Origin of the sequence: Nostoc sp. DedQUE07, assembly GCF_034530975.2 — a bacterium.
Taxonomy (GTDB): Bacteria; Cyanobacteriota; Cyanobacteriia; order Cyanobacteriales; family Nostocaceae; genus Nostoc.
Window position 1 is genome coordinate 1 of sequence record NZ_JAVRCC020000050.1, and the last position, 53,157, is coordinate 53,157.

Here is a 53,157-nt window from a genome sequence, read left to right on the forward strand (position 1 = left end):
CGCACGGATCTAACTGAGAGGTGCGGGGAATAATATCCCTCATCGACTCAACCCTGATTAGTTTAATTCCCCAAAAAATAGGTGTTGATAAGTTTGAAATTACTTATGAAGTAACAGTGGGTGAAGTGATAGTTGCTAAGGCTATTACTCGCCATGTTTGTATTGATGCAAGTAGTAGAAGTAAACAGGAATTACCTGATGAGATAGTTCAGTGGTTGGAGACGAACCGCAGAGACGCAGAGGACGCAGAGAGAAGAAGGTCGAGAGAGATTATGTGATGGGATTTTGGAGGAATTCTGTGGCTATTTGTTGTAATTGTTGGTGGTTAATCTTACCTTGAGAGTTACGGGGTAAGTTTTGCTGGGGAATCCAATATTTAGGGATTTTAAATTTGCTGAGTTTGTCTTTGAGTAGAGTTTGGATTTTTAAGGCAGAGGTATCTGATTTTTTGGGAATGTAAATCGCTGTTAAAGCTTGTCCCCAGTGTTTATCTGGAATGCCAATGACACAGATATCGGCAACCATTTGAGTTGATTGTATAGCTGATTCAATCTCTGCTGGATAAATATTTTCGCCACCTGTAATAATTTTATCGCTGTTACGTCCAACAATATTTAAATGACCTTGTTCGTCTAAAAAACCTAAATCATCTACTTGGAAATCAGTTTGATTTTCTCTAGTTTTAAGATAGTAACCAAGGGCTAAAGATTGAGCATGAATGGTAATATTTCCGATTTGATTAGAATTTAAAATCTCGCCTTGCTGATTGCGAATAGTTACTTTTGCATGGGGAAGAATTTGACCACTGCTAATTTTACCGCCGAGAAAATCATCTGGTTTAAGGGTAACAATTTGAGAGGCGGTTTCTGTCATGCCATAGGTAGGTGCTAACCGGATGCGATGAAATCTGGCTTTTTCTAGTAATTCGTTCCATGCTGGCGCACCTCCCAAAAGTACAGTATTAAATTGGGATAACCATTCAGTTAATTCTGGATTTTCTAGAATACGTTGTAACTGTGTTGGTACTAAAGATATGAAAAATTCTGATTGTTTAATATTTAATATTTGACCGGATTCTACGGCTTTAAATAGTTGAATAGCCAGTTTACCTCCGGTGGTGAAAGAGCGCATAAATTGCATTAAACCGCTCACGTGATATAGAGGTAACATGCAAAAAGAATTGACTTGTTTTAGTTGAAAATATTCTGTAAATCCTTGTACTGATGCTGTGAGAGTTTCCCAAGTGTGAATGGCAAATTTTATCTGCCCCGATGAACCACCTGTGGGAATCATAATCAGTGGGCATGGGGCATTGGGAATTGGGCATTGATAATTATTTCCATTCCCTATTCCCCATTCCCTATTCCTTATTCCCAAAATAATGTCTGGTTGTACTAGATCGAAGACTTGTTGCCATTCTTGTGTTCCCCAATCGGGGTTACAAAGGAAAACTGGACAATTAGCTGCACAAGCAGCAATAAAACTTGCTAAAAATCGTAATGGTTCGCGTTCAGCTAAGATTATTTTTGGTGGTGTTCCACATTCTGAAATATGTGTTAGTTCTAAATATAATTCTTGAGCTATTTGATTAAATTGATGGCTATCATAACCGATTAGCCAATCATTTTGAGCTAGCTTATTAAGACAGTTTAAAGGTCGTTCCATAAAGTTTGAAACCACGTTTCTTCTTGTTCAAAAAAATGGTCGATGCCAAAACCAATTGCCCTATTGTTTTGGGATAATTCGGCTGCTAGCTTGAGTGCTGCAAGTCTAGCGATCGCAGTTTCAAACACTGATGAAAATACAGTATCAATTTGATGCTGGTGACAAAACTTTCTCAGACGAGATGGCGATCCAACGATCCCAGGCTTGATGACAAAAATTCCTCGCCAACCTTGCTGATGACAGGTGGCGAGTTGTCCAAGTGTGGCGACGGATTCATCTATTGCGATCGCAGTTTCATAACTCGTACTCAATTCCAACATCTGCTGAAATTGCTCTACGGGTAGCGGTTGTTCGATAAATTCAATTTCTATGGGTACTTCTGCATTTGCCTTGAGATTATCGCAAGTCCGCAACCATAAGTTAGCTTCTTCATAACTGAGTCCACCGTTGGCATCTAATCGCAGTTTGGTAAAGGCTGGTAAGGTGTGTATTAGTGAGTCAAAAATTTCTAGTTCATCAGCGATCGCATCCACACCAATTTTCCACTTAAATGTGCGATATCCTTGCTGCCATAGAGTTTCCAATTGATTTAAAGCCGCTTTCCCAGATGGTAATAAGGCACTGAAAGATTGGGCATTGGGCATTGGGCATTGGGCATTGGGCATTGAAAAGAATTTACTTCCCCAGTTCACATTGCCTACTCCCGATTCCCAACTCCTCATCTCGTAGGCTGACTCAAAGCCAAATTGACAGGCAGGTAACTCATCTGGGATGGAGAAAATTATCTCGTCTGTGATTTCTTCTGGGAGTTGGCGACAAAAGTCTAAGGCTTGTTCTAGGGTTTCGGAACCAAACCAACTGATGGGGGCGATTTCTCCCCAGCCGAGTTTACCTGATTCATCGGTGAGACGGAGGATAATACCTTCACGAATCTCCCACTTACCGTGATTGGTGGTAAGCGATCGCAAAAACTTTCGCTGATATGGACGAAATTTAAATTGATAACGCATCAATTAATAATTGCTAAAGCATAAATCCCAGTCCAAGCAGCAAGCAAGCCCAGAAATGCACGGCTACGGCAATGAATTTACAGTTACTAACTTTGTCCGGCTGATTGTGATTTTCTTGGACGTGGCGGCATAATTTGAAGGCAAAGGGTAAACTTACCCAACTTAGTAACGTCCAAACTGGAAAAATCCCCAATAGCACAAATAGCAAGGTGAGAGGATAAATGCTAGCAGTGAACCAAACTAGGAGTTTGGCCCCTTTTGCTGTTCCGAGACGGACGATAGGCGATCGCTTGCCTGCGGCTATGTCATCCTTAACTTGGTGAAAGTGCGAGCAAAACAAAATTAAGGTTGTGGCAATCCCGACAATTACTGAAGCTGCTAAACTTGTCATTGACCAAGTTTGCGTTTGGCTATAATATGCTGCCTCCACTGCTAAGGGGCCAAAGGCAAAAAAGCAAATAATCTCGCCTAAACCCTGATATCCTAAGCGAAAGGGAGGGCCTTGGTACGTGTAGCCTAAACCACAGCATAGTAAAATAATGCCGATAACAGTTAGGTCATGTTGCCAAAAGGCGATCGCTAGTATGTCCAGCAACCCCAAACCTAAACAAAAATTTCCTATCCAAAATATTAATGGCTTATTGCCTGTTAAATTCACCAAAGAATGGTGCTTGTTTTGATCGATACCTGTTTCGGAATCAAACACATCATTACTGATATTTTCCCAGGCAAGAATTAAGATTGCCGCAGCTACAAAAGTAGAAAATACTACAGTATTGAAAGTTTTAGTTTCGGCAAATGCTACTGCTGTTCCCACCCAAATGGGCATAATGGCAACGCTATACATTGGCGGTTTAATCGCTGCCATCCATAACTTAGTGTTGGGATATAAAATTTGCTTGGTAGTCATCAGTTGTGATTAATTAAATTACCGGAATATTACTCACACTTGAGATTTTATGGTTTAAAGAGACGCTAGATATGGGTGATATACAAACAACTGTCACTTTTACTATGGCTTGTTAACCTGGTGTTGTTAATACTCACCCTCACGTTGCAGTCTCAGGCTGAAACTGTCTTATCATAGTCTGAGAACACCACAAATAAGGCAAACCCTACGCTGGTGAAATAGCAACTTAATATGTTACCTGTAAAAATACGACCACGATTAATTACACTTTAGGAAGTTAACTTAAAAAAAATTTACTATCGTTAAATCCATGACAGTTTTACCATGTCGTAGCAACTTCTTTGTAAAGCACAAAGATTTATATCAATTTCTGGTAACAGTGCAAGAAAAGTGCGTCAAAAATAATTGCAGACAAATTGTCAGTGTTTCCCAAGAAATTGATTTAGTTGACCCTTTACTTGTATTAGATAAACTTACACAAGCAAATGAAATAAATTTTTACTTTGAGGACAGAGGTAAAGGAGAAGCGATCGCAGCAATTGATGCTATAGCAAAATTACAGATTGATGGCTCAGACCGTTTTAATCAAGCAGAATATTTTATCAAATCTTGTCTAAAAAATATAATTAATTTTGGTAACGCAAACCAACCTTTTTCTGGGCCTCACTTTTTTTGCTATTTCAGCTTTTTTGATAAAAACGCCCAAGTAGATTATCCATTTCCATCTGCTACCATTTTTCTTCCACGTTGGCAAGTAGCCGTAAAAAATCAGCGTTGCATATTAGTAACAAATATAATTATCAATCCAAATGTAAATATTGAAAGATTGTTAATAAATATTCAAAATAAAATTGAATCTATCCAATCTTTTAAAAATTACTCTGCTAATATTGATTATTTTCCTACAAATTTATATAAAAAATCTGTCACAAATTCGGCCCAATTTAAACGTTCAGTAGTATCTGTTTTGGAAAAAATTCGGTCTACCGATTTAAGTAAAATTGTCCTAGCAGATATATTAGATGTAAAATCAAGCAACAACTTTAGCTTAGTTAAATCATTAAATAATCTTAGACAAAACCATCCTAATTGTTATATTTTTTCTACAAGTAATGGCAAAGGACAAAATTTTATTGGTGCAAGTCCAGAAAGATTAATTAGTATTAATAATCAACAGTTAATCACTGATGCTTTAGCTGGTTCTGCACCACGAGGTAAAACCCCTGCTGAAGATGCAGCTAATGCTAATCGCTTACTAAATAGTGAAAAAGAAAAGCATGAACATTCCCTAGTGCTTAATTTCATTACACAACGCCTATCCCAGTTAGGTTTATTACCGCAAATATTAGCACCGCGATTGCGACAATTATCGAATATCCAGCATTTATGGACACCAATCAGTGCTATGGTTCCCGCTGACATACACCCATTAAAGATTGTCGGACAATTGCATCCTACGCCAGCCGTTGCAGGTGCAGCACAAGATGTAGCTTGTGCCGAAATTCGTCGTTATGAAAGCTTCGAGAGAGGTTTATATGCTGCACCTCTGGGTTGGATAGATTCTCAGGGTAACTGTGAGTTTATTGTGGGAATTCGTTCAGCATTGATTGATGGCGATCGCGCCAGATTGTATGCTGGTGCTGGTATTGTGGCTGGCTCCGATCCTGACAAGGAGTTTGCAGAGGTGCAGCTTAAGCTTCAGGCATTACTGAAAGCATTAGTTTAAAGTTAATTACTAATCTTGTATGCCAGCTAAAGATATTTACCACAATTCTGTTAGAAACGCTCTTGAAAAAGAGAGTTGGCATATTACCAACGATCCATTTATCTTAAGATGGGGTGCAAGAGATTTATATATTGATTTAGGTGCCCAAAAGCTAATAGCAGCAGAGAAAAGCGGACAGAAAATAGCAGTAGAAGTTAAAAGCTTTATCGGTGCTTCTCCAGTAACCGATTTAGAAAAGGCTCTGGGACAATATATTTTATACTACGATATTCTCAGTCGCTTATAACCAGACCGCCGCTTGTATCTTGCTATTCGTCAACAAACATACTTAGAATTATTTCAAGAACCAATTGGTAAGATATTGATAGAAAATCAGCGTCTTTGTTTACTCGTCTTCGATTCAGAACTAGAGGTGATTCTAAAATGGATACCTTAGATAATTATCGCCAAATAATTGAAAAAATATTAACTGAATATGCCCAACTTCCTTACGCTCATGGAGAACTAGAAAGACAGCTAATTATTGATGAAAATGCAAACCATTACCTACTACTCACACTTGGCTGGGAAAACAAACAACGAGTACATGGGTGCCTTGTCCACGTTGATATTATCAACGATAAAATTTGGATTCAAAGAGATGGTACTGAAGATGGTATTGCTAACGAATTCGTCAGTGTCGGCATTCCTAGAGATCGTATCGTTCTAGCCTTTCAACCTACTGAAGTAAGAAAGTATACTGATTTTGCTGTTACATAAATTTTAAATCTAGCGATCGCGCCAGATTGTATGCTGGTGCTGGTATCGTGGCTGGTTCCGATCCTGATAAGGAATTTGCAGAGGTGCAGATGAAGCTTCAGGCGTTATTGAAAGCATTAGTTTAAAGTTAATTACTAATCTTGTATGCCAGCTAAAGATGTTTACCAAAATTCGCTGCTAAAATATTAAGGAATTCTCACTTTAATAGTAAGTAAATTTAACATTAATGTTAATTATAATTTTATTAACAGTAATAGTTGCAGCATTTACAGCAGCAATATTTCTTTTTGTTGCTACATGGCGTTTAGACTCAATTGAATATGCATTATTAACGTTCTTGTGGTCATTTATTGTTGCTTTACTAGGTGCTATTGCTGGCTTTTGTCTGGGGTGGTTATGGTATAAATGGAAACTCACTGATCCAAGGTATTCAAATCCTGATCTGAGTGGCCTAAGTCTAGCGATGATGGGGCTAGAGTTATTTTTTGTTCGGGTGTGTTTTATTCAGGCTGGAATCATTCTAGGTGCGATTTGGGGCGGATTCCGTAGTTTAAGGTACTATGAAACACGTAGTAAACGTATCTGAGCGATCGCATTTTTACCTTTAAATCTAGCGATCGCGCAAGATTGTATGCTGGTGCTGGTATCGTGGCTGGTTTCGATCCTCACAAAGAGTTTGCAGAGGTGCAACTTAAGCTTCAAGCTTTACTGAAAGCGTTAGTTTGACATTCAAAAAAGGAAGTTTTTAAACAGACTATTTAAGTTGATTTTAATTATCCAAAGAATTGTAGGCTTCATTCAGTTTGGCGGCTGACTCTTCTAATAAGCGTTGTTCATGAGCATTTCTTGGTAACACCAGTTGGCGCTCAATACCTTGGGAGCTAATGATACATGGAAGTCCAAGAACAACTTCATTGCCAACTCCATAGTTAAAATCTGCTCTGGCCGATACTGGAAATATCTGCTTTTCATCTCGCAGGATGGTATCAACTAACTGACAAACTACTATTGATATGCCATAGCTAGTATTTCCTTTACGTTTAGAAATGTTATAACCTCGTTTACGGGTTAACTCTGCGTACTCTTGCTGAATTTCTTCCAGCGTTGCTCCTTGTGGTATGGGAAATTCAGCTAACAAAATTCCCCCAATAAATGCATTAGACCAAACGACAAATTCACTGTCTCCATGCTCTCCAATCACATAAACATGAACGTCTTGTTTACTAACGTTCAGTCGCTTACCAAGTTGATATCTCAGTCTAGCAGTATCAAGAACGGTTCCCGAACCGAAAATTAGGTTTTCTGCTCTAGTGGAACTGGCGATCGCAATCCGTGTTAGTACATCCACTGGATTGCTAACGATAAGTACGATTGAATTCGGTGCAACTCGATCCAATTCTTTCATCGTCGAACGCACGATCTCTGCATTATCGTTCAATATATCTAATCGGCTTTGTCCTTCTTTTTGCCGCACCCCAACAGTCACGACAATCACATCAGAATCAGCTAAATCTTCATACTGATTTGACGCTATAATTTCCATGTCTTTAAGTAAAGGAATGGTGTCTTCAATATCCCATGCTTGCCCCTCAGCTTTTGATAAAGTTCGGTCAAAAAGGACGACTGTTACACATTTACCGAGTAGCACTAAAGCATTTGCTACATTTGCACCCACATTACCCGCACCAATAATACCGACTTTGGATATTTTGCTACTCATGCCAAATCTATTTTTTTGTAACTGGCCTGATAGGTTAATGTTAACTCTACAACTAACCGTTTCGAGTCAAGATTCTTGAAGCGATCGCTTCGTCTCAAAGATTTGATATGTTGACGCAAGAGAGAATTGATAAGTGTTTTGTGTTCGACACCCTGGAATTGAAACCAAGCTATCATATCTGGATCAATGTGAATTAAGTTCTGTGCTTCAGTTGCTGGCAATCTCAACATTGCCTTCTCGAAAAACTCATCGTTTAATAATGGAATATTCAGAATAATCAACATCGACATCTGACATCGATTTCAGTGCTTCCCAATTAGCATGTGAGATATTGTTCAAATCGTTGGCGCTCATTATGTTTTAGTTTCAGTATCGTAGATGCTTTATGAAAATCGAAGTGGTAAAAGCTACTCAACAACAGAAGTCAGTGCTGTGTAATTTAATGGAACTATACCAGTATGACCTGAGTGAGATAGAAGCTAAAGATGTAGATAGCTGCGGCTTGTTTGGTTATCAATATCTTGATTACTATTGGACAGAACCTGAGCGACATCCATTTCTAGTTAAAGTTGACGAGAAACTGGCAGGGTTTATACTTATTAATCAGCACACCTATCTTTATCAAGATAACAATGCTATGTCTATTGCTGAGTTCTTTATCCTCAAGAAATATCGAAGTCAGGGTATTGGTGAACAGGTAGCTACTCACATTTTCAACCAGTTTCCCGGCTGTTGGGAAGTACGGCAGACTGCTTTGAACTTAGGCGCACAAGCTTTTTGGGGTAAAGTAATTAGTCAATACACTAATGGAGCCTTTAAAGAGGTTTTCTTAAATGATGATCGATGGCATGGCCCAATTAAAACGTTTGACAACTCACATAAACGATAGTTTTTTTAAATGATAATTGATGCCATGTCTCAATTAAAAATTTTGATAACTTAAATAAACTAGTAACGCTAAAAATACACCGGATAAATCGGTGTATTTTTAGCGTTACTAAAGCCCATAATTTGGAGAATCTTTTACACTAAATCCTGATGAGTAAAAGCTTTAGCATTCGCCCCGGTGTAAGTAGCCACAATATGACCATCGCCAGTCATTTGATATTTATATGTAACTAATCCTTCTAAACCAACGGGGCCGCGGGGAGGCATTTGTTGCGTACTAATTCCTACTTCTGCACCGAAACCATAGCGGAAGCCATCAGCAAAGCGGGTAGAACAATTGTGAAATATATTTGCTGAATTTACCAGTCCAAAGAAAGTTTTAACAGATACTGAATCTTCAGAGATAATGGCATCGGTATGACGAGAACCATATTCGTTAATATGAGCGATCGCATCTTCTATAGAGTCTACAATCTTTATCGATAAAATAAAATCGCTGTATTCTGTTTCCCAGTCTATTTCTGTTGCAGGTACGATGTTAGGTAAAATTTGCAAGGTGCGTCGATCGCCTCTTAATTCTACATGGCGTTCTTCCAAAGCCTTAGCAACTTTTGGTAAAAATTCTGTAGCAATTGATTGGTGAACTAGCAAAGTTTCAATTGCATTACAAACAGCAGGATATTGTGCTTTAGCATCGACGGTAATCGGAACTGCTTTAGAAATATCGGCGGCTTTATCTATATAAAGATGACAAATTCCGTCGGCGTGACCTAGTACCGGAATCCGAGTATTTTCCTGTACAAATCTGACAAAGGAATTAGAACCTCTAGGAATAATTAAATCTACATATTTATCTAATTTCAAAAGTTCTAGAGTTTCTTCTCTAGTTGTGAGCAACTGTACCGCATCTGGATTAACAGCAGTTTGCGATAATCCTTGTTTAATAGCTTTAACTATCGCTTCACAAGAACGTACTGCTTCCTTTCCACATTTAAGAATTACACCATTTCCAGATTTGATTGCTAAAGAAACAATTTGAATCGCTGCTTCTGGACGTGCTTCAAAAATAATTCCCAAAACACCTAAAGAACAGGTGATACGCTTCAGAACTAAGCCAGTGTCAAGTTCGCGGTGAATCTGCACTTTACCAATTGGATCGGCTAGCTTACCAACATCTCGTACTCCAGCGATCGCATCTCTTAATTTATGTTCATCCAACTGCAAGCGCTTATAAAGTGGTTGGGAAATTCCTTCGGCGCTAGCAGCTTTACAATCAGCAATATTTGCTTGTAAAATTTCATCTCTAGCTAATTCTAAAGCTTGGGCGATCGCTTCAAGTGCCTGATTTTTTGCCTCAGTGGAGAGAATCGCTAGCTTACTTGCAGCTTGGCGAGTTTGTCCGGCGATCGCAGTTAGGGGAGAAGCAATATCAAAAATAGTCATAGTACAAATCTTTACTTTTTCCTCATCTTATCAATCTCAGGTTATGTTCATCATTCGTCTTCCTCCAATCGGGTGAACCATTTGGGTAATCAATAATTACTCTGATTGGGTGAAGTAAGGCTGGGTTGAAAACATGTATTTTCTAAATATCAACACGGACAAAGAGGTAGTAAGTTTACCGCAGCAAAAATATTATAAGTATTATTACAGGTTTTATTTGAAAGTCTTAAACATGATTTATGCGTTCCCCAGGCTAGAGAGACATAGTAATATATGTTTCTCTAGTCTTTTACTTAAGTAAATATTTTATACTGTTATTAATTAAATTTTTACGAAATTGCAGTGACATCGCTGGATCTATTGAGTATTGATAGATCAAATACCACTCCTTTAGTAGGGAGATCCTATGTCATTGCAATCTGCATTAAATGCCTTAAACCAAAAACGTTATCAAGAAGCGGCTGAATTACTCGAACAATTCTGCCGCGATTGCGCTGAACACAATTCCTCAGATTATCTTTCAGCACAGATGTGGCTGATGAAAGCTTATCAAGCCATAGGCGAAACCGAAAAAGCCAAGGCCTTGTGTCAAAAGTTAATCATGAGTGAAAATCCCCAGGTTCGCAGTTGGGCAGAACAAGCCAATCAATCCTTGGGCCAAACACCATCTAACGTTAGCCGAAAAGCTGGTCGCGCTGCTACGACTGGGATGAAATTAGCGATGGGGGGAGTGGGTGGTAGTTTGGCGTTAGCTTCTGGTGTCACCATGACCTTGCTGTTTGGCATGGTGTTGGCTTTAGGTTTGAGCTTAGTATTTATTTTGGGTAGCGATAATCCACTCCAAGGATTAGCGATCGCAATTGGTATTACCCTAGTTTTTAATATCGCCGCCTTTTTCATATCTCCATTCATCATGGACTTAACTCAAGGCTGGCTTTACCAAACTCGCTGGGTAGAGTTGGCAGAAGTTGAAACCCTCAGTCCAGAGACAGCTAAAGTTATTCGCCAAGTCTGCGAGCAGAAAAAGCTGAAAACGCCGCGTTTGGGAATTATTAATGACCAAAATCCCACAGCTTTTACTTATGGCTCATTGCCAAACAGCGCTCGTTTAGTCGTCAGTCAAGGACTTTTCACATACCTCGATGACGATGAAATTGCTACCGTCTACGCTCACGAATTGGGGCACATCGTCCACTGGGATTTTGCAGTGATGACAGTAGCTTCTACCTTAGTACAAATTTGTTACTTGATTTACAGTACAGCCAGAAGATTTGGGCGTGGTGGTGGCGATAGCAAAATTAAAGATGCGATGCAAACTGCTGCCCTAGTTGCCTACGTGTTTTATGTCGTCGGTACTTATCTAGTGCTGTACCTCTCTCGCACACGAGAATATTTTGCTGACCACTTTGCAGCCGAAAGTACGGGTAATCCCAATGGATTGTCCCGCGCTTTGGTGAAGATTGCTTATGGAATTTTAGAAGAAGGTTCGCGCACACAAGAACCCAGCCGTTTAATTGAAGGAACTCGCGCCTTGGGTATATATGACCATAAAGCCGCCGCTTCCACAGGAACCGCCTACCGCATTGCATCCGATACGCAAAAAATCGGTCGCGTCTTTCTGTGGGATATGTTTAACCCTTGGGGCTGGTGGATGGAGTTAAATTCCACTCATCCCTTGACAGGGAAACGAGTTCGTGCATTGAGCAACTATGCCGAACAATTGGGTTTACCGACTGAGTTTGATATGGGGCGAGTTATTGGAGAAGGAAAAACTCTTAATAAAAGTAGGCTTTACGGCAACTTCTTTTTAGATGTTGTATTGTACGGTGCTGAAACAATTGGTTTCTTCGTTGGCTTAGTAATGGGTGTGATTTTGTTGTCAAGTTCGCAAAACACAGGTTTAGTATTGGGTGCGCCACTAATTGGCTTAGGGATTGGAATTCTCATCAAAGCTTTGGTAATGTTCCCCGACTACAAGCAAGCACCAAAAACCGATATTCTCACCCTGATGTCAGACCCTTATGCCAGTCCGTTACGCGGACAACCTGCAAAACTTGAAGGTCAACTTATTGGTCGTGGCGACGCTGGTTATAAATTTGGTTCCGATTTAAAAATTCAAGATCGTAGCGGAATGCTTTATCTGCATTACGCCTCACGCTTTGGCCCTATCGGCAATTTCCTGTTTGGGATGAAGCGAGTCCAAAGCTTGATTGGCGAACAAGTTGGGGCTGTGGGTTGGTTCCGTCGAGGTGTTGCACCTTGGATGGATTTAATTCAACTCCAGAGCGAAAATGGCACTATCGTCAACAGTTACCATCGCTTCTGGTCATTCATCCTTGGCGGTGGATCGATTATCCTGGGAGTGGTCTTGATTATGTTTTTGAGCCGCAGCTAGCAAAGTTTCTAGGCTGCTGTGAAAGCATTTCTCAGTCCATCCAAGCTTTAATTTGTCAGGAGGTGGTTAGTAACTGCCTCCTTTTTTAATGCCACTTATAAATTCAATTCACGAAAACCCTGATATATATAAATTTACCTAAAACAGCAAGAAGGCTCACACTGAACCCGATCGGGTTCAGTGTTGAGATGAATTGCGTTTTTTATCCTCACCTATGCAAATCTTATCGTATACTACTATAAGTCTACCGATTTACAGCATATTAATACTAGGTGCAAAAATAGATGGCAGGAGCCACAAACTTTATCGAGATTATTGCAAATATTAAGCCATTACTGTTTCATCCCGACGTGTTAACAATCAATTACCCAACTTCCTAGAGGGTATTAAAAAAGGTTCTTCAGTACGTGTTATGCCAATTATTAGTTAAATATCAAAAATAATCTTGAAAACAAAGGTAAAAAGGCAAAATCAGTGCCAAAACCCTAACCTGAAACACATCGACTTCATCAATTTACAAATTAAGGAGTTAGACAATTACGCTATTTTTAGAGCCTTAGACGATCTAGATTTAGCTGTGATATCTGCATCCTTCCTTGTGCAAGCAAAGGTATCTCTAAACCCCATTGTGTTAGACGAGATTGGCATAGCTAACAAAAATTATGCGGTGGGTTTAGCAACTGTACAATCGAAAGCAAATGATTCCAACATCCAAAAATTAAATCAATTGGTTGTCGATCGCAAATTGAAAGACTATATCAATAACTATTTCAAAGGGACGATCGCACCTGTATTTTAAATCCCGATCCGGAGGGCTAATGAGTAAATCGAAGCAATTAAAACTAGGTGCTTTTATGCGCCCGGTAAGCATACATACAGGCGCTTGGCGCTATCCTGGGGCTTTGCCTGACGCTAATTTTAACTTTCCAGCACTGAAACGATTCATCCAGAAATTAGAGCAAGGCAAGTTTGACGCATTCTTTATGGCTGACCACTTAGCGGTGCTGAATATGCCAATCAACGCACTCAAGCGCAGCCATACTGTCACATCCTTTGAACCTTTTACCCTGCTTTCTGCCCTTGCCAGCGTCACCGAACACATCGGGCTGGTAGCCACCGCTTCCACGACCTATGACCAGCCTTATCACATCGCTCGCCGCTTCGCGTCTCTCGACCATATTAGTGGCGGTCGCGCTGGCTGGAACATCGTCACCACAGCCAATCCAGATGCAGCGCTCAACTTTGGATTAGAAGAAGAGATAGAGCATGATGAACGCTATCGGCGGGCTAGAGAATTTTATGATGTTGTCACGGGTCTTTGGGATTCCTTTGCTGACGATGCGTTTATTCGAGATGTGGAAGCCGGGATTTATTTTGACCCTGCAAAGCTTCACGTTCTGAATCATCAGGGAAAATATCTCTCGGTGCGAGGGCCATTGAACATCGCCAGACCTGTCCAAGGCTGGCCGGTAATCGTTCAGGCAGGCGCATCCGAAGCCGGACGGCAATTAGCTGCCGAAACCGCCGAGGCTGTGTTTGCACCTGCGGGTAATCTGGAAGCTGGCAAAGCTTTATTTGCAGACATTAAGGGACGGGCGCGGACAATTGGACGTGACCCAGACAGTATAAAAATCCTTCCAGGTGCTTTAGTCGTTGTGGGGGAAACCGTTGCCGAGGCACAGGCAAAGCGTGTTTATTTAGATAGCCTCGTACATTATGACAGTGGAATTTCCAGCTTAAATAGTGCGCTTGGCTACGACGTTTCAGGTTTTGATCCAGACGGCCCCTTGCCAGAAATCCCACCGACTAACGCTGGTCACTCTTCACGAGAAAGAGTAATATCCCTAGCGCAACGTGAGAATTTGACGATTCGACAACTGGCGCAACGTGTTGGCAGTTATGGCGGACTGGCTTTTGTCGGCACACCCCAAACCATCGCCGATGAGATGGAAAAGTGGCTGTTTGAGGAAGGCTCTGACGGTTTCAACATCATGTTCCCTTATCTTCCTGAAGGGTTGAACGATTTCGTAGATAAGGTTGTGCCAGAACTCCAACGCCGTGGGATTTTCCGCAAAGAGTATGAGGGTACAACGCTGCGTGAAAATCTCGGTCTGGCGCGCCCTGCTAATCGCTTCTTCCAGACTAGTCTGGTGTAAACTGCGATCGCGCTAGTATCACACCTATTGTTTCTTTTTTTTACCACTTGCATCAATAGCACCGTCATCCTCGCTGCTTGATTTTTAAATTAGCTTGTGGTAGAGTTCGTGCAATTGCAATCTACTGTAACTTGGTCGGGTTGCAGTAGATTATTTAGATGAGAGAGTTAGCAAACAAAGTCTAACCGCAAAATAAAAAATTTCCCATCTTGAACTTTTACATCATTCCAAAATCAGTTTTTTAATTAAAGCCTGTATTTTAAACCCCAGAAAATTGGTAATACATCATGGTAGCAATATCTAGAAAACGCAACTTTCTAATTTTATTAGTAGCTGGAATATTTACTCTCTCCACAACTTTAGTAAGTTGTAAAGCACCAGATACACGAGAAAAGGCAGCAGTTGCAGCTCCTAGCGGCATTAAGACAAAATTATTAAGAATTGGCTATTTTACTGCTGCGGATATCACCAAAAGTAGACAAGTTTTAGAGAAACGCTTGAATCCCTTGGGTATTCAAGTCCAGTGGGCGCAATTTACAGCTGGGCCACAGCTTTTAGAAGCAATAAATGTCGGCAGTTTGGATGTCGGTGCTGTTGGTGAAACTCCACCTATATTTGCCCAAGCAACTGGTATTCCCTTTGTTCTTCTTGCTAATACTATACCGGGTAGTGGTGAAGGTTCGGCGATCGTAGTACCGGAAGACTCCCCCATCAAAACTATAGCTGATTTAAAAGGTAAGGGAATTGCCTTTCAAAGAGCTACTGCTAGTCAATACTTTGTGGTTAAAGCTTTACAAGAAGGAGGACTAGAGCTAAAAGATGTCAAACATCTCAATCTGATAGCTCCAGAAACTCGTGCAGCATTATCGCGTAAGAGCATTGATGCAGCTGTGCTAAGTGACCCCCACCTGGCTATATTTCAGAGAACGGAAAAAGTTCGGATTCTTCGTAATGCTAAAGGACTTTCAACCCAAGGAGGCTATTGGATAGCTGCACGTAGCTTCGTGAAAGAGAACCCTGAGCTAATAAAAATTGTCCTTGAAGAAGTCTACAAATTAGGCAATTGGTCTAAAGCAAATAGGCGAGAAGTTGCCGAAATTGTCGGGCGTGATACCAAGCTTGATTTACCAACCTTAGAAACAATAGTCAAGCGTCGGCGTTTTGGCATCAGACCGATTACCGATAAGGTTATAGCAGGACAGCAAGAGATATCTGACTTGTTCTATAAGCAAAAATTCATCACTAAAAAGATTAATGTCAAGGATGTAACACTTACTCCTGAAGAATATGCTGCTATACTCCCGGCAGAAATCAAGCCCTGAGCATTTGCAGTCAAAAGAGGCAAGGGAGCAGGGGGCGGGGGGCGGGGGGAAAGACACTAGACGGAGCTTGTACTTTGCCCCAGTTCAAGCGGAATTTGTAATTGGGGAAAAGGAAACGAGGAACAGTTTCGTAGGGTGTATTATCGGTGTTCTCGTTATGCACCGCAAATCTTGGTGGTGACTAGAGCTAATTTATATAAGCGCATCCTACTTAACTATGAATCAATATCAAAATCTAAAATTCAATGACAGATGAAACAAGTCAGTTAAGAACCACTTTTGATCGAGTAGCACTGTTGTATGACCAAGTTCGACCAGGATATCCAGAAGCGCTTTTTGACGATGTGGTGTCTCTTTCAGAAATCACTCCAAACGGAAGGATATTAGAGATTGGTTGTGGTACTGGTCAGGCAACTGTGCCCTTTGCCCGCCGAGGTTATCGTATACTCTGTATTGAGTTGGGTGAGAATCTTGCTACGGTTGCCCAAAAAAATCTGGCTGCTTATCCGCAAGTAGAAGTGCGTAACATCGCTTTTGAGGATTGGCCGATCCAAGAAAATGCTTTTGATTTAGTGATTTCGGCGACTGCTTTCCACTGGCTTGACCCAAGTATTGCTTACAAAAAAACGGATCTTGCCCTCACATCTAAAGGAGCGATCGCGCTATTTTGGAATGAACACGTATATAGTGATGCTAGTAATGGCTTCTTTGAAGAAGTACAGGAGCTATATCAAACTTTAGCTCCTCAACTGGTTAAAGACGATGAGCCTCCTTTGCGCGAACAGAAAGTCCCTAATAAAACAGCTGAGATTGAGCAAACAGGTTTGTTTGGTGAAGTAGTGTATCGCTCTTATCGATGGGATACAACATACAACAGTGCAAGTTATCTCAATCTCTTAAATACTTACTCCGGTCATATAAATTTAGATCGCATTACAAAAGCGCGTTTTTTTGATGCGATCGCTGAATTAATTAATACCAAGTTCAATGGTCAAATTACTAAAGGTTACTTAACTACTTTATACCTAGCCCACCGATTGTAATCTTATTTAAATCATTTTGCAGATATGATTAAACAGTTATAGCAAGGGACTGGGGACTGTTGACTGGGGATTGGGTGAAAAGTCTTGTTGTGTCTAAGTTTTATCATCTGTTAATGTCCTAACCACGAAGGCTTGTGCTATACGTTTTGTAAGGGGGACTGTTACCCCAACACAAACACTTGTTGTATATGAGATTTTAAACCCCTTGAGTAGGATATTCAGTTTTCGGCTCCTATCACAGCTAACTCGTCGGAATTGCAAACTCTGTTCGATTTCATTGCTGTAGGAGCAAGTGAGCGCGATCGCATCCTGCTTTCAGCAACGCCCACAAAATTAATAAACAGAAGTCAACAATTTATCGATCGCAGCGCGAAACGCCGTTGCTGCACCAGCACTCATATCACGAGGAGCGCAAATGCGATTTCTCAAATATGCGAAAGTAATAGCACCCACAGCAGCGAAGATGGGGTCAACGTTGCTATTTTTACCACCAGTCCTTCCACCTGGTAAAGTTGCACCATTGGCATGAATGAGATAATTAGCTAGTTGTCGCAGGTGAAAATCAACAGCGTCCTTAACTGTGGTAAAATCACCATCTGCGGCTATTGCTTGGACTCCAGAATTTTTGATAATATCTGCGATCGCAACTTCCCGATTATCGCTCAATCTCTCAGCCGCTTCGGCACGATATTGAATTTTCTCACTATCTGCCACATCCAGAGGTAAAGGATTTCCAATCGGTTCTACACCCCATCTGCGACGCAACAGTAAATTATTGGTGATATTATCCGACTTCACCCTGTGATAAGCAGGACGCTGATTAAGTGCGTCAAACCAAGCATTGATTCGAGGAAAGCGAGGATTCCCTTTGAGATGATATCCTCGATATACAGGTAAATTAGCCGCCAATCTATCTAAATGGGGGCTATACAGAATGTCTACTAAGCTAAATGTACTGACAAAGTAGGGGCCGGGGTATTTAGCCAAAGCTTGCTCAAGTTCATCTAACTTCGCCTCAAATGCTGTTTGTAATGCCAATTCATCAGCATCTACAGGTGCTTCTCTTACAAATTTGTACGCAATCTCTCTAAAACCGTTAGTCTCAGCTTCTTCAACCAACTGCCTAGCAACAGCGTTTTCCTCTGAATTCTCAGGCAATAATGCTGGATGTGGAAACCTTTCTTCTAAAGCTAAGAGAATATCTTTAGATTCATATACTAATTTACCCTCAATTTTGGCTGCTGGGACAAGGGTTGTGGGGACTAAGTCAGTGTACCATTTAGGTTTATTACTTAAATCAATAAACTCCGTTGCAAAGGGAATTTCCTTTTCTTCCAGAGCAAACCAAACTCGTTCGCAGAAAGGACACCAGGAATTAGTATCTCGATAAAGCAAGACTGACGGTTCTGTGTTTGGCGGAAGTTTATCTAAACTGCTGGGTATTGGTGCAGTAGAAGGAGATTGTCCTGTCCTCTTTACCCTACGCGCAGAGGTATTTTTTCTAGCAGTTTCTAAAACTTCTTCCCAAGTTGATACTGTGTTTTGAATAGACATTTTTTACCTCGCTTTACTAGGAATGCCGGAAAACACAAATAACTGTTGCTCTTTAGGTGCAGCCAAGTTTTCACCAAGGTATCGATGAAGACCAACACCCATATCTCCTGTAGCCGTAAGCTTGAAGTTTACTTCCTCAAATCCAGATGCACTTAAAATTTTCCGTACATTGTCAGAGTAGGTAATACCGTTAGAGTGTCCACGAGTCCAAATGACAAAAGCACCCGGTTTACTCAGAAAACTCAGGTTATCTAGTAAGCGATTGAGTTCAGCCTCATCAGCTAGATTGCCAAAGACACCACACACAATCACAATATCTGCTGGTACTGCTCCTACATAGTTAGTGGCAAGAGTTGCATCACCATTGATAATCTCAATTTGCTTGGCTAAACCCAAAGACTCTATAGTTGCTCGTCCACGCTCAACCAGATTTGAATTTATTTCAACCAGTCGTGCAGAAACATTCTTCGCACGGGGGTGATTTTTTAAAGTTCCTAATAAATCTCGTCCATCACCCGCGCAAACACTTACGACACGGATAGTTCCAGATGGCGACGCATTCAAGCTGTAAGCAATATATTCCTGCACGATTTCTAGACGCTGCTGCAATTTTGGCTCAGTGTCGTATAGGTCGTGCCATTCATACCAATCTTTTGGCATAAGGCGTGATTCCCGTTTGATGCACACTGTGTAGTTAAAAACTACGATTACTGTATCAACTAACTGTAGTTTATGGATAAAAGCAGAGTATCACAGACATTTAGATAAAATCAAGTCTTATTCCCTGTTATGCCTATTTTCTGAGCAAAACTGATGTAGGCTTTAGGATTGTAAAATTAAGAAGTCAAAGCAATCGAGGTAGTGAGGTGCTAATGACATATCCAGAACTGCGCCAAAACGATTGAACAGCAACTAACTCAACTACCACCCAATCAGCTATCCCTGGTCAGTGACTTTCTAGATTCCCTTCAAAATAGAGACAGTAGTAGCGATCGCCCACTCCGTCGGTTAGCTACGATGAAACGAGGAAGCAAAGCCGCGGATTTGTTAAAGTTTGCAGGAACATGGCAAGGCGATGATTGAGAAGAGTGCCTTCAATCCTTTCATAACAATCTTTTGGCACAAGGGATGATTACTATGTAATCTAAACTACGATTAATTTATCAATTAAATGTAGTTAATGCCTGAAAGCATGGTAATATAAGACTTTAGACGCAATAAAGTCTTAATTCTTTTAGCTGGGTTGGAAATGCGTTTAATCCTGGTAGATAGACTTGATGAAATCGGCGTAACTATTGATTGATTCTAACTAAGATCGCCATGAACCCTAGTTTTTTAACTGCCCATACTCCAACCACGATCGCTATTGTTGGCGGAGGTTTTAGTGGTTCTCTAGTCGCTACCCACCTATTGAAAACTGCCAGTCAACCCCTCACCATTAAGCTGATTGAGCGTAGCGATCAAATTGGCAAGGGAATCGCTTACAGCACAGATACCAACTGTCATTTGCTGAATGTATCGGCAGGTAACATGAGTGCATTTGCTCACGATCCAGGGCATTTGTTACGTTGGCTTCAGCACAACCGCGATGAGTTAACAGTATTTTTTTCAGAAGAAGTCAATGCCAGTACCTTCATACCTCGTAAAGTCTATGGTTTATACATTCAATCGGTTTTAGCAGAAGCAGAAGCCACAGCACCCAGTGATGTGCGACTAGAACGCTTCACCGATGAAGTGGTAGGGGTACAGCCTGAAGAAAAAGGCGCAATGATTTCTCTACGAAGTGGTCGCTGTTTTGCCGCAGACAGAGTTGTGTTGGCATTGGGGAACTCACCTTCTGCACCCCCCGCCATTCAAAACGCAAACAGTAATGATGATTATCTGCGGAATGCTTGGTCAGCCGATGCCTTAGCAGACCTTGATGCTGATGCGCCTGTGTTGCTAATTGGTACGGGACTGACGATGGTGGATATGGTTTTATCTCTAAGCGATCGCCAACATCGCGGTAAAATTTATGCTGTGTCCCGACGAGGCTTATTTCCCCTCAAACATCAAGCGGCTCAACCTTATGCCTGCTTCTTGACGCTAGAAAATTCACCAAAAAGTGTACGTGGCTGGTTACGTCGGCTACGTGCCGAGGTGGAAATTGCTGCTACCCAAGGCTACGACTGGCGAGCTGTAATTGATTCTCTGCGTCCCATAAATCAGAAAATCTGGCAAAAACTACCGACCGAAGAACAGCAACGTTTTTTGCGTCATCTGACACCCTATTGGGATGTGCATCGTCACCGCATTGCCCCAAGGGTGGCGGATGTTGTCACTGAAATGCTGGATTCTGGTCAACTCACCATTGCTGCCGGGCGGATTCGGGAATATCAAGCTTTGGCGGACGGTGTAGCTGTTACCGTCTGCCAGCGCAAAACCCAAACTAATAATATCTTGCACGTCCGCCGAGTGGTGAATTGTACAGGGGTAGCAGCAGATTATCGCCGATCGCCTCATCCTTTAATTACTGATTTGCGATCGCAGAAATTAGTTCGCCCCAATACCATCGGTTTAGGATTAGATACAGATACCCACGGTGCATTATATGCAGCAGACGGTAATGTTTCGACGCTGTTTTATACCTTGGGAACTCCGCGCAAGGGCGACTTGTGGGAAACTATCGCTGTACCAGAATTACGAGGACAGGCGCAGGAACTATCTAAGACGTTGTTGCAATCGCTACCAGTGCGTGCGCGCCCTATTCCAACGATGCCTTTGTTAAGCGAGCGTAGTGCAGAGATACCGCAATCAACTTTCCTATTTCGGCAATTTTTTGACCCTGCAACTAGTAGTTATACTTACTTAATTGGCGATCGGCAGACAGGAGATGCTGTTCTAGTCGATCCTGTATTAGAGCAAGTTGACCGCGATTTGGAATCATTGGATGAATTGGGATTAAAGCTACGCTACTGTCTAGAAACTCACCTCCATGCCGATCATATTACAGGGGCAGGCAAACTCAGACAAAAAACAGGCTGTGAGGTGATCGTTCCCCAGAATACTGCTGTGACAAAAGCCGATCGCTCCCTTGTCGGTGGCGAAATCCTAGAGGTGGGATCGGTAATGATTGAAACAATTTTTACACCAGGTCACACCGCCAGTCACATAGCATATTTGGCGAACAAAACCCATCTATTAACTGGTGATGCCTTATTTATTCGTGGTTGTGGACGCACAGATTTTCAGGGAGGCGATCCTGGAACTTTATATGATGTGGTGACACAACGCTTATTTACCTTGCCAGATGATACGTTGGTATATCCTGCCCATGACTATAAAGGACGCACAGTTTCCACCATTGGCGAAGAAAAGCAGCTTAATCCCAGATTTAGCGATCGCAGTCGTAGTCAATTCATTACCATCATGAATAATCTCAAATTGAGTTATCCCCAAAAGATGAATGCAGCTGTACCTGCGAATGAATACTGTGGTGATTTTATTCCTCAAGAAAGCTTAGACCAAGCTACAAGTTCGGCAACAGATGAAGAACAGAAACAAATAGAACTCACAGTTATGACTAATACAGAAATCTACAATGATTACTTTGCTATGTATATCTAGAGCAGATTAAGCTTCCCCGCACGCTTCGTGACGGGGATTTCTGAAGAGTCCACAAAAGAACTTAAATTCTGTTTCAGTCCTGTTAGTTCAAAGCACAATTCATGCCAATCACCCAATGGCTGATAACCAATTTCCTGGTAAATATGATTAGATATCGGGTTTGCTAAATCTGTAGATAGGAAACAGAATCGATATCCCTGGTTCAATAAAGTCTGACTCAAAGCTGCTACGCAAGCACTAGCGTAACCCAGGCGACGATACTTTGGTGGTGTGTACACCATATTTACTCGCGCACCATTGGGCGTTAGTCCACCACGACAAGCAATTGAAACCGGGACTTTATCCTGCCAAAGATAAGCAGTACCTTCCTTCAACCGATGTTTAGCCCAGCGTTCTGCTTCTGAGTCAATCTCGCCAAGGGTTTCTAGAGAAAAAGCTTCATACCAGTTTATCAAAAGTGTGCGATCGCTTTCTGTTGCTTGTCGTAAATAACCTGTAGCTGCGGAAATATGTCGTACTTTTTCCAGTTTAAAGGTACGCAACGCTAACTTTAATTGGTAAGATTGACCAGTTAAAGAATGCCAAGCTGAAGCAAAGGCTTGGGCTTCATCTACGGGAGCATTAACTCCCGTCAGTGATGGATAGGAAACAGATAAATTTTGAGCAAGTAGCTCTACTGCTTTCAAATCTTCAATCTGTGAGAGTAATAATGGGCGGGGTGGCGTTCTAATTGCTACTGCGACAATATTATTATCTATTTCCACAGCTGCCAAGTATGGAGTTTCTTCATAGCGTTCAGGATTGTGAATCAAGCTATTGCTAATTCCCAGCAGCAGACTATGGATTGGTTCTTGATTGAGCAAATAATCTTTCACCCAGGTATAAAATTGATTAGCATCTTGAAATTCATGAATTTTCATTTTATGTCATTACATTTAATTGTTGGCAATTTGTCATTGTGAGTGCAACAACAAAATCACAAAGTTATTGAGATTGGGTAGAGCATCAGCCAGATATTGCCATAAATCAGATAGTAAAAGCCTTTAAGGGACGCTCATGTTATATGTTGCCTAAAGAGTTCCCGCAATTATTAAAATTGCCTAGCCTATGGACTAATAGTTATTTTTGCTTTACTGCTGGACAGGTTTCGGCAGATGTTATCAAAAGATATATCGAAGATCCACATCACGGATAATATTTACGGCGAATAAATTCGCCTATTCGCCTTCCTCTACTGCCTTAAGTCAAGTGGCTTCCGTGCTATTCGGCGATTTTCTTGTGAAAATCAAAATTTTTCCACCCAAGGTCGCAATTCAACTTCCCAAGTCCAAGCATTGCGAGGTTGGCTCAGAATGTTGAGATAAGTTTGAGCGATCGCATCTGGATCGAGTAAACTATCTGGCCGATCGTCTGGTTCTATCCGGGTAGCAGAACGAATTCCTCCATCAATCACAAAATGCGCTACATGGATATTCTGAGGAGCCAATTCACGGGCAATGCTTTGAGCCAAACCCCGTAAAGCAAATTTACCCATTGCAAACGGTGCAGACTGAGGATAACCCTTAACACTGGCGGAAGCACCTGTAAAAAAGATCGCTCCCCCACCCGCAGCTAACTGACGTTTTGCCGCCGCTTGTGCTACTAAAAAGCCACCATAGGCAGTAATTTCTAGTGTTTTGGCAACATCGGCTGGGTCAAGTTCCACAAATGAACCACGAACCCGCCAGCTAGGATTATACACAACCAATGTTGGTACTCCTAGTTTTTGTTCGACATCTGTAAATAGTTGTTCAACTTCATCTACTTGAGAAGCATCAGCAGTAAAACTGACGGCTCCGATTTCATCAGACAATGCTTTGAGCTTATCAATTTGTCGTGCTGCTAAAGCAATAGTAAAGCCTTCTTTTGCCAATAAACGGGCTAGTGAGGCACTGAGTCCACTACCAGCCCCAACAATCAATGCAATATTTGTCATATCCTCAATTTCTCCCTCAAATGAATAACATAATCAACAATTTACTAAAGCTGTACTAAACAAGCTCCTGACTTTTTTTCAAAATGAGCAACAGAGATATTTTTGCAGTCAGGAGAGTTTCAACCGTTTACCTGCTCTATCTTTACATCCATTCCTTGGTCTAGTTCTATGAACTTTGGCCCGGCGATCAAAACTACAATCATCATTAAAATACTCGTCACCATGATGATGCTCACCACGCTGGGATCTTCAAAATTACTTGTAGCTACTAATAATGCGGCGGCAAAATTACGTTGAGCTGTTCCGACTCCTAGCACTCGTTGGGTATCGATACCAGGGCCGCCTAAAAGATAACCGACGGTAAAGGAGAAGACTATGAAAACGGCACAAACTAAAATTGCACCTGTTTGTAATAAGCCAATGATATCGTTAGTGTGAACTATCAGCCTGACAACCAGACCTAAAAGCAATCCAGCATTAGATAATTTGAACAAAATCGGCTGGATAATGGGAGCGATCGCACTCAATTTTGCTTTGATGAATAACCCAACGATCAATGGGCTAACCATCATTAACAATAAGGGTTTGGCAATGTCCCAGGAGTTAATTTGCACACCTTCCACCACTAAGGGCAGTACAATCGGCATGTAAAAAATTGTGCCCAGCATTAGTAACATCATTAATCCCACCGAGAAAGCTATATTGCCTTTGACTATGTGGGCAAGTTTCGGTAATGCTGGAGGCCCTGATGCTACTGCCATGATCAGTAAGCCATCTCTTAGTGGTTCACTTAAATGTACTACTTGTAGTAACAAATATACAAAAAGTGGCACTAGCACAAAATTTGTCAGCAGCGATGAGAGAACTAAGCGGAGGTTGCGGAGTGGTTCCCAAATCTGTTGTACGGTGAGACTTAACCCTGCACCCAGCATGGTGAACACGATAAATGTGAAAAGTGCAAGTTTATCGATTAGTGACAAGATTTCGTTCATGATTTTTTTTCACGCAGAGTTGCGGAGGGGCAGGGGGGCAGGGGAGACAAGGGGACAAGGGGACAAGGGGACAAGGTGACTTATGAGAACTTGCAACATTGCAACAAGTCTTTCCCCTTGTCCCCAATGCCCAATGCCCAATGCCCAATGCCCAATTCCTATTACTTCAATTCCAGGGTGACTTGCTGTAAGTTGCCGGTGAATGCAAAGGGTGTTTGGTAAGTATCTACCGCAGGTGTGCCAGTATCTTGACCAACATCAAAGGTTTCATCTAAACCAAATCGGTAGCCTACGGTTTTATCAATGCGGCCTTCGGCAACCTGTTGATCGTTGATCGAGAGCTTACCAGTACCACCTGCTCCCGGAACGCCGCCATCATAAGTAAAGTCAAATTTGATTTGGGATTTGCCGATCGCAATTGGTTGGGAAGATTGAATGATTGTGCGATCGCTATTTAACAAGTTGTAAGCAAAGGTGGGTTTACCTTCTTGCAAGAAGAAACTCCAACCCGCAAAACGTCCGCCTTGGGTAACTAAAACGCCTTCAGTACCATCTTTGGCAGCATCCACATCGGCAGTGATGCTAAAGGAGCGATTCTTAATATTGGGAGCGCTACCTTCGGGAATCCCTGCAACAGATGTGTAATAAGTAAAGCTATTGCGTCCTGTGATTAGGTTGGAACGGATTTTGACATCAAACCGTTGAAGTAAGCGATCGTCCAAGGGCAGAACTTTGTATTTCTCTGCTTCCTTCAGAAATAAATTTTGTAGTTGCGCTAACTTCTCAGGGTTCTGCTTGGCTAAATCGTTGGCTTCACTGAAGTCTTTAGTAATATCGTATAGTTCCCAATTATCTTCATCGAAGGTGGTTTTCGAGACACGCTCCCAAGGTAAGCGTCCATGACGGGCGGCTGCTACCCAACCTCGATCATAAATGCCACGATTGCCAAACATCTCAAAATACTGGGTTTTGTGATGGGATGCTACAGCAGGATCGTCAAAGCTATAGACAAGGCTAGTACCTTCGATGGGTTGTTGTTTTACACCGTTGACTACCTCTGGTTCTTCAATCCCCACAGCTTCCAGAATTGTAGGCGCAATATCAATTACATGATGGAATTGGCTCCGCAGTCCACCACGATCTTTGATGCGTTGGCGAAGCCCGCCGGAGGCATCGCCCCAAGCCACAACTAAACCATTGCGGGTTCCCCCGAAGTGAGAAGCAATTTGTTTTGTCCATTGGAAGGGGCTATCCACTGCCCAAGCCCAAGCTGCATGAAAATGATTGAAGGTTTTTGGCCCACCTAAATCATCAAAAGCCGCGAGAACTTCTTGAGGACTTTCTGCTACGCCATTAAAGACTTTTAATTCATTAACACTACCTGTTAAGCCGCCTTCAGCACTCGCACCATTATCACCGGCGATGAAAAAGACTAAGGTGTTATCCAATTCACCCAGTTGATCGATCGCATCAATAACTCTACCAATTTGTGCATCGGTATGGCTGAGGAAACCTGCAAATACTTCCGCCTGACGCGCATAAACTTTCTGCTCGGTGGGAGTGAGGGAATCCCAAGCTGGGAGTTCTGCCGGGCGAGGAGTCAGCTTAGTATCGGCGGGAATTACACCCAAGGCTAGCTGACGAACAAAGATGTCTTCGCGTAATTTATCCCAACCTCGATCGAATTTACCCTTGTACTTGTCGATCCATTCCTTGGGCGCATGGTGTGGGGCATGAGTTGCACCAGTGGCAAAGTAGGTAAAGAAGGGTTTATCTGGAGCGATCGCTTGTTGGGTACGAATCCACTTAATTGCATGGTCTGCTAGATCGGGGGTGAGGTGATAATCAGGGCGATCGCTTGGTTTCTGAATATGTTGGGTATTTTCCACCAAAGCTGGACTCCATTGATTGGTATCACCGCCCAGAAAGCCATAGAAGTACTCAAAACCTAAACCTGTCGGCCAGCGATCGAATGGGCCTGCTGCACTGGTTTCATAGTCTGGGGTATTGTGCCATTTGCCAAAAGCGGCTGTGTTATATCCATAATCTCGCAATACTTCAGCGATCGTTGCTGCACTTCTAGGTAAAATCGCAGTATAACCTGGATAGCCTGTGGCTAACTCCTCAACCACACCTGTATTCACAGAATGGTGATTGCGTCCCGTGAGCAATGCGGCTCTGGTAGGAGAGCAGAGTGCTGTAGTGTGGAATTGGTTATAACGCAATCCCCTTTCTGCTAGACGGTCTAAATTAGGCGTATCGATCGCACCGCCAAAGGTGCTGGTTTGTCCAAAACCGACATCATCAAGCAACACCAGCAACACGTTTGGTGCATTTTCTGGAGCCTTAATTGGTTTGGGGAAGTCTGGTTCGGATTCTTTGTAAGTAATGCCAATTTTGCCTTTAAAAGATGGTTGGGGTAATGGCAATTTGTCGCCATAGTCCGCCCAAGCAGGTAGAGGTAAGAGACTAGAAAATATTAGCGTTAGGGCTGTCAAAAATGCGATTCTCCTTCGGAGACGCTGCGCGAACGCACCAGAAGTTAGCTTGAGAGATGCATACAAAGAATCTCTCTTATGAGGATCAGTCATACAATTTTGGATTTTAGATTTGGGATTTTGGATTTATGGATAGTGTGCTAGAGGACAAATTTTTAACTAGCCGAAACCCGATATGAGTAGTACCCGTATCGGGTGATTCTGACTCCCGCGCCGCCGGACGGAAGCGACTACAGTAATTGGGAGCGCAGAGATACGATCCCCCCTTGATTACGTGTAACTCTGGTTCATCGGGCTTTTTGGGATCAAAGCTTTGATTTAAGGCAATAGGATTAATTCGATTGGATTTGCGATCGCGTCCAACTTGATAGAAATCAGTAGTCCATTCCCAAACATTCCCGGTCATGTCATAGAGTCCATAACCATTGGGTGCAAAAGAACCGACGGGAGCAATGCCCAAGTGACCATCGGCTTTGGTGTTGAAAAAGGGAAAAATTCCTTGCCAAGTGTTGGCTCTATGTTCAGAATATTCATTGCCCCAAGCATAGGTTGCACCATCCAAGCCACCACGGGCGGCATATTCCCATTGAGCTTCGCTGGGTAGGGATTTTCCTGACCATTTGGCGTAGGCTAGGGCATCTTCGTAAGCTATGTGAACAACTGGATAGTTGGATTTGCTAACGATTGCACTGTCTGGCCCAAAGGGATGTTGCCAATTCGCGCCAGTAGTCCAATGCCACCAACTCAAAAAGGAAACTTCCTTGACACCCGGTTTTGCCATCTCAAACACTAACGAACCCGGTAATCGTTGCTCATCGGGTAAATCGGGAAACTGTTCTTGAGATAAGGGACGCTCTGCAACTGTCACATATCCTGTTTGTTTGACAAATTCACCAAATTGTGAGTTTGTTATCTCATATTTATCAATACAGAAGTTAGTCACCGTTACATCTCCAGGCGATCGCTCTTCCATAAAATTGGAATTATCAGACCCCATTTTGAACGTTCCTCGTGAAATCATCGCCATACCTTGGGGACAGGGATTGACTGTGGCTGCCAATGCGGTTGTATTGATGAATAAAAGTGCGATCGCTATTCCCGAAATGAATATTAGTGTGAGAAAGTAATGTTTTTTCCCATCTCTAATATTCTCAATTTTGCTAGTTCTAATTGAATGCCTGTAGTTCATCAATAAGATTCAACTTTGCTTCAAACTTATATCATTTTGGTTTTAGATGAAAAATTCCCTTTTCGTCGTAGTTATCAGTAATTTATTTTTCGCATTACATTATTTATTGTGGAAAAATCTATATTTTAATCAATAAATTTTAAGAAGATTTTCAATGTTTGATACTATGCAGAAACTGTTAACTCTAAACTTAGGTTAATTTACAACAAAGATATTCATTTGTTCTAAAGTACTAAAAACCGATTAAGTTACCGATGTTTTATCCAATATTGATAAATTACATCTTGTGAAAAGATAAGTCAAGCACTATATATATTTAGCGACGAAAAAGCTTAACACTACCTCAGTCAGATATTGGTGTAGCCCCAAAACCAGTTTTGATACTCTTCTTAAACCCAGTTTTTTCGTAAAACTGGAGTACTTCCTTGGTTTGCCTTCCACTTAGGAGCATTACTTTGTAACAATTATGACTCCATGCAGATTGTAAGGCAACGTGAGTTCGACAAGCCCTTTTTTGACCTCTCCCCCAACTCCTCTCCGACACGGAGAGGGGAGCCAAAACTGTAGAGGGACAAATTATTTGACCAAAACAACAGATTTTTTGTCAACAATCCAAATTCTTCTATATTGCTTGTTCAAGCAACTTCTATAGCTTCATATCAGAAAGGCTAAAAATCAGATTCCTCTAGAGCGAAGCTTACAAGCTTGAAGAACTTGACAAATTATTTGTTGCTGTGGTCAAATAATTCGTCGCTGTAGAGCGAAACGCGAAAAATACAGTACGCGCTCCTTGAGCGCTATGTCCTGCAAGGTAAAATCAGTGTTAAGTACAAGAAAGATGCTATAAAAAAAGATGCATTACGAAAACACTATCTTTTTATAGGGGATGGCGCTAGTAATCCTGATAAAGCACCCAAAGAACCAGTTCCAAGAGCGGTTAGAAGTTCAGGAATTTGTTTGTTGCCGTTTGCTTGTAGAGCAATTGCACCTATAAGACAAATTAATACCGTAGAGGTAAGTGTACCAACAATCATACGGTAAATCCAGGGGTCTGTTTGTATATAGTTTTGTGGCAGATTAAAAGTATTATTTACTGCATCAGCGTTTTGTTGTACACCTTGCTGACCTCTTGAATCATTGAGAGTTGATGGTTGTTTACTTTCTTCAAGTAAAGACTGTGTTTCGACTAAAGAGTTTTTTCCATTCTCTGTACTCATAGTGCATCCTTTTTATTTAATAAAATAAGCATTGGAAGTTTTCTATAATTGTTAATCACATTACGATTCCTCTTTTTCGGAAAAGTAGAAACAATCACCAAAGTTTTTTTTTGCAGTCAAGTGAGATCGCCCCTCTGTCCCTTTGCCTTTCATCACTGGAATAAGCTTAATTTTGGGTTTAAACAGGCTTTAGTAGGTTAGCTGGGGATTTTTTTTACCTTGGCATCGCTGTAGGGGATTGTAGGGTGTGTAGTAGGAGCGATCGCGCCCAATACTCAATCGTCTCACTCCAAGATAAGTAATAAGCCATCTGAGTAATGGTAGTAGTCGGTTTTATCGATACAGTGGTCGAAAGTATGATTTCAGTTAACCACCGCCAGTCAATCGCACACCTGCTATCATTGTTAACCCAGATTTACACTTGCCCAGATACCCTTACCATCAGCAATGCCGATAGTTTTGCTGATGTATGGGCTTCTTTATGATGAAAAAGAATCTAGCCATCAACCTTTTCTAAAGTGGGTTTATATTTTTGTAGCTAAAACAACACTAATTTCCTGGTTTTTTACTTACGACACGGAGTTTGTGGTTTGCTACCTGCGCCTCATCTAATGCCAGTTGCTCTGTGTCCAAACCTTGAGAGTGAGCTTTTCCACTTGTTCTGTGCGGTATTAAGGATAAATCTTTAACCGGACACTAGATGATAAATTAATAGTGCTGACCTACTCAAACTGATTTGAGTTAATCCGCAAATACACGTATGGAGCTAGATGAATATTAAATTAGTAGATAACCGAAATATTACTGTAATTTTTGAAGGTTTTTATATATGTAAATGGTTGATTTCAGAGGATATACGGTAACGATAACCAAAGCGATCGCGGTACTTTAATTTTAATAAATCTTATATTATTCAGATTAAAAAACTCAGAAAAGATGACGAAAACAGAATGTAGAAGCTCAAACTCATAATCAATTCTAGTCTAAAACTAGTACGGTAAAACTCTGACAAACGCCAAACGTAGTTCTCCTTGAGAATATGAGACTCACTCTCTAGGTGTATACGCATCTACAAAAGGTCTGAGGCTAAAAACCTCTTCTTTCGCACTTCAGGCTTTGATGAAGACTTGTGCAATATGTAGGTTTTTATGATGGAAATTTTAAATAATTTTTTCTCTACTAGCCAGTTTATTCCCCACGGACATTGCTATCTCTGGAAACCAGGATTGGTGTGGTTGCATCTGATTTCAGATGTGTTAACTGGACTTGCTTATTATTCAATTCCAGTGATGTTGGTTTATTTTGTTCGTAAACGGCGAGATATGCCTTTCGGCTGGATATTCTTAATGTTTGGCACATTCATCGTTGCTTGTGGCACAACTCATTTAATGGATGTATGGACGCTTTGGTATCCTACCTATTGGCTATCAGGGTTAGTCAAAGCTATCACCGCTTTTGTTTCCGTATTAACGGCTATAGAGCTTGTGCCATTAATGCCACAGGTGCTAGCTCTACCGAGTCCTGCCCAACTAGAGGCTGCAAACTACCAACTAGCAAAAGAAATTGCTGAACGCATACGGACTGAAGAAGTGTTGAGGGAAAGCGAGCAACGCTGGCAATTAGCTTTGCGAGGCAATAATGATGGAATTTGGGACTGGAATGTTAAAACCAATGAAGTTTTCTTCTCGGCTCGCTGGAAAGAAATGCTCGGTTACGAAAACCACGAAATTTCTAACCATTTAGATGAATGCGTGACACGAGTGCATCCGAACGATATTGAGCGGGTGAAACAAGCGGTTCAAGATCACTTTGCTCAGAAAACACCGTTTTACATTACCGAGTATCGAGCTTTATGTAAAGACGGCACCTATAAATGGATTTTAGATCGAGGGCAAGCACTGTGGGATGAAAATGGTAATGTAGTACGAATGGCAGGCTCACATACTGACATTACCGATCGCAAGCAAGCAGAGGAGACACTAAATAGCCTACTTAACCAATTAGAAAGCAAGGTTGAGGAAAGGACAGCAGAGTTAACAAAAATCAACGAATCGCTACAGACAGAAATTACTGAACGCCAGCGAATAGAAGAAGCATTGCGAGAGAGCGAACAGCGATTTCGGGCTGCATTCCATCAAGCTGCTGTTGGCATTGCCCATGTCGCAATCGATGGAAGCTGGTTGTTAGTTAATCAGAAGCTTTGCGATATTCTCGGTTACACACTCGAAGAACTACAGTTGTTAACTTTCCAAGATATTACTCACCCGGACGATCTTAATACTAACCTGAAATATGTTGAGCAGATTTTAGCAGATAATATTCAAACTTACTCGATGGAAAAGCGCTATTTCCGTAAAGATAATTCCATAGTTTGGGTTAATCTTACTGTGTCTTTAATGCGCGAATCTAATGGGGAGCCAAAATATTTTATTTCTGTGGTCGAAGACATTAGCGAACGGAAAGCCGCGCAACGCGAACGCAAGCAGTGGGAGGAGCAAATTCAAGCATCACTATTAGAAAAAGAGGTGTTATTAAAAGAAATTTATCATCGGGTCAAAAACAATTTACAGGTTATTTCCAGTCTGCTAAACCTGCAATCTGCCTATATAAAAGACAAAGAAGATTTAGTAATATTTCAACAAAGCCAGCAACGGATTGCATCAATGGCTCTCGTTCATGAAAAATTGTATCAATCTCAAGACTTAGCAAGGATTAATTTTGGTGAATATATTCGAGATTTAGTCAAAAGTTTATTTACTGCTTATGAAGTCAATGAAGATGCGATCGCTTTAACAATAAATACGGAAGATTGTATTTTTCTCGGTTTAGATACAGCAATTCCTTGTAGCTTAATTATCCATGAACTTGTATCTAATTCTTTAAAATATGCATTTACCAAAGGTAGTGATGGTGCAATTAATATTGAAATAAAGAAAATAATTAATAATAATTTAATGCTAATAGTTCGTGATGACGGGATTGGCTTACCACCAAACTTTGATTTTAAAAAACTTGCATCATTAGGATGGGAGTTGGTGGATGCTTTAACCCATCAGTTAGCAGGAAATATAAATATTACAGGCTCTACTGGAGTAGAGTGCCAGTTGACATTTCCTTTAATATAAATAGACAATCAATAAAAGATGACAAGCGCAAAAATTTTAGTTGTGGAAGACGAAGCTATTGTTGCTAAAGACTTACAATATCGGCTTAATAAATTTGGTTATATAGTGCCTGCTATTGCTTCTTCAGGAGAAGAAGCGATTAATATAGCAAGAGAAATATCTCCAGATTTAGTTCTGATGGATATCAAGCTTAAAGGCTCAATGGACGGGATAGAAGCTGCTGAAGAAATCTATAAACGTTTGGATATCCCAGTAATTTATTTGACTGCTTATGCAGATGAAAACACATTAGAACGAGCTAAGATAACTGAGCCGTTTGCCTACCTGCTGAAACCTTTTAAAGAAAGAGAACTACAAACAAATATTGAAATAACTTTGACTAAACATGGTTTAGAAAGGCAATTAAAAGCTAATAAAAAATGGCTGGATGCACTTTTAAAAAGTATCAGCGATGGTGTAATTGCTAGCGATTTACAAGATGTAATCACTTTTATGAATCCGGTTGCGGAAAATCTGACTGGATGGAAACAAGAAGAAGCGTGTGGTAGAAATTCCTCAGAGATATTTAATATTGCTAATGGCGAAACTCATAACTCTATTGAAAGTCCGACTATAAAAGTTCTTCAAGATGGTATTATAGTTCATCTCCCCGCAGAAACAATTCTGATTAATAAAGATGGTGCAAAAATACCAATTGATGACAGCGCTGCACCAATTAAAGATGACAAAGATAATATTACAGGCGCTGTATTAGTGTTTCGAGATATTACTGAGCGCAAACGAGCGATTGAGGCGCATCAAAAGCAAATTGAGCAAGAAAAACTTGTGGTGCAATGGAAGGAGATAAATCAACTCAAAAATGACTTTTTGAATTTAGTTTCTCACGAACTGCGATCGCCTCTGAGTAATATCAAGATGATGATTCAAATGATACAATTATATAATAATACTGAGAATGCTCAACGCTATCTAAAATTAATAGAAAGCGAGTGCGATCGCGAACTAGAATTAGTTAACGATCTACTAGACTTACAACGGCTAGAAAGCTCATCCTATCCAGTTATTACACCTGATGCGTTGCTCTTACAACAGTGGTTACTTTGGATTATCGAGCCGTTTCAAATTCGTGTTCAACAACATCAGCAAACTCTACAGCCGAATCTCCCTGCAAATCTCCCGCCGCTATTCTCAGATAGCATTAGCTTAGAACGCATTATAGTAGAATTGCTCAATAATGCCTGTAAATACACACCTGCCGGTGGTGAAATTGTCTTAAGTGTAAGTCACAATTCCTCGGAAACACCTGCAAAAACAATTATTACTGTTAGTAATTCAGTAGAAATTCCGGTAATAGAGTTACCACGAATATTTGATAAATTTTATCGTCTACCCAATGCAGATATCTGGAATCAAGGTGGTTCGGGTTTAGGTTTATCTATAGTCCAGAAATTAGTGGAACAATTGCAAGGAAACATTCAAGTAGAAAGTGGCAATGGATGGACTACATTCACTCTTACATTAATTGATTTATAGTACTCAATAATCCAGAAATTGCTATAGCAATCCTAAATCAAGACTTACGCACTCAGATCCCCCAACCCCCTTACAAAGGGGGCTTTAGAAGTTCCCCCTTTTTTAAGGGGGGCTAGGGGGGATCTAGGTTTCAGGCTTCAGTGCGTAAGTCCTATAAATGAGATTGTGAAAACTTTTGTTATGGTTGTCCTTGGTCATTTGTCATTACAAAGGACAAATGACAAATGACAAATGACTAATAACTGAACTTGATATGAGATAATTAAACCAAATTATTAAATATCGAAAAATGTCATTAACTATATCTTCTACACCTCAAGGTTTTAGTGCATTCATCACTAATTTGGGAATACGAGATACAACCGATGATTTTGTATTTATTAAATCATCAGTTCCTTGTGTTGCAGATGGAGTCTTCACTCAAAGTCTTTTTGCCGGGCCAAGTGTTACTATTAGCCGCGATAATTTAAAAGATTCACAAGCACAAGGAATTGTCGTTATATCTAAAAATGCAAATGTAGCTAATGGTTCTGTTGGCATCGCTGATGCTCAAGAAGTTCTGCAATTAGTTGCTAGTGAAACTGGAATTGCTGCACATAATATCGCGATCGCTTCTACAGGTGTAATTGGCAGACGTTACCCCATTGAAAAAATCCGGGCTGGTTTATTAGGATTGGGCAAAAAATTGACTGATGCTGATTTTCATGCCGCCGCTCGTGGTATTATGACCACCGATACAGTAGCGAAACTAGCTACACGACAAATAGGAAATGCCAAACTAGTAGGAATTGCCAAAGGTGTTGGCATGATTGAGCCGAATATGGCTACTCTTCTAACTTTCTTTTTTACTGACGCTGCAATTTCTGCAAATAGCCTTCGTTCTATTTTTCGCTCTACTATAGATAAAACTTTTAATTGCCTGAGTGTAGACACTGACACTTCTACTAGTGATTCTGCTGTAATTCTTGCTAATGGAATAGCTGGTGAAGTTTCAGAAGTAGATTTTGCTAGGGCATTGCAAGAAGTTGCACAGGAATTAGTGCTGAAAATTGCACGAGATGCAGAAGGTGCTACTAAAATAATTGAGGTAACTGTAGATTCAGCGATTAACTATACACAAGCTAAAACAGTAGCGAAAGCAATTGTAAATTCACCATTAGTAAAAACTGCTGTTTATGGAGCAGATCCGAATTGGGGAAGAGTTGCTATGGCTATAGGCAAATGTGAAAACGAACACCAAATAAATCAAGATAAAGTTGTTATTAGTTTTGATAATGTGAAAGTTTATCCTAGTAGCTTAACTAATGAAAATCTAGAACAGTTACGGCAAATTATGTCTCAAGATAAAGTAGATATTCATGTTAGCCTGAATATTGGCGATGCCTCTGCAACTGTATGGGGTTGCGATCTTTCAGAGGGTTATATAGAAATTAATGGTAAATACTCGACTTGATTAGACTTGTTGCACAAATGCAAAATTTGCCCTCATCCCCCAACCCCTTCTCCCAATTTTGAGAGAAGGGGAGCGAATTTCAAAGTCACTCTTGAGTTGAGGAGTAGGTTGCCACTGGTTCATCAAATTTTTCCTTTGAATCTGTAGTATTTTAAACGAGATACTGTATGTAAAAAATTATTATAAAACGGTGGTTAAAGAAAAATATTTTTTATAAACCTAATATTAATAATAAATATTGGAATGTTCATCAGAAACATTGCGACATTCCTGGCAAACATTGCAATATTCATGGCAAACATTGCAATATTCATGGCAAACATTGCAATATTCATGGCAAACATTGCAATATTTATGGCAAACATTGCAATACTCATGGCAAACATCACGATATTAATACGAAATATTGCAACATAAGTAATTAGGCGGACATTATATAATATAAGTTCAGCCTAATTACCCATAATAAAAGAACCCCACCCCCAACCCCTCCCGAAGAGCGGGGAGGGGAGACAAAGCACAGCTTTGGCGGGGTGGGGTTCTTCGGGTTTAATAAGCAATCAAGCGGACATGATATTACAGCTATTTTCAGCTAAATAGACCATGTGGTAGGGGCGCAAGGGCTTGCGTCCCTACAACAGATGTGGTTCAAATAGATGATTTCTGCTGTAATTACAAACCGATTCGCTCACAACAACTTATCTGGTGTAATTGGCAGATCGCGAATTCGCTTACCTGTGGCATGATAAACTGCATTAGATATGGCAGCCGCTACCCCAACAATCGGAAGTTCCCCCAGGCTTTTGGTTCCTAGTGCATTCACATAAGGATCGGGTTCTTCAACAAATTGGACTTCCATATTGGGGATATCTGCATGAACGGGAATCAGGTAATCGGAAAGGTTAGCACCAACTATTCTGCCTTGATTAGCATCCATTACAGTTTTCTCCATCAGCGCCATACCAATTCCCCAGGTAATTCCGCCGATAACTTGACTGCGTGCTGTCTTGAAGTTGAGAATTCGCCCTGCATCATAAACGCCTACGCAACGTCTAACTTTGATTTCTCCTAACAATTCATCAACTGCAACTTCAACAAATATCGTCCCAAAAGAATGTTTGGCATATTGTTGACTTTCTGGATTGAGTGAGGATTCCTCTGTAACTTCTAAACTTTCTAATTTATGACGGCGCAGAATATCGGTGTAGCTGTCTCGCTTTGATGAGTCTTGTTTTAAAAATATTTGCCCTGACTCAACGGCAATATCTTCTGCTTGCGAGCCGTAAAGCAAAGAATTTGCATCTTCGATCGCCATTTTAATTATTTTATCCCGTGCGGCGATCGCAGTTTGATGCACCGCCGGCGAAACACTCCCAACGGTAATTGAGTTCCCTGTAATCGGGGCTTTGGGAAGATTAGTATCACCTAATTCAAACTGCACTGGTAATCCCAATACTTCAGCAGCTACCTGCGTCATCACTGTATAAGTACCTGTACCGATATCTTGAGTACCGCTTTGTACTTTCACTTCTCCAGTGGCAAAAATTTCTACCTTGACTGATGCAGTTCTGGCATTGGTGGGAAATGTCGCACTTGCCATTCCCCAGCCAATCAGGAAATGATTGTCTCGCATGGAACGGGGAACTGGATTGCGTTGTGTCCATCCAAAAATTTCTGCCCCTTTTTGATAACATTCTTTCAGGGATTTACTTGACCAAGGTAATCCTTTGTGCGGATCGATATCTGCATGATTTCTTAATCTTAGTTCAATTGGATCGATATTTAAGGTGTATGCCAATTCATCCATTGCCGATTCTAAGGCAAACATTCCCGGCGCTTCTCCTGGCCCCCGCATAAAGGTTGGTGTGCCGGCGTTGATGCGTCCCAAACGGTATTTAATTTCCAAATTGGCACAGGCGTACATCATGGTTGTTGCTGCACCCACTGGTTCGGCAAAGTCATCAAATACGGAAGTTAAAGATGTCCCAATTTGCTCAATGATAGTTAGTTTACCTTCTTTGGTTGCACCTAATGTTAGCTGCTGCTGAGTTTCAGAACGATGGCCGCAAGCAGTGTACATTTGCGATCGCGTTAGCACTACTTTTACAGGGCGTTTTACCTGACGAGCTGCGATCGCTGCTAAAATCGTATGCGATCGCAGCAGTGCTTTACAACCAAATCCACCGCCTAAGTATTTGGAGATGACGCGGACATTTTCTTCGGGAATATTCAGAATAGATGCAATTCGGCTTTGGGTTGCAGAAACGCCTTGAGTGGTTTCATAGAGCGTCAAGTTATCTCCCTCCCACATAGCGATGGTTGCAGAAGGCTCTAGGGGATTATGATGTTCTACTGGCGTGCTATAAACTTGCTCTACCAAGACATCTGCCTGTACTTTCCCCGATTCAACATCCCCTCTAGTGATTTTAGCTGGCGTCATCCCAAAAAATATTGATTCGGGTTCAAATAGCTCTGTATGTGCCATTGTGACTGTCGGAATGGCTTCTTCGTAGATAATTTTTATCTTACAGGCGGCAGTTTCGGCTTCTTCTAAAGTTTGGGCAATTACAACCCCCAAATGTTGACCATCGTAGTAGATATTATGGTCTTTTTCAGTTGATTGAGGTTGTGGAGGCCCAAAGAAAGGTATTTTTACCAGAGATGGGGTTTGCTGGTAAGTAACGACATCTAGCACACCAGGAGAGACTGCGGCTGCGGATGTGTCTATTTGGATAACTTTACCGCTAGCGATCGCGCTTTGAAAAATCACTCCATAAGTTAAATTCTCGATTGGCACATCGGCTGTGTAAGGTGCTTCTCCCGTTACTTTCAGCTTACCATCAACGCGATCGAGTGGTTTCCCAATAATTTTATTCATATCAATTAATTATTACTCCTCTTCCTTGTCCCCTTATCCCCTTGTCCCCTTGTCCCCTTGTCTCCTTATTCCCTTATCCCCTTGTCCCCTTGTCCCCTTGTCTCCTTGTCCCCTTGTCCCCTTGTCCCCTTGTCCCCTTGTCCCCTTCTGCCACAACTGAGAGTGCGCGTACCAAAGCGCGTTTGACTAACTCAATTTTGAATTCATTATGCGTTTGCGGTTTTGCTTCTTTGACGGCTGCTACTGCTGCGGCTGTAAAGATAGCTTCGTTAATTTCTTTCCCTTTGAGGATCTCCTCAGCTTCCCTTGCACGCCAAGGTTTGGGTGCTACTCCTCCAAAAGCGATACGTGCTGATTTTATCGTGTCTTGTTCTATATCTAAAGCAACAGCTACGGAAACGAGAGCAAATTCGTAGGAAGCACGATCTCTTACTTTTAAATAATGGGACTTATATGCAAAATCTGGAACTTCAATAGCAACAATTAATTCTCCAGGCTGTAATAGAGTTTCTTTTGCTGGTGTCTCGCCTGGTAAGAGATAAAAATCATCAATTGAAATTCGCCGTGATGTTTCTATTCCTTGGATGCAAAGCACTGCATCTAATGCCGTCAAAGCTACAGCTAAATCGGAAGGATGAACGGCAATGCAATGTTCGCTAGCTCCGAAAATAGAATGCATTCGATTGTAACCTGTAATTGCCGAACAACCTATACCGGGAGTGCGTTTATTACAAGGAAAAACCGGATCGCGAAAGTAACCACAACGGACTCGTTGCAGTAAATTTCCGCCCACTGTTGCCATATTTCGCAGTTGCGGTGAAGCGCTTAGTAATAAAGCTTGGCTAATTACCGGATAACATTCCTGAATTTGGGGATGAAAAGCCACATCGCTCATTCGAGAAATCGCACCAATGCGGATTCCTTGAGGTTGAAATTCAATATTTGCTAAGGGCAAACTATTAATATCAATTAATATATTCGCTGTTTGGACTCCATCTTTCATTAATCCCAGTAAATCTGTGCCCCCAGCAATAAATACAGCAGTTTTCTCTTGCTCAACTATTGCGATCGCCACTTCTTCTGAAGTGACTTTAGCATAACTAAATGGCTGCATCTTGCTTTTCCTCTAGCACATCTTGAATCGCCGCAATAATATTTGGATATGCTCCACAACGGCAAAGGTTTCCACTCATCTTTTCTCGAATTTCTGCTTCAGATTTTGGTGATTCTTCTAATATCATCCCTACGGCTGAGATAATTTGACCTGATGTACAGTAGCCACATTGAAAAGCATCATGAGTAATAAAGGCTGTTTGCATAGGATGGAGTTTACCATCTTGTGCTAATCCCTCAATTGTGGTAATTTCAGCACCGATGTGCATGATTGCCAAAGTCATACAAGAGTTAATACGCCGATTATTAACTAATACTGTACATGCACCACATTCACCGCGATCGCAAGCTTTTTTAGTGCCCATCAAACCCAGCTTTTCTCGAAGTGCATCTAGTAATGTAACACGAGGTTCTATCTTTAAGGAGTAAGATGTCTTATTAACATTCAGTGATAATTCTACTTCCTCTGAAACGAATATTTTCACTTCCTGAGTAAGTGAGTCTGAAGTTCTTGAAGCTAAGGAATTTTCTGCCATGTCTCATGTAGATAATAATTACATCATTTATTATACTAGCGATAAAAGTCTGCGGTTGTTCTAGCGTTACTTCCTGACATTTAGAATCCAAGGTAACGGCAATAACGGATGGTAAAAGGCATAAATAGCTAACCTCTCAAGCAATCACTTGTGGGTAATTTACAATCAGCGGCAATGAACTCACTTAAACTAATACATACAGAAGCTGCTTTAAATTTCATCCAAACTCTTTTTCACAATTTTTTTGAATATGAAAATAATACAGTAAGCTTAGTGACCTTACAGGAAGTTTATGAAAATTAAAAGTCAAATTTAATGAATTTATCGCTGAAATCGACGTAATGGTATTTATTTACGTTTGTCGAATTAGTAAAAAATGCTGAAGCGTGCAGTTTTTGTTACTACCAGCAACCGCAAAACAAATTCAGGGTTGATTCTTAAGGAAGATTGACTAAAAAACTATTTAGGAGTCAAAGTAATAACTGTGGATCTAGATAAAAGATAAAGTTGCCTTCAAACATGGAATAAGTGTATATATTCGTGGGAATATTCGGTATTCTGACTTAATAATATGAACACAAACACTCAGAAATTCTCTCAACCCATAGTAGAGAAAGTTGCTATTGTCGGTGCTGGCCCAGGCGGTTTGGCTGCTGCGATCGCACTGAGAAGCCAAGGGATAGAGGTACAAGTATACGAAAAAGCCCAAGAATTTCGTCCGGCGGGAACTGGACTAGGGCTAGCTCCCAACGGCTTGAATTCTCTAGATGCGATCGCGCCGGGAATTGTCGAAACCCTCAAAAGTTCGGGATGCGAGGTTCACCACACGGTTTTAAAGAGTATTCAGGGAGAAACAATCCGAACTAACGCCACTAAATATTTAGAGCAATACGGACAACCGTTATTGACTGTTTGGTGGTATCGTCTACAACAAGTCTTAGCATCAAGATTGCCGTCTGATATCATTCACCTCAATCATCGCTGCATCGGCTTTCAGCAAGATGCAAAGGGTGTGAAAATTCATTTTGATGGCAAAAAATCGGTAGATGCAGATTTGCTGATTGGGGCTGATGGCGTTAACTCTGTCATCAGAGAAACTTTATTTGGCGAGGGTAAGCCTAATTATATCGGTAGTATGTGTTGGCGTGCCGTCATTGAGTATCGCCACGAGCTATTTAATGACTATGACCTAGTTTTTGCCAAAGGCAATCAACAGTTTATGTACCTTTTGAATGTGGGTGGCGGCTATACCAGTTGGATTAGTCGGAAGTTCTCGCCTGAGTACTCCCTTTCGCACAGCGCTAATGAAGTGAAGTCTCGTATTCTCAATGAATTAGCCGACTGGGATAAATCCTTTCGGGAGGTGGTAGAAGCGACACCAGCCGAAGAAATTTGGGAAGGGCCGATTTGCGATCGCCCACCATTAACTCAATGGAGTCAAGGCAGAGTCACTCTCTTAGGCGATGCCGCTCATCCAATGGCGCCTGCAATGGGACAAGGAGCCAATACCACTTTTGAAGATGCATACCAACTACGAGAGTGTTTTTCTGATTCAGCTAATCTGCAAGAAGCTCTGACTAGCTACGAACAGTGTCGCATCGAGCGGACAAAACCCATTCAAGCTCGTAGTGCCTTGGGTGAAATGCGGTACTACGACATTAACACAGTGGCATCTACTGGGCAGACGCAAGAGCGGCAAATGAATATGAATGATGATTTTCACAAATGGGTGTACGACTTTAAGCCATCTGTAAAAAGTTAAATTCTAGTGTGGTATTAGTAAAGTTACTTTGAGCGCAGCTAGCGCTAATCTTATCGAGTAATTTGAGCCTATCAGAAGTGACTGTTTTTAGTCAAGCCCTCAAACACAATAAATTCGTTGAATAATTGAGAATTAGTCGCACAAAATCAATATAACTTAATCAAAGTGTTAATTTTTATGAAAAGCTAATAGCTATCCAATACAGTTCAGAATTAGGGATTACCAAGAAATAAATTATCCACTCTTGTGGGGTGGACATCTTGTCATTGGTGTCAACTTAGGGTGAAAGCCAGCCTATAACCAGCTTTTAGATATTGTCTCGTTCCCAATCTTTGACTGGGAATGCCGTCCTAGAGGCTCCGCCTCCCTTTCTGGCGGCAGAGCCGCCAAGAGCAACATTTCCAGCCTAGAGGCTGGAAACGAGATTTGAAAAGGCTTTTAGCTTAACTTGACACCAATGACATCTTGTCCGCCCTATGAACTGGGCTTTCGTGTCGCCCAGCCCACAATAAAAGTTGTATATTTTTTTATTTGGAAATTCCTTAGCTACAAAATCCAGATGTAGAGACGCGATTTATCGCGTCTTGAAAAACCATTATCTACACGAATGACCTTTAACTCAAGCGTATTGGATCGCTATTAGCTTTTTGGGATAAATTGAAGTATTAAATCTCGCTTTGAAGTTGCTAATTTACCCCTATTTCCGGTCGAGATAAAGCGCAAGTAATCAGTTTAGCGTCTAGTTTTCAGTTCCTGAAAATTCTCGATTGTCAAAAAGATTTCTTCATCAGCTATTTGACTATTGTAATCGATATTAATTTTAGTGGGATAGCCAAGTTTAGCATTGTATTCTACATCCAGGTTGAATGCCTTACGGTTGATAGCATCTTGAATCACATTAAAGAGTTCGGGAATTGTATCATATTTTTGAAAGAATTGCGGATTAACTGGTTTACCAGTTTCTACAGAAGTGATTGAAATTGTTTGACCATTACGTACTTCAATGATTACTGGCCCTCTAGCATCTGGTATGCAGAAGCAACTGTTGCTAACCGTAATGCGATAGTTAGAAATATTTGCCTGCTCCCACAAACGCTTATTAAATTTCAATCGTCTTGAATTCAAGCTATTATTCGTTTGCGTTTGATATTGTGCTTTATCTGCGCTAGTTTCGGATATAGCTGGTAGGTTCATACCTAGAGAAAGCAATAGTGTTGCACTGATGATGATAGGTAAACGCATATTAATCGATTTATTAGGTTACAAAATCTTCTTATTATCCTACAGCAAATTTTAACTTATTTACAATATTCTGTTTAAATTAACTTTATTTTTTAATTAAATTTGTATGTAGATAAATAAAACTGTATTTTTAATACTATTCATCCATAATCTAACTTTCAAGACATAAATTAGGAACTTTGCCGGAATATTTTTGATCGCCTAAAATTGCCTCTTTTTCCAAAGCGATGCTAACGGCTGGCTACGCCTACGCAGTAATTTTTAAGTTTTTCGTATCTATCTGGATTTAACTAATGAAAAAAACAAGGGCAACAAGAGAATTTCAAGCTTTTATCACATCTTGATTATCTACACTAATAACTTTTAACCCAAGCGTATTGAGATATAAAGAATTTCTGCTTTTGCAGTCTCGTACTTCATGCAAAAGAAAACTGCTGTATAATCCTCCCCATATTTAAAGTATGAGGAGGATTCAATTATCCTTAATTAGCAACATTGATGATTGCTAATTAGAATTTCACTGTCAGCTTGCAGACATGCCTTAGCTTCTATGGATTTTGAGAGATGTTTACGCAACGATCTCAAAGTTTGTCGCTGATAATAATGGTGGGGCTGTGAACTGATTGTTATCGTTATCAATGTTGGCAAACAAACTACCTGTCCCATAGCCTGGTGATGTCAAGTTTTGGTTGAAGAACAAGTTGCCAGTTCCAAGACTGTAAGTAATGAGTCCAGAGCTAGTTGCAGCTGCTGCATCATTAGCTACTATCTTAATTTGGGACAGATTATTGAGTCCGGCAAAAGTTGTCTTATCGAGGACAATTTTATCGCTAAAGTAGCTGAAGTCAGTAATTTTATCTACACCGAGATCGGCACCATTGTACCCAGCACCTGAGTTGAATACAAAGCGATCGCCACCAGCACCACCAGTCAGGATGTCATTACCTTTACCACCTCGTAACAGATCGTTACCAGCATCTCCATAAAGTAAGTCATTGCCAGCACCACCATAGAGAACGTCATTTCCCTCACCACCGAAGGCTCTCAACGTTGTCGCTGTGCCACTACCATCCAGGAAGTCATTGCCAGCCCCGCCTGTGAACCAGACTGCATTTACAGAAGTTCCTGACAGGTTGTTGACATCAAGGGTGTCATCACCGCCACCACCATTGATTTCAAACCTTTCTGCACTGTCTACAGTCAGAGTGAAAGGAACCAAGTTCAGGCGATCGAAGATTGCTCTGCCTTGAGCATCTTGTTGCAGGCGGAAGTTGTCTCCTACACCCGCGCCGTTGACCTCAACCACGTCAAAGCCAGCATTACCGCTGATTCTATCGCTACCATCACCATTGTTCCAAATCAGGCGATCGTTGCCGTTTCCACCAGTGAAGGTGTCATTGCCACGATTTCCAACTATGGTATCGTTCCCGTCCCCACCAGATAGAAAGTCGATACCATCGCCACCTCGTAACAGGTCATTATCGGCATCACCATAAAGGTTATCATTGCCAGTACCACCTGTGAGACTGTCATTCCCCTCACCACCGAAGGCTCTCAACGTTGTCGCTGTGCCACTACCATCCAGCACATCATTGCCAGCCCCGCCTGTGAACCAGACTGCATTTACAGAAGTTCCTGACAGGTTGTTGACATCAAGGGTGTCATCACCGCCACCACCATTGATTTCAAACCTTTCTGCACTGTCTACAGTCAGAGTGAAGGGAACCAGGTTCAGGCGATCGAAGATTGCCCTACCTTGAGCATCTTGTTGCAGGCGGAAGTTGTCTCCTACACCCGCGCCGTTGACTTCAACCACGTCATAGCCAGCGTTACCGCTCATTCTATCGCTACCGTCACCATTGTTCCAGATGAGCCTGTCGTTGCCGTTTCCGCCGATGAAAGTGTCGTTACCACGATCTCCGATTAGGGTATCCTGTCCGTTCCCACCGGATAGAAAGTCGATACCATCGCCACCTCGTAACAGGTCATTACCAGCATTTCCAAAAAGGCTGTCATTTCCATCCAAACCATTGAAGTTATCAGAAGCGGCATTACTAATACCTACATCTGCTCCATTAGTCGGGCCTGGGCCTGGAATCCAAGTTACTGCCATGATTAATACTCCTAATTCTTAATTTATCTCAACGAACAATGAGTTACTAATACTTCATTTCTAAGAAATGTATGGAAGTACTAGTTTTTCTCTATGAACTAGAAAACTTATAGTTTTTAGCTGCTAAGTATTAATCAGAGATATTTTCTTGTTTTATGCAGAAGATTGGTTTTTGTAAAACTTCTTCACTAGGAATTTTAGATACATACCTGACTGTATCCTAACTTTTCACGTCATTTGAAAAAGAAAGCGTAACTCGTGAATGCCTTTTGTAAACTAGCTTTCAACTGATTGAACGATTTTCGCTAAAGTTAAAACAAATGTAAGTAACGTTGAAGAAATGACAAGATTAAATATTAATCCGTATTCGTATTGTGACTTTGCTGACAACGGTTTAACTCGTTGACTAGGATTAATAAGTGGGTGTTGATATGTAAAATATGGTAAGTTTTTGTTCAAATATTTATAGGTATCAGTGATTTAAAAGCACTTAATAAAAATCGATTTATTCAATCATTAACCTAGAATTTTGTTTAAGTTTGAGCATTTGTTATTACATTTACTCTCAAACAACTATTTATCCAATGAGTAAAATGTAATACTTTAATCTGATTCAATATTTTGGTTCTAGAGTTACGTATAGCAAGGGACTGGGGACACTTCGACAAGCTCAGTGCATCGCTGGTGACACTTCGATAAGCTCAGTGCATCGCTGGGGATTGGTGAAAAGTCTTGTTGTGTCTAAGTTTTATCATCTGTTAATGTCCTAACCACCAAGGCTTGTGCTATAAATTCGGCGGCTTATATCGTGTCCGCTGAATTGCCCATAATAAAAGAACCTCACCCTGGTTTTGCTAGGTAAAGCCAGGGTGAGGTTTAGAAGGACTTTTGGGTAATCAGATTACTTGTGTATACACCGTAAGCCTAGTAGGGGAGAGTCCACGCAATACGATTTGGTTAAAGACCGACCATTATTGTAGAGACGGCGATTCATCGCGTCTCCTGGCTTAACCGAACAGTATTTAAAGACCACGAAGGAATTACAAGTAATTTACCGAAGATGATATCATTCCCTGGCTGTCAGGCAGGGAATGAGAGAATACTAACTCGCGGCTAAATTGCTCCAACCGACGTAAGGTAATTTTGTCGCTGTTGCCCGAACTTGGTCAGCATTCGCCACCAACTGACCGCAAGCATCCCAAGTTCCAGAAATAAATGTGCTTCTTGTACCTTCACCGATCGCAACTGAAGCAATATAATCACCAATTTGCACTTGCAAACTTTCCAAATCCACTGTCACGGCGGCTTGGGGATTAGCAGTGACTAAATCTTGCAGTTGTTTAACAGTTACAGCATCGGCTGTCAAACAAGGTATACCCATTGCCACACAGTTACCGAAAAAGATTTCGGCGAAGCTTTCACCAATTAAAGCTTGGATTCCCCATTTTGCGATCGCTTGAGGTGCATGTTCCCGTGATGAACCACAGCCAAAGTTACGGTTGACTATTAAAATATTCGCGCCTTTGTATTGGGGTTGGTCAAAGGGATGTTCGCCTTTAAGTGCTGTTCGGTCATCGATAAATGCGCCTTCACCTAAGCCATCAAAGGTAACGGCTTTCAAATATCGCGCCGGAATGATGCGATCGGTATCTATATCATTACCCACTAAAGGTATACCGCGCCCTGAAACTGTTTTAACTTCACTCACCATATAACTTGACAAAGGGATTGGGGACTGGGGACTGGGGACTGGGGACTGGGGACTGGGGCAAAGGAGAATAATTCATAACCAATGCCCCATGCCCAATGCCCCATGCCCAAAATTACAGCAACTCACGTACATCAGAAACTTCGCCTTTAATCGCAGCCGTGGCGACCATCGCCGGACTCATTAATAATGTCCGACCAGAGGAGGAACCCTGTCTTCCTTTAAAGTTGCGGTTGGAAGAAGAAGCGCTGATTTGTCTTCCTTGCAGCTTATCGGGGTTCATAGCTAGACACATGGAACATCCCGGTTCGCGCCACTCAAATCCGGCTTCCTGAAAGATTTTATCTAGTCCTTCAGCTTCCGCCTCTTCCTTCACCCGTTCCGAACCAGGGACAACAAAAGCTTTGATTCCTTCGGCAACGTGGCGACCTTTGGCGATTTTTGCCGCTTCTCGCAAATCGCTAATTCTACCGTTGGTGCAACTACCAATAAAGCAGACATCTATTTTAGTGCCCTTGATCGGTTGACCGGGATATAAATCCATGTAGCGGTAAGCTTCTTCGGCAATGAATCGGTCTTCTTCTAGCAGTTCTTCTGGTTGAGGTACTGACTGGTTGACACCGATACCTTGACCGGGAGTAATCCCCCAGGTGACGGTAGGAGGAATTTTTGCAGCGTCAAATACTACTACATCATCATATTGGGCATCTGCATCGCTCTTGATCGAGTCCCACCAAGCTACTGCTTTATCCCAATCTGCATCAATGGGTGCAAAATCTCTGCCTTTGAGGTAATCGTAGGTAACTCGATCGGGATTGACATAGCCGCATCTAGCACCGCCTTCGATCGCCATATTGCAGACAGTCATCCTCTCTTCCATATTCATTTGCTCAAATGTCGTACCGGCAAATTCGTAGGCATAACCCACGCCACCTTTAACACCAAGTGAACGGATGATATGTAAAATTACATCTTTGGCGTAAACACCAGGGTTGAGAGTGCCGTAAACTGCGATTTTGCGGACTTTCAGTTTGGAGAGGGCCAGGGTTTGAGAAGCGAGAACATCCCGGACTTGGCTAGTACCAATACCAAATGCGATCGCACCAAATGCTCCATGACTGGAAGTGTGACTATCTCCACAAGCGATCGTCATTCCTGGCTGAGTCAGTCCGAGTTCGGGAGCGATGACGTGAACTATACCCTGGCTACCAGAACCAATGTTGTAAAAAGTTATGTTATTTTCTTGACAGTTATTTTCCAGCGCCTGAATCATTTCCTCTGCCAAGTTATCGGCAAAGGGACGCGCCTGGTTTTCTGTGGGCACAATATGATCGACTGTGGCGACGGTACGCTGTGGAAAGAGTACTTTTAGACCTCTTTCGCGTAACATAGCAAAAGCCTGGGGACTGGTTACTTCATGAATTAGGTGAAGCCCGATAAATAGTTGCGTCAGCCCTGAGGGAAGTGTACCAACGGTGTGTAAGTCCCAAACTTTATCAAACAGGGTACCTTTGCTCATACGTCAATCAATATTTAAAGAGTCCGGTCTTAAATAGTATCAAAAAAAAGTCTTGGTTTTTACAGATTGCTTCATATTACTTACAGCTTTGGGTAAGGTCGTGGGAAATTGAGGGGTGAAGTTTAAACGCAGAGGCACGCTGAGGTAAGCGCAGAGGTACGCAGAGAATTCGCGATGTCATTCGATCGCCTTTGAGGCAGAAAAAGCGAAAATTCTCCGAAATACTCAAATGCAAAGGTGTAAATAATTTTATCCTTTTCTACAAGGATATGTTAAGACAATACCAGATTATTGCACTACCAGGTTATGTCCTTAGATTTACGGGAATTTTATCAGGCTAGCGATCCCAGCAGAACTCTGTTTGTCAACAATAGCTCTGATGGCAAGTATTATATAGATTTTTCCTCGGTACGAGGTGGTGATATTCTGGGCAAGCTGAAGCAGAAAATTACTTTTTTTAAGCCGAATGAACCCACTTGCACTTTATTTACTGGGCATATTGGTTGTGGGAAATCGACAGAATTATTACGGTTACAGGCAGAACTGGAAAAGTTAGGTTTTCATGTGGTCTATTTTGAATCCAGTGATGATTTGGAAATGACCGATGTCGATATTGCTGATGTGCTGCTAGCGATCGCTCGGCGGGTGAGTCAAAGTCTGGATAAAATTACTTTGGAGTCACCTAACAAGTTTAATGAGTTGCTGCAAGGTGCTTGGAAAGTTTTAAACTCCGAGGTGACGGCGGGAAAAGTTAAGCTTCCGGTGGTGGGGGATGTCGGTTTATCGGCAGATAAAGATAAGTTTTCTCTGTCTGTGGGCATTGGAGAAATCACCGCGAAGATGAAAAATGACCCAGCGCTGCGAGAAAAACTCAATCAGTATTTAGCACCGCAAAAAACTAAACTGCTGGAAGCGATTAATCAAGAATTATTGGAACCTGCGATCGCAAAACTCAAACAGCAGGGTAAAAATGGTCTGGTGGTAATTGTCGATAATCTTGACCGCATAGATAATCGTGCCAAACCTTGGGGTCGTCCGCAGCAAGAATATTTATTTGTCGATCAGGGTGAGTTTTTGACGAAGCTGAATTGTCATCTCATCTACACCATGCCCTTATCTTTGAAGTTTTCCAATGATTACGGAATGCTGACTCAGCGTTTCCCAGAAGACCCCAAGGTGTTACCAATGGTTCCTATACAATGGGCTGATGGCAACGTTCATACACAGGGAATGTCACTCATGCAGCAGATGGTGCTTGCTAGAGCTTTTCCTGACATGAAACCAGAGGAGCGTTTAAGTAAAGTTACCGAGATTGTTGATAGTGCTGCTAGCTTAGAGCGTTTATGTCAAATGAGCGGTGGCCATGTGCGAGATGTGTTAAGGCTGCTGAATACCTGGATTATGGAAGAGATGAGTCTTCCTCTAACCCGTGAAACCCTAGAGCAAGTTATTCGTTCTCGGCGGAATGAAATCATGTTGCCGATTTCTGAGGATGAGTGGCAATTGTTACGCCATGTCAAGGAAAGGAAAAAGGTAAGTGATGACCACGGATATCAAAAACTGATCCGCAGTCGGTTTGTGTTTGAATATCGCGATGGTGGCGAGTCTTGGTTTGATGTTAATCCGGTTTTGGCTGAGGCGAGGGAGTTGCAATGAGGAGGCAGGAGGCAGGAGGCAGGAGGCAGGAGGTAGGGGGCAGGGAGTGCACAATTATCTAGTTTTTTCTAACTTCAAACTTCTGAATCATGAGCTATAGAGAGCAATTTATATGGCAGCGCGGAGTGCAGATCGCTATTAACTGCTATCGACTTACCGAAAAATTCCCTAAGTCTGAACTTTACGGATTAACTAGTCAGATTAGACGCTCGGCAGTTTCTGTGCCATCAAATATAGCAGAAGGCTATGGTAGAAAAACACAGAACGAATATATCCAGTTTCTTCATATTGCTCTAGGTTCGCTTCGAGAACTCGATACCCAGTTGATTATTGCTAAGGAAGTTGGATTGACATCCGCGGAAATATTTACTCCTATTTTGGAAGAAGTTGATAGGTTTCAAGGAATCTTGGTGTCAACTATTCAAAAGATGAAGTCTTGAATCCCTCCTACTTCTTATCTCCTGCCTCCTGCCTCCTGCCCCCTGCCTCCATAAGCTTATGACAGACTCGCAACCACCAGAAGATGACCATGTAAACAACGATCGCTCCATAGCACAATTAGCTTGGGCGATCGAATCCTCTGTGGGACAGTTTAAGCTGATATTGGCCCGGTGTAATTATGCCAGCTTGCGCGATCGCTTAATCTCCAGACTGCAAGAAATTTGTCAAGTCGAAATTCGTGTCTTGACGGTGCAGCAATCGAACAAGACTCTTTACACTGCGATTCAAGAAGAATTCGGCGCAGAAATGCCAGCCTGTGTGATGGTTGTCGGTTTGGAATCCGTGCAGAATTTGCCTGTGATGTTAACTTCTGCAAATCAAGTGCGGGAGGAGTTTCGCAAGAATTTTGCTTTTCCCTTAGTGTTTTGGATTGACGATGAAATCTACAAGCATCTAATACAGCTGGCGCCAGATTTGGAAAGTTGGGCAACTACGAGAAATTTTGCCATATCAACACAGCAATTAGTAGATTTTATCATCGAAACGGCTAATCAATGGTTTAGTAATAACTTAAAATTTAGCTTCGATGTATATCTTAAGCTGGAAAATGAGTTAGAAGTAGCGCAAAGAGATTTAATTAAAAAGCCAGATATTTATAATTTAGATATTCAAGCTAACTTAGAAACTTTATTAGGTTTTGTTAAACAGATAAATGATCAAAAAGATTCGGCCTTAGAGCATTATCACAAAGCTTATAAGCTTTGGCAGCAAAGTCATAATTTAGAAAAGCAGGCAAAAGTCATCGGTGAGATTAGCTTTTGCTATTATCTCAAAGCTTTGAAGCATCAAGATATCAATTGTCAAGATGGGCAGACAACTTGGCATTATCTTCAAGAGTATATACATTTTATTAGCCAATTTAAAAGTCCAGATTTAATTGCTGACGCTGTAGTGAAGTTCGGTGATATTTTGCGAGACCTGAAAAAGTGGGAAATATTGCAGAGTCTTTCGGAACAAGCTTTAGTAATCCATCAAAATAACAAGCAGCCAAGAGAATTAGCCAAAGATTACGGTTTTTTAGCTGAGGTGGCTTTGGCTCAAAAAAACTGGATGAAAGCAAATCAGTTAGTCAAGCAAGCATTAGAAGTTTTTGCAGCGATTCCAAATCAGGAATCAGCTAATATATCAGGGATTTTATCTGATATTCCTGAAAAGATTTTAAAATCAAAAGAATTGAGTTTATATCAATTTATTTTAGGTCATTCTCAATACCATTTAAGTCAAATTAAAGAGGCAACACTCAGCTTAGAAACTGCTAGGGATGTGGGTAATCCCTTAGAAGATGTCAGGCTTTACTTGGATATTATCAGGTTTTTGCAGCAGCTTTATTTTGAGCAGAAAGAATATCTCAAAGCATACAAAATTAAACAGCAACGGCGTTCCGTTGAACAGCAATTTGGCTTGCGGGCTTTTATTGGTGCGGGTAAGTTAGAAGCTACAAAACAGGCATTTGTCGAGACATTGCGCTTAAATTCTCCCCAAGGAAATATTGCCCCAGAAATTGCTGCATCTGGTCGTCTGTTGGATATAGAACGTTTAATCGAACGCATGGGCCGCCCTGATTATAAGTTGATAGTAATTCATGGGCAATCGGGTGTAGGCAAAAGTTCCCTGGTGAATGCGGGACTGGTGCCGGCTTTAAAGAATAAAGCGATCGGTACTCAAGATTATTTGCCGGTGGTAATGCGCGTTTACACCAACTGGGTGGAAGAGTTGGGGAGGCTTTTGGGAAATGAGGGGGATGAGGGGGACAAGGGGACAAGGGGACAAGGGGACAAGGGGGATGGGGGAGAGTTAAAACTTCAAGTTTCGACCTCTGAACTCGGAACTTCGACCTCAGAAGGTCAACTTTCACCCTCAGAAGGTCAACTTTCACCCTCAGAAGGTCAACTTTCATCCTCAGAAGGTCAACGTTCACCCTCAGAAGGTCAACGTTCACCCTCAGAAGGT

Annotated in this window: 38 protein-coding genes and 8 pseudogenes; 25 read left to right on the forward strand and 21 right to left on the reverse strand. The window is 41.4% G+C overall.

Annotated features, from left to right (window positions below; translation table 11 throughout):
- Window positions 1-44: 44 nt before the first annotated feature.
- Window positions 45-278: pseudogene (locus tag RMZ95_RS27090) on the forward strand (1,4-dihydroxy-2-naphthoyl-CoA hydrolase); the annotation flags it as partial.
- Here the strand turns inward: RMZ95_RS27090 and RMZ95_RS27095 are convergent.
- From RMZ95_RS27095 to menA, 3 genes are read right to left on the reverse strand one after another with little or no spacing between them, the layout of a single operon-like run.
- The gene (locus RMZ95_RS27095) at window positions 271-1,665 is read right to left on the reverse strand and encodes a 2-succinylbenzoate--CoA ligase (protein ID WP_322684668.1); all 1,395 of its coding nucleotides are present in this window, start codon (window positions 1,663-1,665) and stop codon (window positions 271-273) included. The pseudogene RMZ95_RS27090 and the gene RMZ95_RS27095 overlap by 8 nt on opposite strands.
- Window positions 1,650-2,675, reverse strand: a complete 1,026-nt coding sequence (locus RMZ95_RS27100; RefSeq protein WP_322684669.1) for an o-succinylbenzoate synthase — start codon at window positions 2,673-2,675, stop codon at window positions 1,650-1,652. Before RMZ95_RS27100 ends, RMZ95_RS27095 begins: the two co-directional genes overlap by 16 nt.
- A 13-nt stretch (window positions 2,676-2,688) precedes the next feature.
- Complete coding sequence (menA, locus tag RMZ95_RS27105) at window positions 2,689-3,585, reverse strand: 2-carboxy-1,4-naphthoquinone phytyltransferase (protein WP_322684670.1); 897 nt, start codon at window positions 3,583-3,585, stop codon at window positions 2,689-2,691.
- Between the two features lie 310 nt (window positions 3,586-3,895).
- Here menA and RMZ95_RS27110 point away from each other — a divergent pair, with 310 nt between their 5' ends.
- The 5 genes and pseudogenes from RMZ95_RS27110 to RMZ95_RS27130 all read left to right on the forward strand — a co-directional run bounded on the left by RMZ95_RS27110 (window position 3,896) and on the right by RMZ95_RS27130 (window position 6,656).
- On the forward strand, window positions 3,896-5,311 hold the full coding sequence (locus RMZ95_RS27110; protein ID WP_322684671.1) for an isochorismate synthase: 1,416 nt from the start codon (window positions 3,896-3,898) through the stop codon (window positions 5,309-5,311).
- A 19-nt stretch (window positions 5,312-5,330) separates the two neighbouring features.
- Window positions 5,331-5,747, forward strand: a pseudogene (locus tag RMZ95_RS27115) (element excision factor XisH family protein).
- A complete protein-coding gene (locus RMZ95_RS27120) occupies window positions 5,735-6,070 on the forward strand; it encodes a XisI protein (RefSeq protein ID WP_322684672.1) in 336 nt (111 codons plus the stop codon). The pseudogene RMZ95_RS27115 and the gene RMZ95_RS27120 overlap by 13 nt, the downstream one beginning before the upstream one ends.
- A 14-nt stretch (window positions 6,071-6,084) precedes the next feature.
- A pseudogene (locus tag RMZ95_RS27125) lies at window positions 6,085-6,195 on the forward strand (chorismate-binding protein); the annotation flags it as partial.
- Window positions 6,196-6,296: 101 nt separating this feature from the next.
- Window positions 6,297-6,656, forward strand: coding sequence for a hypothetical protein (locus RMZ95_RS27130; RefSeq protein WP_409883918.1), 360 nt, complete (start codon window positions 6,297-6,299; stop codon window positions 6,654-6,656).
- Between the two features lie 183 nt (window positions 6,657-6,839).
- On the opposite strand, the gene RMZ95_RS27135 is transcribed toward RMZ95_RS27130, so the two are convergent.
- Together RMZ95_RS27135 and RMZ95_RS27140 are read right to left on the reverse strand one after the other, a co-directional pair.
- Window positions 6,840-7,790, reverse strand: coding sequence for an L-lactate dehydrogenase (locus RMZ95_RS27135; protein ID WP_322684673.1), 951 nt, complete (start codon window positions 7,788-7,790; stop codon window positions 6,840-6,842).
- Window positions 7,787-8,080 (reverse strand): hypothetical protein, encoded by a 294-nt coding sequence (locus RMZ95_RS27140; protein ID WP_322684674.1) that lies wholly within the window; start codon window positions 8,078-8,080, stop codon window positions 7,787-7,789. Before RMZ95_RS27140 ends, RMZ95_RS27135 begins: the two co-directional genes overlap by 4 nt.
- A 95-nt stretch (window positions 8,081-8,175) precedes the next feature.
- On the opposite strand from RMZ95_RS27140, the gene RMZ95_RS27145 reads away from it, so the two are divergent.
- A complete protein-coding gene (locus RMZ95_RS27145) occupies window positions 8,176-8,679 on the forward strand; it encodes a GNAT family N-acetyltransferase (protein ID WP_322684675.1) in 504 nt (167 codons plus the stop codon).
- Window positions 8,680-8,813: 134 nt separating this feature from the next.
- Here the strand turns inward: RMZ95_RS27145 and RMZ95_RS27150 are convergent, their stop codons facing one another.
- Entirely contained in the window at window positions 8,814-10,121 is a 1,308-nt protein-coding gene (locus RMZ95_RS27150; RefSeq protein WP_322684676.1) for a glutamate-5-semialdehyde dehydrogenase, read from the reverse strand.
- Between the two features lie 406 nt (window positions 10,122-10,527).
- On the opposite strand from RMZ95_RS27150, the gene RMZ95_RS27155 reads away from it, so the two are divergent.
- The 5 genes from RMZ95_RS27155 (at window position 10,528) to RMZ95_RS27175 (ending at window position 17,037) form a co-directional block, all read left to right on the forward strand.
- Window positions 10,528-12,516: a zinc metalloprotease HtpX gene (locus RMZ95_RS27155; protein ID WP_322684677.1), complete on the forward strand. Its 1,989-nt coding sequence runs from the start codon at window positions 10,528-10,530 to the stop codon at window positions 12,514-12,516.
- A 445-nt stretch (window positions 12,517-12,961) separates the two neighbouring features.
- The gene (locus RMZ95_RS27160) at window positions 12,962-13,315 is read left to right on the forward strand and encodes a MetQ/NlpA family ABC transporter substrate-binding protein (protein ID WP_322684678.1); all 354 of its coding nucleotides are present in this window, start codon (window positions 12,962-12,964) and stop codon (window positions 13,313-13,315) included.
- Window positions 13,316-13,334: 19 nt separating this feature from the next.
- A complete protein-coding gene (locus RMZ95_RS27165; protein ID WP_322684679.1) occupies window positions 13,335-14,672 on the forward strand; it encodes an LLM class flavin-dependent oxidoreductase in 1,338 nt (445 codons plus the stop codon).
- A gap of 287 nt (window positions 14,673-14,959) precedes the next feature.
- Window positions 14,960-15,994 carry an aliphatic sulfonate ABC transporter substrate-binding protein gene (locus tag RMZ95_RS27170; protein WP_322684680.1) on the forward strand — a complete coding sequence of 345 codons (1,035 nt, stop codon included), beginning with the start codon at window positions 14,960-14,962 and terminating at the stop codon, window positions 15,992-15,994.
- Between the two features lie 245 nt (window positions 15,995-16,239).
- On the forward strand, window positions 16,240-17,037 hold the full coding sequence (locus tag RMZ95_RS27175) for a class I SAM-dependent methyltransferase (RefSeq protein ID WP_322684681.1): 798 nt from the start codon (window positions 16,240-16,242) through the stop codon (window positions 17,035-17,037).
- Window positions 17,038-17,370: 333 nt separating this feature from the next.
- Here the strand turns inward: RMZ95_RS27175 and RMZ95_RS27180 are convergent, their stop codons facing one another.
- Complete coding sequence (locus RMZ95_RS27180) at window positions 17,371-18,591, reverse strand: glutathione S-transferase family protein (RefSeq protein ID WP_322684682.1); 1,221 nt, start codon at window positions 18,589-18,591, stop codon at window positions 17,371-17,373.
- Between the two features lie 3 nt (window positions 18,592-18,594).
- Window positions 18,595-19,251: a class I SAM-dependent methyltransferase family protein gene (locus RMZ95_RS27185; protein WP_322684683.1), complete on the reverse strand. Its 657-nt coding sequence runs from the start codon at window positions 19,249-19,251 to the stop codon at window positions 18,595-18,597.
- 212 nt (window positions 19,252-19,463) lie between these two features.
- Here RMZ95_RS27185 and RMZ95_RS27190 point away from each other — a divergent pair.
- Both RMZ95_RS27190 and RMZ95_RS27195 read left to right on the forward strand, forming a co-directional pair.
- Window positions 19,464-19,674 (forward strand): annotated as a pseudogene (locus tag RMZ95_RS27190) (hypothetical protein).
- 237 nt (window positions 19,675-19,911) lie between these two features.
- Window positions 19,912-22,197 carry an FAD/NAD(P)-binding protein gene (locus tag RMZ95_RS27195; RefSeq protein ID WP_322684684.1) on the forward strand — a complete coding sequence of 762 codons (2,286 nt, stop codon included), beginning with the start codon at window positions 19,912-19,914 and terminating at the stop codon, window positions 22,195-22,197.
- Here RMZ95_RS27195 and RMZ95_RS27200 read toward each other — a convergent pair.
- Window positions 22,194-23,117, reverse strand: coding sequence for a GNAT family N-acetyltransferase (locus RMZ95_RS27200; RefSeq protein WP_322684685.1), 924 nt, complete (start codon window positions 23,115-23,117; stop codon window positions 22,194-22,196). The genes RMZ95_RS27195 and RMZ95_RS27200 overlap by 4 nt on opposite strands.
- Before the next feature lie 74 nt (window positions 23,118-23,191).
- Here RMZ95_RS27200 and tnpA point away from each other — a divergent pair.
- Window positions 23,192-23,392: pseudogene (tnpA, locus tag RMZ95_RS27205) on the forward strand (IS200/IS605 family transposase); the annotation flags it as partial.
- A gap of 90 nt (window positions 23,393-23,482) precedes the next feature.
- On the opposite strand, the gene RMZ95_RS27210 reads toward tnpA, so the two are convergent.
- The 5 genes from RMZ95_RS27210 to RMZ95_RS27230 form a co-directional block, all read right to left on the reverse strand.
- Complete coding sequence (locus RMZ95_RS27210) at window positions 23,483-24,172, reverse strand: SDR family NAD(P)-dependent oxidoreductase (RefSeq protein WP_322684686.1); 690 nt, start codon at window positions 24,170-24,172, stop codon at window positions 23,483-23,485.
- Between the two features lie 119 nt (window positions 24,173-24,291).
- Window positions 24,292-25,164 (reverse strand): bile acid:sodium symporter family protein, encoded by an 873-nt coding sequence (locus RMZ95_RS27215; protein ID WP_322684687.1) that lies wholly within the window; start codon window positions 25,162-25,164, stop codon window positions 24,292-24,294.
- Between the two features lie 161 nt (window positions 25,165-25,325).
- Window positions 25,326-27,755 carry a sulfatase-like hydrolase/transferase gene (locus RMZ95_RS27220; RefSeq protein WP_322684688.1) on the reverse strand — a complete coding sequence of 810 codons (2,430 nt, stop codon included), beginning with the start codon at window positions 27,753-27,755 and terminating at the stop codon, window positions 25,326-25,328.
- 13 nt (window positions 27,756-27,768) lie between these two features.
- Complete coding sequence (locus RMZ95_RS27225) at window positions 27,769-28,851, reverse strand: formylglycine-generating enzyme family protein (RefSeq protein ID WP_322684689.1); 1,083 nt, start codon at window positions 28,849-28,851, stop codon at window positions 27,769-27,771.
- 869 nt (window positions 28,852-29,720) lie between these two features.
- On the reverse strand, window positions 29,721-30,068 hold the full coding sequence (locus tag RMZ95_RS27230) for a hypothetical protein (protein WP_322684690.1): 348 nt from the start codon (window positions 30,066-30,068) through the stop codon (window positions 29,721-29,723).
- Window positions 30,069-30,385: 317 nt separating this feature from the next.
- Between RMZ95_RS27230 and RMZ95_RS27235 the strand changes: the two genes are divergently transcribed.
- The 6 genes and pseudogenes from RMZ95_RS27235 (at window position 30,386) to argJ (ending at window position 36,179) form a co-directional block, all read left to right on the forward strand.
- The gene (locus tag RMZ95_RS27235) at window positions 30,386-30,553 is read left to right on the forward strand and encodes a hypothetical protein (protein ID WP_322684691.1); all 168 of its coding nucleotides are present in this window, start codon (window positions 30,386-30,388) and stop codon (window positions 30,551-30,553) included.
- A gap of 1,065 nt (window positions 30,554-31,618) precedes the next feature.
- Window positions 31,619-32,050, forward strand: a pseudogene (locus RMZ95_RS27240) (PAS domain-containing protein); the annotation flags it as partial.
- A gap of 129 nt (window positions 32,051-32,179) precedes the next feature.
- Window positions 32,180-32,533, forward strand: a pseudogene (locus tag RMZ95_RS27245) (PAS domain S-box protein); the annotation flags it as partial.
- Between the two features lie 60 nt (window positions 32,534-32,593).
- On the forward strand, window positions 32,594-33,193 hold the full coding sequence (locus RMZ95_RS27250; protein WP_409883933.1) for a sensor histidine kinase: 600 nt from the start codon (window positions 32,594-32,596) through the stop codon (window positions 33,191-33,193).
- 18 nt (window positions 33,194-33,211) lie between these two features.
- Window positions 33,212-34,726, forward strand: coding sequence for a response regulator (locus tag RMZ95_RS27255; protein WP_322684692.1), 1,515 nt, complete (start codon window positions 33,212-33,214; stop codon window positions 34,724-34,726).
- A gap of 289 nt (window positions 34,727-35,015) precedes the next feature.
- Window positions 35,016-36,179, forward strand: coding sequence for a bifunctional glutamate N-acetyltransferase/amino-acid acetyltransferase ArgJ (gene argJ / locus RMZ95_RS27260; RefSeq protein WP_322684693.1), 1,164 nt, complete (start codon window positions 35,016-35,018; stop codon window positions 36,177-36,179).
- Window positions 36,180-36,867: 688 nt separating this feature from the next.
- On the opposite strand, the gene RMZ95_RS27265 is transcribed toward argJ, so the two are convergent.
- From RMZ95_RS27265 to RMZ95_RS27275, 3 genes are all read right to left on the reverse strand, one after another.
- Window positions 36,868-39,057 (reverse strand): xanthine dehydrogenase family protein molybdopterin-binding subunit, encoded by a 2,190-nt coding sequence (locus tag RMZ95_RS27265; RefSeq protein WP_322684694.1) that lies wholly within the window; start codon window positions 39,055-39,057, stop codon window positions 36,868-36,870.
- Window positions 39,058-39,130: 73 nt separating this feature from the next.
- The gene (locus RMZ95_RS27270; protein ID WP_322684695.1) at window positions 39,131-40,171 is read right to left on the reverse strand and encodes a xanthine dehydrogenase family protein subunit M; all 1,041 of its coding nucleotides are present in this window, start codon (window positions 40,169-40,171) and stop codon (window positions 39,131-39,133) included.
- Window positions 40,158-40,706 (reverse strand): (2Fe-2S)-binding protein, encoded by a 549-nt coding sequence (locus tag RMZ95_RS27275; protein WP_322684696.1) that lies wholly within the window; start codon window positions 40,704-40,706, stop codon window positions 40,158-40,160. The genes RMZ95_RS27270 and RMZ95_RS27275 overlap by 14 nt, the downstream gene beginning before the upstream one ends.
- Window positions 40,707-41,277: 571 nt before the next feature.
- Here RMZ95_RS27275 and RMZ95_RS27280 point away from each other — a divergent pair.
- Complete coding sequence (locus RMZ95_RS27280) at window positions 41,278-42,468, forward strand: FAD-dependent oxidoreductase (RefSeq protein WP_322684697.1); 1,191 nt, start codon at window positions 41,278-41,280, stop codon at window positions 42,466-42,468.
- A gap of 732 nt (window positions 42,469-43,200) precedes the next feature.
- Here RMZ95_RS27280 and RMZ95_RS27285 read toward each other — a convergent pair.
- The 4 genes from RMZ95_RS27285 to leuC all read right to left on the reverse strand — a co-directional run bounded on the left by RMZ95_RS27285 (window position 43,201) and on the right by leuC (window position 49,050).
- Window positions 43,201-43,710, reverse strand: a complete 510-nt coding sequence (locus tag RMZ95_RS27285) for a DUF6174 domain-containing protein (RefSeq protein WP_322684698.1) — start codon at window positions 43,708-43,710, stop codon at window positions 43,201-43,203.
- A 568-nt stretch (window positions 43,711-44,278) separates the two neighbouring features.
- Entirely contained in the window at window positions 44,279-45,823 is a 1,545-nt protein-coding gene (locus RMZ95_RS27290) for a calcium-binding protein (RefSeq protein ID WP_409883928.1), read from the reverse strand.
- Window positions 45,824-46,925: 1,102 nt separating this feature from the next.
- The gene (gene leuD, locus RMZ95_RS27295; RefSeq protein WP_322669609.1) at window positions 46,926-47,534 is read right to left on the reverse strand and encodes a 3-isopropylmalate dehydratase small subunit; all 609 of its coding nucleotides are present in this window, start codon (window positions 47,532-47,534) and stop codon (window positions 46,926-46,928) included.
- 112 nt (window positions 47,535-47,646) lie between these two features.
- Window positions 47,647-49,050: a 3-isopropylmalate dehydratase large subunit gene (gene leuC, locus RMZ95_RS27300; RefSeq protein ID WP_322684700.1), complete on the reverse strand. Its 1,404-nt coding sequence runs from the start codon at window positions 49,048-49,050 to the stop codon at window positions 47,647-47,649.
- Between the two features lie 306 nt (window positions 49,051-49,356).
- Between leuC and RMZ95_RS27305 the strand changes: the two genes are divergently transcribed.
- From RMZ95_RS27305 to RMZ95_RS27315, 3 genes and pseudogenes are all read left to right on the forward strand, one after another.
- Window positions 49,357-50,706 (forward strand): P-loop NTPase fold protein, encoded by a 1,350-nt coding sequence (locus tag RMZ95_RS27305; RefSeq protein ID WP_322684701.1) that lies wholly within the window; start codon window positions 49,357-49,359, stop codon window positions 50,704-50,706.
- A gap of 89 nt (window positions 50,707-50,795) precedes the next feature.
- Window positions 50,796-51,146: a four helix bundle protein gene (locus RMZ95_RS27310; RefSeq protein ID WP_322684702.1), complete on the forward strand. Its 351-nt coding sequence runs from the start codon at window positions 50,796-50,798 to the stop codon at window positions 51,144-51,146.
- Window positions 51,147-51,204: 58 nt separating this feature from the next.
- Window positions 51,205-53,157: pseudogene (locus tag RMZ95_RS27315) on the forward strand (ribosome assembly protein 4); the annotation flags it as partial.

What these genes read in the sequence shown, in the direction of transcription:
- RMZ95_RS27120 (WP_322684672.1), top strand. Translation starts at nt 5,735, where the DNA reads ATGGATACCTTAGATAATTATCGCCAAATAATTGAAAAAATATTAACT.
- RMZ95_RS27210 (WP_322684686.1), bottom strand. Translation starts at nt 24,172, where the DNA reads ATGACAAATATTGCATTGATTGTTGGGGCTGGTAGTGGACTCAGTGCC.
- RMZ95_RS27235 (WP_322684691.1), top strand. Translation starts at nt 30,386, where the DNA reads ATGGTAGTAGTCGGTTTTATCGATACAGTGGTCGAAAGTATGATTTCA.
- RMZ95_RS27265 (WP_322684694.1), bottom strand. Translation starts at nt 39,057, where the DNA reads ATGAATAAAATTATTGGGAAACCACTCGATCGCGTTGATGGTAAGCTG.
- RMZ95_RS27110 (WP_322684671.1), top strand. Translation starts at nt 3,896, where the DNA reads ATGACAGTTTTACCATGTCGTAGCAACTTCTTTGTAAAGCACAAAGAT.
- RMZ95_RS27290 (WP_409883928.1), bottom strand. Translation starts at nt 45,823, where the DNA reads ATGGCAGTAACTTGGATTCCAGGCCCAGGCCCGACTAATGGAGCAGAT.
- RMZ95_RS27285 (WP_322684698.1), bottom strand. Translation starts at nt 43,710, where the DNA reads ATGCGTTTACCTATCATCATCAGTGCAACACTATTGCTTTCTCTAGGT.
- RMZ95_RS27270 (WP_322684695.1), bottom strand. Translation starts at nt 40,171, where the DNA reads ATGCAGCCATTTAGTTATGCTAAAGTCACTTCAGAAGAAGTGGCGATC.
- RMZ95_RS27275 (WP_322684696.1), bottom strand. Translation starts at nt 40,706, where the DNA reads ATGGCAGAAAATTCCTTAGCTTCAAGAACTTCAGACTCACTTACTCAG.
- RMZ95_RS27170 (WP_322684680.1), top strand. Translation starts at nt 14,960, where the DNA reads ATGGTAGCAATATCTAGAAAACGCAACTTTCTAATTTTATTAGTAGCT.
- menA (WP_322684670.1), bottom strand. Translation starts at nt 3,585, where the DNA reads ATGACTACCAAGCAAATTTTATATCCCAACACTAAGTTATGGATGGCA.
- RMZ95_RS27310 (WP_322684702.1), top strand. Translation starts at nt 50,796, where the DNA reads ATGAGCTATAGAGAGCAATTTATATGGCAGCGCGGAGTGCAGATCGCT.
- RMZ95_RS27095 (WP_322684668.1), bottom strand. Translation starts at nt 1,665, where the DNA reads ATGGAACGACCTTTAAACTGTCTTAATAAGCTAGCTCAAAATGATTGG.
- RMZ95_RS27185 (WP_322684683.1), bottom strand. Translation starts at nt 19,251, where the DNA reads ATGCCAAAAGATTGGTATGAATGGCACGACCTATACGACACTGAGCCA.
- RMZ95_RS27175 (WP_322684681.1), top strand. Translation starts at nt 16,240, where the DNA reads ATGACAGATGAAACAAGTCAGTTAAGAACCACTTTTGATCGAGTAGCA.
- argJ (WP_322684693.1), top strand. Translation starts at nt 35,016, where the DNA reads ATGTCATTAACTATATCTTCTACACCTCAAGGTTTTAGTGCATTCATC.
- RMZ95_RS27180 (WP_322684682.1), bottom strand. Translation starts at nt 18,591, where the DNA reads ATGTCTATTCAAAACACAGTATCAACTTGGGAAGAAGTTTTAGAAACT.
- RMZ95_RS27305 (WP_322684701.1), top strand. Translation starts at nt 49,357, where the DNA reads ATGTCCTTAGATTTACGGGAATTTTATCAGGCTAGCGATCCCAGCAGA.
- leuD (WP_322669609.1), bottom strand. Translation starts at nt 47,534, where the DNA reads ATGGTGAGTGAAGTTAAAACAGTTTCAGGGCGCGGTATACCTTTAGTG.
- RMZ95_RS27150 (WP_322684676.1), bottom strand. Translation starts at nt 10,121, where the DNA reads ATGACTATTTTTGATATTGCTTCTCCCCTAACTGCGATCGCCGGACAA.
- RMZ95_RS27165 (WP_322684679.1), top strand. Translation starts at nt 13,335, where the DNA reads ATGAGTAAATCGAAGCAATTAAAACTAGGTGCTTTTATGCGCCCGGTA.
- RMZ95_RS27200 (WP_322684685.1), bottom strand. Translation starts at nt 23,117, where the DNA reads ATGAAAATTCATGAATTTCAAGATGCTAATCAATTTTATACCTGGGTG.
- RMZ95_RS27255 (WP_322684692.1), top strand. Translation starts at nt 33,212, where the DNA reads ATGACAAGCGCAAAAATTTTAGTTGTGGAAGACGAAGCTATTGTTGCT.
- RMZ95_RS27195 (WP_322684684.1), top strand. Translation starts at nt 19,912, where the DNA reads ATGAACCCTAGTTTTTTAACTGCCCATACTCCAACCACGATCGCTATT.
- RMZ95_RS27225 (WP_322684689.1), bottom strand. Translation starts at nt 28,851, where the DNA reads ATGAACTACAGGCATTCAATTAGAACTAGCAAAATTGAGAATATTAGA.
- RMZ95_RS27130 (WP_409883918.1), top strand. Translation starts at nt 6,297, where the DNA reads ATGTTAATTATAATTTTATTAACAGTAATAGTTGCAGCATTTACAGCA.
- RMZ95_RS27215 (WP_322684687.1), bottom strand. Translation starts at nt 25,164, where the DNA reads ATGAACGAAATCTTGTCACTAATCGATAAACTTGCACTTTTCACATTT.
- RMZ95_RS27135 (WP_322684673.1), bottom strand. Translation starts at nt 7,790, where the DNA reads ATGAGTAGCAAAATATCCAAAGTCGGTATTATTGGTGCGGGTAATGTG.
- RMZ95_RS27220 (WP_322684688.1), bottom strand. Translation starts at nt 27,755, where the DNA reads ATGACTGATCCTCATAAGAGAGATTCTTTGTATGCATCTCTCAAGCTA.
- RMZ95_RS27145 (WP_322684675.1), top strand. Translation starts at nt 8,176, where the DNA reads ATGAAAATCGAAGTGGTAAAAGCTACTCAACAACAGAAGTCAGTGCTG.
- RMZ95_RS27280 (WP_322684697.1), top strand. Translation starts at nt 41,278, where the DNA reads ATGAACACAAACACTCAGAAATTCTCTCAACCCATAGTAGAGAAAGTT.
- RMZ95_RS27155 (WP_322684677.1), top strand. Translation starts at nt 10,528, where the DNA reads ATGTCATTGCAATCTGCATTAAATGCCTTAAACCAAAAACGTTATCAA.
- RMZ95_RS27140 (WP_322684674.1), bottom strand. Translation starts at nt 8,080, where the DNA reads ATGTCGATGTTGATTATTCTGAATATTCCATTATTAAACGATGAGTTT.
- RMZ95_RS27100 (WP_322684669.1), bottom strand. Translation starts at nt 2,675, where the DNA reads ATGCGTTATCAATTTAAATTTCGTCCATATCAGCGAAAGTTTTTGCGA.
- RMZ95_RS27230 (WP_322684690.1), bottom strand. Translation starts at nt 30,068, where the DNA reads ATGAGTACAGAGAATGGAAAAAACTCTTTAGTCGAAACACAGTCTTTA.
- leuC (WP_322684700.1), bottom strand. Translation starts at nt 49,050, where the DNA reads ATGAGCAAAGGTACCCTGTTTGATAAAGTTTGGGACTTACACACCGTT.